A 55,780-nucleotide genomic window follows, 5' to 3' on the forward strand; every position below is an offset into this window, starting at 1 on the left:
GAGGGCTTCGTCGAGGGTGAACGAGACCACCTCGAACGGGTCCTGGCTGGCCAGGGGCTCGAAGCGGTAGCTCAGGTCGGATTGATTAGGCATGGAAAGTCCCTGTCCGCCTTCTGACGGTGGCTGAAGCCCGGGCAGGCGCGCCTGCCCGGAACCCTGCGGTCGGGTCAGACGACGGGCGCGCGCCAGTCGTCGGAGCCCCCGGTGCCTGAAACGGTGTGATCCCAGGTGATCTTGCGGTAGGCCAGGGACACCTCGATCAACTGCGTGAAGTCGGCGTTCTCCTTGTCCTGGGCATGGGGCATGACGGTGTTGATATCGACGATGGTGGCGTCGGTGAGCTCGGTGGTGAAGAAGTGCTCCTGCTTGCCCTCCACCGAGGTGCGGAACCACTTGACCGTGACCTTGGGCAGCATTTCACCGGACGCCAGGGCGTTGTACATCAGCGGGGTCGCCTTGTTCAGCGCACTGGTGAAGATGAACGGCTTGTGTACCCGCTGCCCGGTCGGCTGGCCGCTTTGCGGGTCGGTGGGCACGCTCACCTTGTGCTTGATTTCCTGCACCAGGATCTCGTCTTCATGGCCTTCGACAAACACGTTGCCGACGGAGTCGGAGGTGAAGGCGCCTGCGGTGAGCAGGCCTTGGGTCTTGCCTTCGATCTTGATGTAAGCGGGTGTTGGCATGGCGGATATCTCCTGCATCCATGTGGGTAAGCACGCACACGGGAAGTGGCGTGGCCATCGGACTCGATGGGCTTTTCAACGGGGCGCAGGCCCCGAAAATCCGTTGCTTCGGGCGCGCCGTTCACGGCTGCAGAAGGGTGTTCAGCGCCTCGATCGCCTCGCGGGTGAGCAGGTCCAGGCGGTAGCGGTAGTAGCCGTACAGCCCGGCCAGGGCGATCGCCGAAACCACCAGCGGGCTCCACCAGGGCCATTCGCGGCGCAGACGCAGGTCTCGCGGGGCGACGTTGGCCAGCGGGTCGCCGAAGAGGTCAGGGGGCGGGCCGCGCAGTTCGAGGATGATTTCGCGCAGTTTGAGAATGAGGGCCTGCAGCGCCTCGTCGCCCTTGGGGTCGATGCCGTACTTGCCGCGCAGGCCCAGGCACAGGCAGAGGTAGATGAACTCCAGGACGTCCTGGTAGCGCTTGGGCTCCTGCATCATGCGCGACAGCACGGTGAAGATCTTCTCGCCACCCCAGGTCTCGTGGTGGAAGACGCTGAGCAGGGGCTTCTGGCTCCACAGCGAGCTCTTGCCCCATGGCGTGGACATCACGGCCTCGTCGATATACAGGCACAGCGCGTAGGAGTGGGCTTGCAGCTGGGCCGGCTCGTAGTCGTACCGGCGCATCTCCTCGACGATGGCGTTGACCTGGTTGTAGACGGCGTTGTAGAGGAACGGGATATCCCGGTGGCTTTCCTGCTTGCGCAGACGCATCACCAGGCCGAACAGGGGCATCGCCGCATCGATCATCTGGTTGCTGAAGGCTCCACGGAGCTGGAAGTCCGGGTCGGGTACGTAGTCCGGGTGGTCCATCGCGCTGGCGGGGGCCGGCGCGGACTGCTGTGTCTGGCTCTCGCCGGCGAGCGCGCTAAGTAGGCTGACGCCCGGCTCAGTGAGGCGATTGTTGGCTGCTTCGGTCATTTCATTCGCTCCGTATCGCCCAGAACTGCAACTGGAGCCCCGGGAACTCCCCCGCGACATGCAGGCCAAAGCCGTTGCTGTCCTTCATCGCGGCCCAGTTCGGGCTGCGCCGGTCGAGTTCGAAGTAGCTGAAGCCGGCATGGAACGGCAGCTCCCGCGGCGCCACGGGCATCGGTCGCAGCGCAATGCCGGGCAGTTGCAGTGGCACCAGGTCAGCCAGTGCCTCGAGGGAGGTGATCTTGGTTTTCTGCAGGAACGACTGCTGGAACGTCTCGGCGGGCAGGTCGGCATGCACCGCGAGGATGAAGGTTGCCTCGTCGATCAGGCGGCGATCGTCCAGGGTCACGGTCAGCACGCCGAACGGCTGCGCCACCAATGGCAGGGAAACGGCCCGCGGTTGCCGGACGATGCTCAGGGTGCGGCGCAGTGCATCCTCCAGCGGCTTGAACGACTGGCGCAGGGCGTTGTGCCGGTAGGCTGGCGGCTCCGGCGGCAGGCGCTCGTCGTCGGTGAAGGTCAGCAGCTCGCCGCACGCCTGGCTCAGGCTCAGGTACAGCTGCTCAGGGTGGGTATGGGGCTGACGGGCCAGGTGCTGGAAGCACGGCCACCAACGGTTCATGGCTTGCAGCAGATTGAAGTCGCGGATATCGGCCACCCCCGACTGGCCGGGCGAGCCGATACGCGCCGCGAGGTTGCGCGCGCGCTCGCGCAAGGTATTGCTGACTTCGTCGAGAAAGCGCTTGAGTGCCGGGGCCGCCTGAATCGAGACACAGGTGGGGTAGAAATCGTCGTCCAGCAGCAGGCTGCCGTCGGGCCGGCGCTCGAGGATCCAGGCAAGGGGCAGCCGGGAGTAAGCGCTGTTGTCCTCGGTCTCGCGCATGAGTTGAAGGTTGGGGACTGCCAGGTCCACCTGCACCAGGTCGCCGTCGGCGCTGTGGGTGTCCTTGATCTCCAGGGACTGGGCGCCGTAGCGGTAGTTGCCGCCGCTCTCGGGCCAGCTGACTTCGCGTCCCCCTTCGGTGCGCAGTGGCAGGCACAGGAACACCTCGTTGCGTTGCGTGCCGTCATCGGTGATTTCCAGGGCGGGCGGCGGCGGCAGGTCGCCGGGAATGTCGAATACCGTGCCGTCCGGCATGATGCCGCGGGCCCGGGTGATGGCCACCTTGCCAAGGCTCAGGTACTCCTGGTTCAGCTGCAGTTCGCTGAAACCGTAGAACGCCGCATTCAGGCTGCTGATGCGCTGCTGGACCGCGGCGTCGCTGGCCCTGGCCTGTTGCTGGAAATGCTGTGGCTTGACGAACATGCCTTCGGGCCAGAGAACGGGATTGCGTGAGCTCATGGGCGCTCCAAATAATGGGGGAGGGTGGAGACCTGCAGGCGGGGCATCAGCTTTCCTCCTGCAGCAGGATCTGCATGCCATCGAGGGTCACGGCGAGCACGACCTGGCGGCCGCGTGGCGCGATGCGTATCACTTGCCGCCAGTCGGCGTTGGTGATGTCGTTGAACTTGGCGATCACGGCGATGAAGCGCGTGTCGGCGGCGATGGGCTCGAAGCGCACGAACTTGAACTGCCCCGGTGCCAGCAGGTAATCGTCGTCGCGGATGTAGGTGCTGCGCAGGGCCTTGGCGAGGTCCTGGTCGAGTTGCGTATACAGGCTGTTGCGCAGCAGCGAGTCGTCACGCAGTTGCAGGATCTTGATCGCGACGGGCGTGGCGATCGAAGGCGTCGCTTTCTGGCTGGGGGTGGCCACGTCGAACTGGACGTCCTCGGCGTCATAGCTGCCTGGGCCTTCATGCTCCGTGGGTGAATGGGCCGGTGCCTGTTGGTCGTTCGGCTCCACGGGGGACATGGCTGGAAACAGCGCTTGAAGATGCTCCAGCAGACCGGCGACCTGCTCAGTCAACGCAAGCGGATCGCCTGCACGGAGGCTGACCGCATAAGGCGTGGGCTCCAGCGTTTCACCGGGTACCGTCGCATCGAGGCTGTGGGGGTTGGTGTTGATGGTAGGGCTGGCGTGCAGGCTGAAGGCGACCTCGGTGGGCTGGTCCGACAGCGCGCCCACCGGGATGGAAGGGTCCATCACCACCTGGCCGATCTTGCCGAGGGCCGTGCAGCCTGTGGCCGAGCCGAGGGCAAGCAGGAGCGTGGCCACCCTCAGTGGATGGGACGTCATGGCTTCCCTCCGGCGATGAGTCGCTGCAGGGCGCTTGCCCCAGGCTGGGCCGGTTGCTGCGGTGCAGTCAGTGCGGCCAGGGGATCCGGGGCCTGCAGTCGATCGAACAGCGTGCAGATATCGACCGGGAGACTCGCTGTACGGGGCGCGGGATGCCAGGGGCTGGCCAACGAGCTGTCCAGCAGCGCTTCGAGCGCCTGCCGGCCAGGCTTGAGCAGGTCATCCAGGTCGCTGCGGATAAAGCTTTGATCGCTTGGCCCGGCTTGATAGCGGGCGTGCAGTTGATAGGGGCCGACCTGCAGGCAGTCGCCTTCGCTCACGCGCACTGGCACGCCGGGCCCGGGAGGCAGCGGGCTGTCGTTGAGCAGGGTCTGGCCACAGAGGTCGATCACGCAGAAGCCGCCTTCCAGCCAGCGGATCGCACAATGGGCGGGGTGAATCCGCCGCTGGCGGTCCACCAGCAACCAGTCGGCCTTGTGGCTGCCGATGATGCCGCCATCGCGATCGAACAGATGGCCCGCGACGACGCCGTGGTGCAGGCGATCGAGATTGTCGATGCTGAGGGCGAGTCTGGTCATGCGCGCCCCCGTATCCGCACGACCGGGCTGACTTCACCCTTGCGGTCTTCGATGAAGCTGGTCCAGCCCAGGTGCGCGCCCTGCTCGCGGTGCAGGCGGAACGGTGGCAGTTCACGTGGCTTCAGGCGCAGCTCGAGGTCATAGGCCAGGCCGTCGCGGAGCAGGAAGTCGATCAGTGCACGCAGTCGCTCGAAGTCGACGCCGCCGGGCAGCAGGCTGCGCAGGCGTGCCAGGTCGAGGTCGCCGATCAGCAAGGTGAACTTGCTGCTGCGGGTTCGCGTGCGGTCGCCGAGCATGAAGCTCTCGCCCAGTTGCCCGTTGCAGCGGCCCAGGCGCACCACCTGGCGGTGTGAGATGGTCACCGTGCGGGTCTCGAACTCGCGGATTTGCACCGACGGCAGATCGAAGCAGTGGGCAATGATCCCGGCGACCACACCGGGTGCCCGGCTGCGGCTGGCAATGACGCCGACGAAACTCAGCAGGCGGCTCCAGGGCAACGGCGTTTCGCCACGCAGGCGCTCGTCGCCGAGGCCGATCAGGGCGAAGGCGTAGCGCGAGAAGTCATCGCTCGCCCCGGTCTGGAAACGCACGTAGTAGCGGTATTTGCGCCAGATGCGGTGCAGCAGGCTGAGCAGGCAGTGGTTGAAGAAATCGAACAGCGCGGGGCGCGCGCCAATGCCCTGGGCGTATTCGTAGGCCAGTTCGTCGAGGTAGTAGCTGGGCAGGGGCGAGTCGGTGCCGTGCAGCCCCAGGAAGGTGGTGCGCACGCGATAGCGCGACGGCGCCTCGGCGATCCGCTCGGCGGCCAGCACATCGGCCACCGGAAAACTCAGCCGCGGGTCGCTGGCAAGGTGCACGCGCTGGCGTGTGGCGGTATCTGGCCAGCGCGGCTCGAGGTTGTCACCGTGCAAGCCATGCAGCCGCTCCAGCAGTTGGAAGAAGCTGTGCCGGTGGGCCTCGGCGAGCAACGTTTCGGCTAGATCAGCGGTTGTCTGCCGGTCAGCAGTGGCCATGTGTAGTGCTCGTTGTTGGTGGTATTGATCACTTCCAGCTGGTGGAAGGAGTTGGTGCTCGCGTAGAGGGCGAAGAAGTGGGACAGCACGCAGCCGAACAGGTACAGGTCGCCTTCGCAGAGGAAGGCCTGCTGGTCGAGCCGCAGGCGGGTACGCAGGCCGCGAATGGGCAGGCCCTTGATCAACCAGTCCAGTGGTTCGGTGTGCGCCTCGCCGATGCCGTCCAGGCGTTTGCGTGTGGCCCTGGCCTGCTGGATGTCGTGCAGGGCGGCGAAGTCGTAGGCGCCGATCACCGCCTTGAGCGGGGCGGCCGAGAGCAGCGACAGGTAGTTGAGCGAGAGGTTGGAGATGAGCGTCCACTGCAACTGGCCATCCAGCACCGGACGGTACGGGCGGGTCGGCAGGCAGATGTTGCGGTAGCGGATCAACGGCGCGGTGGCCTGGTTGATGACATCGATATCGCCCAGGCCCAGCGCCATCGGCAGGTCCCGATTGGTGCAGGTCAGCTCGATCGAGGCGGTTTCCATGTGACCGATGAACTGGCTTTCGTCGCCCCGCACGAAGGCGATCTGGTGATCCAGCCCGTCACCGAGCAGCGATTGCTCGACCCGGCAGCGGTAGTACAGCGCGGTGCGTCCCTGCACATGCTCGATCTCGTGGGCGAACGACTCGAAAGGCTGGAACACCCGCAGTTGCTCGCCAGGGCTGCCATCGGCGCTGGTGCGGGTGCTGATCACCCGGTCGACGCTGAAGATCTCGTGGCTGTCGCGGCGCAGGCCATGGGGTACCAGGCGATGCTGGTCAGCCGTTCCGGACAGGTCGATGGGCTCGGCGCCGTGCTCGAACAGATTGACGGCAGGGGCGCAGAACAGCCTGAAGTCATCGGTGCCGACCCGCGTCGAGCCGGGCAGTGGACGCGCGAGGTGGAACTCGATGCGGATCGTGGCGCTGGCGTGCGCCGGCCAGACCCTGCCCAGGCCGGTCAGGTTGAAGAAGTGGAAGCGTTGCGGGAAGACCAGGTACTCCTGGAGGATCCGGTAGCCATCGAACACATTGCGCGGGTAGGGAAGCAACGCCTCGTCGGGGCTGAAGCCGGAGAAGCTCAGGTGGTTGGCTGGCAGGCGACGCACCTGGCCGTCGATGGTCACGCTGATGTGCTCGAGGTATTGCGCCAGCCACAGGTAAAGGGTCTGGGCGTTGCTGCGCTCGCCACCGAGGTGGAACTCCAGGCTGTCGCAGCCCAGGGTGTTCAGCGGGCGTTGCACCTGGGTCTCGAGCTGGAGGTGAATGACCGAGCTGTCGGGCGTCAGGGTCGCGCCCACCTCACCGAGCGTGAAGGGATAGAGCTTCACCTCGGTGCAGGTGCGGAACTCGCAATCCACGCCTTCGACCGGCCGGGAAAACAGACGTGAGCCTCTGGGAACGATCTGGGCCTGGCTGAGCGAAGCGTCCAGGGGCGAGAACTGAATGATCGTCGCGCTGGGCAGGGGACGCAGGTAATTCGGCCAGAGCAGTTGCAGCATGCCATGGGTCAGTTCCGGCACTTCATCCTCGAGTTTCAGGCGCAGCTTGGCGGTCAGGAAAGCGAGGCCTTCCAGCAGGCGCTCGACGCCGGGATCGCCACTGTCCTTGCCCAGATAGCGGCTGAGCTGGGGGTTGTCCCGCGCAAAGTCCTCCCCCAGTTCGCGCAGGTAGCGCAGTTCTTCGCCGAAGCGGTCCTTCAACGACATGGCCTACCTCACCTGGGTGTTGCGGTTGTGGCCGTTGACCAGCAGTTCGATCTGCAGCTGTTCGGCGTGGTTTTCCACCCGCACCTGGCAATCCAGGCGAAAGTGCAGTTCCAGCGGGTTGTCCGCGTCCGGCTGCCCCTGCAGGTTCAGCACCTGGATCCTCGGCTCGTAGCGTCGGATCGTGCGCTGGATGTCCGAGCTCACCTGGCGCAGCAGGTCGCCGTTGCCCTGGTCATGGCCGTTGAAGTCGCGCAAGCCGAGGTCGGGGCAGCTCTGCGAGCAGCCCCGACGGGCGTTGAGCAGCGTCTCGAGGTGGCGTTTGATCCGCTCGACGGTGCGCCCGGTGCTTTCTCGGCGGCCAGCGGGAGCGTCGCTGGCCAGGCGGTCGAAGAGGCTGCTCATTGGGTGTCGAGCCGGCCGACCAGGGAGATCTCGAAGTTCGCCCCCATGTACTTGAAGTGCGGGCGCACCGCGAGCGAGACCTGGTACCAGCCCGGATCTCCCGCGACGTCGCTGACTTCGATCTGCGCGGCGCGCAGGGGGCGGCGACTGCGGATGTCGGCCGAGGGGTTTTCCTGGTCGGCGATGTACTGCTTGAGCCAGCGGTTGAGCTCGCCCTCGAGGTCGTTGCGCTCCTTCCAGCTGCCGATCTGCTCGCGTTGCAGCACCTTGATGTAGTGGGCGAGCCGGTTGACGATGAACAGATAGGGCAGTTGGGTGCCGAGCTTGTAGTTGGTCTGTGCCTGCAAGCCTTCGGTTGTCTTGGGGAACTGCTTGGGTTTCTGCACCGAGTTGGCCGAGAAGAACGCGGCGTTGTCGCTGTCCTTGCGCATGGTCAGGGCGATGAAGCCCTCTTCGGCCAGCTCGAACTCCTTGCGATCGGAGACCAGCACCTCGGTCGGGATCTTTGCCTGCAACTGTCCAAGAGCCTCGTACAGGTGCACCGGCAGGTCGTCCACGGCGCCACCGGATAGTGGGCCGATGATGTTCGGGCACCAGCGATAACGGGCAAAGCTGTCGTTGATGCAGCTGGCCATCAGGAAGGCGGCGTTGCCCCACAGGTAGTTCTGGTGTCGAGCGTCGATGTTTTCGTCGTAGCTGAAGCTGCTGATGGGGTGTTCCTGGCGGTCATAGACCGAGCGCAACATGAAGCGCGGCAGCACCAGGCCGATATGGCGGGCATCTTCACTGTCGCGCAACGACCGCCACTTGGCGAAGCGTGGTCCTTCGAAGATGTCCTTGACCTCCTTGAGGTCGGGCAGGTCCTCGAAGCTGCTCAGGTTGAAAAACTCGGGAGCGGGAGCGGTGATGAAGGGGGCATGCGACATGGCGCCCACGGAGGCGACATAGCTCAGCAGCTTGATGTCAGGCGAAGCGGGGCCGAAGTTGTAGTTGCCGATCATGGCCGCCACGGGCTCACCGCCAAACTGTCCGTAACCGGCGGTGTAGACATGTTTGTAAAGCCCGCTGCAAGTGATGTCCGCGGCATTGTCGAAGTCATCGAGCAAGTCGCTCTTGCTGACATGCAGGACTTCCAGCTTGATGTTCTCGCGAAAGTCGGTACGGTCGACCAGAAGTTTCAATCCGCGCCACGCGGACTCCAGCGCCTGGAATTCGGATTGATGAAGAATGGCATCCATTTGTTTGCCGAGAAGTCGGTCGACTTCGGCAATCATCTGGTCGACCCGGTGCTTGTTGACCAACTGGTCCGGGTCATCGGTTTTCAGCATTTCCGATATGAAGGCCGCCACGCCTTGCCTGGCGATCTGGTATCCCTCCTGGCTGGGTACCAGCATGGTTTCGACCATGATCTGGTCGAGCAGTGTCGAATTGCCGATGGTTTCAGCCGTGGTATCGGCAGTGACTGTGGTGTTGTTGGTGGTGGACATCCGAGACGCTCCGTTGTCTATGTCATATGCCATCTGTCAGAAGTGCGTTTTCATTCCGCTGGCGGGGCTTCGAGCACCAGGTCCAGCTCCTGCGCGAGTTGCTTGCGTGCCTGCTGGTCCGTCAGCAGGTGCTGCAGGTGTCGGCGAAATGCCGGGACATTGCCCAGCGGGCCTTTCAGGGCGACCAGGGCCTCGCGCAGCGCCAGCAGCTTGTTCAGCTCCGGCACCTGGCGGGCGATCTGGTCGGGGCCGAAGTCGTTGATCGTGTTGAACCGCAGCTCGACCGCCAGCTCGGCGTCGGCGACAGGGTTGAGTGCCGAAGGGACCGAGAGGCTCAGCTTGACGTCGGCATCCTTGAGCACGCTGTCGAAGCTGTGCTTGTCGATGCGCATGGGCGTGCGGTCCTCCAGGTTGCGGTTGTCGACCAGGCCGAAGTCACCCAGCACCAGCATCTTGTGGGGCAGTTCAACCTCGGCCTGTTGATCCCCCGTGGCGGGTACATACTTGATGTTGATGCGCTCTTTGGGCGCAACGGAACTTGAGTTTCTGGACATGATGTAAGTTTATTCCTGATGCTGAAGTTTGTGGGGTGTTGTGTTTGTGGGAAGTTTTTTGGAATTTTGTAGGAGGGGTCCTACATATTTATTTTTTATATACACGCTAATGTTTTGGTGCTGTAAATTGCCTTTAAACGATGCTGAAATGAAGTAATCAAAGTCGAGTCTAAAAATGTAAGAAAATATTTGATTGTTTGTGGTGGCGAGGTTGTTCTAGACTTGCGTCAAGTCTGTTTTTTTAGCGATGGCTAATTGGCTTTTTTCTATTGCTTAGCATGTTTCCAATAAGAAGTTACATCGAGCCGTGAGGTCTAATTCTGGTGTGCAATCCATATAGTTGCGTGCTTGGTCTGGCATTGTTCGCGCTGCTGGAACCGACCTTTGCAGCCCCGGTGCGGGACTGCACGGGGATTGTTTCCAATGTCGAGCGCCTGGCGTGTTTCGATGAGGCGGCGGGAACGCCGGCGCGCGTGCCGGCGATCGGCAGGGGATGGTCGGCCCCGGAGCTCGATGCCCCGAGCGTGGCCCGAGTGATGGCCAACGAGGCCCGACGAGCGCCCGACAATCTGGCATTCATCCTGGGGGCCGAGGACGACAAGCGGACAGGGCGGCGGCAGGTGGTGATCTCCGCACCGGCTATCGCGACCTCCGAGCCGCGCCCCTATCTTGCCGTCAGCTGTGTACAGAACATCTCCAGGCTGCAGTTGCTTACCGCCGAACCCGTCCAGGGCAACCGGGTGACCCTGCAACTGCGCACGGAGCACCGGTCGACCCGCTCGCTTGCCTGGCAGGTGCTGGAAAACGGCCAGGTGCTGGATGCCGGGCGCGGTTTGCCCGCCATCGAGCAGATCAAGGTACTGCAGGGGGCCCAGCGCATCCTTGTGGTCAGTGATCATCCGGCCCTCGATGGCTTGCGTTTCGATGCGCAGGGGTTGGACCCGTTGATCGACCAGGCGCGCACAGCATGTCGCTGGTAGCACCGGTGTCGACCGAGGAGGTCGCCAGGTTGCTGGCGCCCGTCGACCCGCTCGCGCCAGCGGGTTATTTTGATATCGAGGACGAAACCTACCAGGCCATCGATCAGGAGATGGTCAAGCTGGGAGGGCTGCATGAAGCCGCCATCGACTGGCCCTACATCGAGGAGGCCTCTCGCCAGTACCTGAGCGGCCAGTGCAAGCACTTGCGCATCGTCGGGCACCTCAGTGTCGCCTGGCTGCGCACGGGATGCTGGGAGCGCTGGTGTTGCACGCTGGCGTTGCTGGCAGGCATGGTCGAGCACTATTGGGAAAGCGCCCATCCCAAGCCAGGCCCCAAGGGCTTCCTGGGCAAGCGCAAGCTGGTCGGGCTGCTGCTCGGGCGCCTGTCGGCGGCGCTGCCCGGGCTGGATCGCTTCAGTTACACCCCGGCCTGCAAGCAGGCTGCCCAGCAGGCATTGGCCTGCCTGCAACAGCAGGCGCCCCTGGCGCAGCTCGATCCTGCCGCGCTGGGCGAACTGGAGCGTGCACTGCTCAAGCAGGCCGAGCAGGCGATGGGGACGGCGCAAACCAGTCGCAAGGAATCTTCACCACCGCAGACGCCCGTCGCACCGCTGACCGATGTGTTTCGACCTGCCAGTACCAGTATTTCCCTGGGTAATGAACGTGAGACTCGCCGTGCGGTACTGGGTATGGCCGAGTTCATCAACCAGCAGGATATCTACGATCCGACGGGCTACCAGCTGAGGCGCTTCGGCCTGTGGGCGCATATCCAGACGCTGCCCTCCACGCGTCAGGGGCTTCGCACCGAGTTGATGGCGGTGCCTGCCGACATTGTCGGCGGGTACGAGGACGCGCTGTCTGCTTCGGCGCTCGACCCGACCCTGTTGATGAAAGTCGAGCGAAGTGTTGCGGCCGCTCCTTACTGGATTCGCGGCAGCTATCTGGCGGCGGGCATCGCCACGCGCCTGGCAATGAACGAAGTCGCCGAGGCCATTCGTTGTGCCTCCGCCAGGTTCGTACGGCGCCTGCCGGCGCTTGAGCAATTGTGCTTCAGCGATGGCACCGCGTTTGTCGATGACCAGTGCCTGGCCTGGCTCAGGGGCAGCCAGGCAACGCTGGCAGGGGATGGCACCACTCAGGCGTTCATCGGCCTGCGCGAGGAGCTGGCCAGCCAGCTCGAGGTCGAGGGCGTGGAACCGGTGCTGTTGAAGCTGCAAGGGCTGCAAGCGGACTACCGATCACCACGCGAACGTTGCCACAGCACGGTGATCGCCGCCGACCTGCTGGCCTCACGGGGCGTGTCCTGGCTCGCCCAGGAGCTGTGCGCGAATGTCGCCCGCACCATGCGTGGCATGACTGCCGAGGCGTGGGAGCCCGAGGTCTACCAGCAATTGCAGCAGTTCGCCGCGACATCAGGATTGAACGATCAGAACAGGGAGTCTTGAACCGCCATGAGCAAACTCTGGGCGCTTTTCAAACGTTGGGGTCTGCCGCTGGCGTCCCGAATCAATCTGGCCATGCCACTGTTGCTGGGACTGGGTGCGGTGTTGCTGCTGGTACTGATCTGGTGGCTCGGGCCGCAATGGCAGTGGCACGGGCAGCAGCCATTGGCCAGCCTGGCGCATCGCAGCGTTGTCACGCTGCTGCTGGTGTTGTTGCCGTTGCTGATCTGGCTGTTCGTGCTGCGTGCGCGCTTTCGCCGGCTGCAGACCGAACGCCAGCGGGATATCGAGGCGAGCGCCGACCCGATATTGCCTGTGCTCCTGGCTCAGCAGCGCGCCCTCGATGCGGGGTTGGCAAGCTACCTGGAGCATGCTGGCGGGTATGGTGCGCTGTATCGGTTGCCCTGGTATCTGCTGCTGGGCGACGAGGGCGCGGGCAAGACCAGCCTGATGGAGCGCTCGGACCAGCGCTTTTCCCTGACGCGGATCGGCAAGGTCCAGGCGCACGGGCGCCAGGACGAGGCGTTGGCCTATCCCGTGGACTGGTGGATCAGCGACGATGCGGTGGTCATCGATCCGCCGGGTGCGCTCATGACCCGGCAGGCCCCGGATGGCAACCTGCCCGACACGCTCGACAAGGCCAGGCCGGTACTGCCGGCTGGAACCCAGGCCCGGTTATGGATACACCTGCTGGGTTGGCTGGCCCGCACGCGCAGCCGTAACGCCCTCAATGGCGTCGTGCTGGTCGTCGATCTTGCCGCCTTGCAGCTGGCCACGCCGCAGCAGCGCATGGCCTTGGCGCAGGTGTTGCGGGCTCGCCTGCATGAAGTGAGCAACCAGTTGGGCGCGCGTTTGCCTGTGTATGTCGTGCTGAGCAAGTTCGATTTGCTGGATGGGTTCGAGCAGTTGTTTGCGCGCCTGACGCAAGCTGAGCGAGAGCGGTTGCTCGGGTTCACCTTCAGGCTGGATGCCGTCAGCGCGTTCGATGCCTGGCTGGATGAACTGACCGAGCAATACGACTGGTTGGTGAGGCGGACCGAGGAGCAGGTGCTCAACGACCTGGGCGTGCTGGGCAAGACCGACCTGCGTGAACGGCTGGTGTCATTGCAGGGCCAACTGCTTGGCCTGCGTCCGATACTGCTGGCGTTCCTGCGCGAGATGCTGGTGAGTGATCGCTTCACCACGCCGGCACTGGTGCGGGGTCTGTATCTGTCCTCGATGCTTCAGCAGGGCCAGGTGCTCAACGCCTTCCAGCGCAATGTGGCTCATCCCTTCAAGGCCGATGCGCCGGTCAGCGAGGGCAAGCCCCAGGGTCGGCAACAGGCGTATTTTGCCCAACGCCTGTTCCAGCAGGTGGTGTATCCGGAGGCCGGGCTGGCCGGCGACAACATCAGGGTGGCGCTTGGCAAGCGACGCCTGCTGTGGGTCGGCTCGGGGGTCGGGGCATTGGCGCTGGTCGTCATGGGCAGTGCCTGGCAGCGTTACTTCGAGGCCAACAGCGACAAGGTGGCCAGCGTCCTGGACATGAGTCGGGCATTTGGCAGCCATGAGCTGGATCAGCGGCTGGACCCTACCGGGCGCAACCTGCTGGCGCCACTGGAGCAGATTCGCGAGGCAGTGGCCGTGTTCGGCGACTATCGATCGGCCTGGCCGGTGGTGGCGGACCTGGGGCTCTACCAGGGGCGCCTGCTGGGGCCGCGGGTCGATGAGGCCTACCTTAACCTGTTGTCCAGGCGCTTCCTGCCGGCCGTTGCCAGCGGGGTGATCGATGCCATGGATGCGGCGCCTGCGGGCAGCGAGCAGCAGATGGCCGCGCTCAGGGTGTACCGGATGATCGAGGACCGTCACAACCGGCGGCCGCAATGGGTCGAGCAGTGGATGGCCCGGCAATGGCAGGCGGCCTTCCCTGGCCAGGGGCAACTGCAGCAGGCCCTCATGCGTCATCTGCAATACGCCCTGGCCTATGCCGATACCGAGCTGCCACAGTTCCGCCAGCGGCTTGACCAGGCCCAGCAAGGCCTGCGTGAGGTGCCACTGGCGCAGCGGGTGTATGTCAGCCTGAAGCAGCAGGCCCAGGAGCAGTTGCACAATGGCCTGGACCTGCGCCACGAGGTCGGGCCTGCCTTCGATTCGGTGTTCCAGCTCCGGTCCGGCGACTCCCAGGTGCCCGTTGACCTGCTCCTGGCGCCCATGCTGACGGCCAAGGGCTTCAGCGAATACTTCATGCCCCGCAGCGCGCAGGTCACCGACCTGGCAATGGTCGATCAGTGGGCGCTGGGCGAGCGCCGCCAGTTGGACTATTCACCGGCTGATCGCGAAGTACTGATCGAGGGTATCCACAACCTCTACAGTGCGGATTATATCGACAGCTGGCGGCGAGCCCTTAACGCACTGGCGATTGCCCGTTTCCGCGACCTGGAGCACGGGGTCTCGGTACTGGGGCAATTGACCGGGCCGGCAGAGCCGTTGCGTCGACTGCTGGAGAGCGTGCGCGCCAATACGGCAATGCCCACACTGGCGGACAACGCAGAGGCCCCGAATCTGGCGGGGCAGGCGGCCGACCAGCATCTGGTTGGTGTTCGCCGGGCCTTCTTGGGCTTGAACGACATGCTGCAGGCCAAAGGCGACAGACCCAGCTATTACGATGAAACCTTGAGCGCGATTGCCGCCGTCCACGACCAGGCGAGAGGGGTACAGGACAGCCCCGACAGGGGCAAGGCCGCTCTGCAGGCGGTGCTGCAGCGTTTTTCGATGAGCGGCGCGGACCCGATTGCCACCTTGCAGCGGGTTGCGACAGGGCTGCCAGAGCCGGTCGGACAGCAGGTGAGGGCCGTCGCAGACCAGACGGCGCAAGTGCTGGTCGTCGAGGCACTGCGCGAGCTCGAGCGGCGCTGGGATGCCGACGTCTATAGCTTCTTCCAGCAGCGGCTGGCAGGACGATATCCCTTTGTGGCTGGGGGCGCTGATGCCGCCCTCGATGATTTCGAGGCGTTCTTCGGGCCCAAGGGGCGTCTGCAGCAGTTCCAGGAGCGGTACCTGAACGCATTCATCAAGGACAACCTCGACGCGCTGTACGCCGACAACCAGAATGGCTACCTGATCCGCAACGAAGTCATCGAGCAACTCGCCCTGGCAGACCGCATCCGCGAAACCTTCTTCGACCCGCGCGGCAACCTCGGCGTGCAGTTCAGCATCGAGCCCCTGGGTCTGAGCGCCAACCAGCGCACCAGCCTGCTGGACCTCGATGGTCAACTGGTCTCCTACACCCATGGGCCCAGCCAGATCACCGGGGTGATCTGGCCCAACACGCTCGGCCAACAGGTGCGCAGCAACCTCACCCTGCTCAGGCTCAATGGTAACAGCAGCAGCCTGGAATACCGGGGCCCCTGGTCGATGTTCCGCCTGCTCAGCCGTGGCGCCCTGAATGGCCGCAGCGCCACCGCGGTGGACCTGAGCTTCAAGACCGGTGACGGCGTGATGCGCTATCGGCTCAGTTCGGAGAAAGCCTTCAACCCGATCACCCAGCAGCCGTTCAAGGGCTTCAAGCTGCCGCGCACCTTGCTGCAGCAATCCGTCATCGATGCAGCGCAGGCCATATGAACAAAGGTTGATAGTTCACAAGAAACGGAGAGCTTCCCAGCACCATGCCACCCGATAGTACCCCGCGCACCCTGCACCCAACTTCAGGACGAGGTACTCATCATGCAACTGGCAGGCAAAGTGGCAATCATCACCGGCGCCAGCTCCGGTATCGGCCGAGCCGCGGCGACATTGTTCGCCCGGCACGGCGCCAACCTTGTGCTCACGGCCCGGCGCCAGGCCGAACTCGAGCAGCTGACGGCGGACATCGCGGCGGCCGGACAAGGCCGGGCTGTGGTCGTGGCTGGCGACATCACCGATGCGGCGTTGGTCAGGGAGCTGGTGGACGTGGCGGTGGCGCGCTTCGGTGGCCTGGACATCGCCTTCAACAATGCCGGTACCCTCGGTGAACTGGCCGCCGTCCCCGAGCTGTCCCTGGAGGGCTGGCAACACACCCTGCACACCAACCTCACCAGCGCCTTCCTCTGCGCCCAGGCGCAGATTCCAGCGTTGCTGGCCCGTGGCGGCGGCTCGCTGATTTTCACCTCGACCTTTGTCGGCCACAGCGTGGGCATGCCGGGCATGGCCGCCTATGCGGCGAGCAAGGCCGGGCTGGTCGGCCTGGTCCAGGTCATTGCGGCGGAGCAGGGCAGCCGTGGCATACGCGCCAACGCGCTGCTGCCCGGCGGTACCGATACGCCCATGGGCCGCAGTGCGATGAACAGCCCCGAGGCCCGGGCCCATGTCGAAGGGTTGCATGCCCTCAAGCGCCTGGCCCGGCCCCAGGAGATCGCCGAGGCGGCGTTGTTTTTGGCGTCGCAGGCATCGAGTTTCATGACCGGGGCGGCCATGGTGGTGGATGGTGGGGTGTCGGTGGTGCGGGGGTGAGGTGGGCTGCAGGCTCCGGGTGGGGCTGTAGAATCGATCGCGGGGCAAGCCCGCTCTCACGCAAGCCCAGTTACTACACGCAAGTTCGGTTACTAGCCGATTGAACGGGGCTGCCAGGCAGCCCCGAGCGCTTGCATCAATCCGCCGGCTTGGGCGCGAAGCGCAGGATCAGGCAGGCGATCACCGCCGACAGCAGCGAGCCCAGCAGGATGCCGATCTTGGCCGCATCGATCTTATCGGCCTGGCCGGGGAAGGCCAGCTCGCCGATGAACAGGCTCATGGTGAAGCCGATGCCGCACAGCATCGCCACGCCGTAGATCTGCAGCCAGCTGGCGCCATGGGGCTTGCTGGCCAGGCCGGTCTTGACCGCCAGCAGCACGCCGCCGAACACGCCGAGCTGCTTGCCCAGCAGCAGGCCCAGGGCAATGGCCAGCGGCAACGGGGCGAAGATGTCGCTCAGGCCCAGGTCGCCGAACGAGACGCCGGCGTTGGCGAAGCCGAAGGCCGGCACGATGAGGAAGCCGACCCAGGGCGCCAGGCCATGCTCCAGCTTGAGCAGCGGGCTGGCTTCGCGGGCCTCGCTGTCGCCGGTGCTGTAGGGGATCAGCAGGGCACCGACCACGCCGGCGATGGTGGCGTGCACGCCCGACAGCAGGGTCACGTACCACAGCGCGGCCACGCCGATCAGGTAGGGCCACAGGCTGACCACGCGCAGGCGGTTGCAGGCCAGCAGCACGGCGACGATGCCGGCGGCGCCGGCCAGGGCCAGCAGGTTCAGCGACGAGGTGTAGAACACGGCGATGATTGCCACCGCGCCCATGTCGTCGATGATCGCTACCGAGACCAGCATTACCTTGAGCGACAGCGGCGCGTGCCGGCCGAGCAGGGCCAGGGCGCCGACGGCGAAGGCGATGTCGGTGGCGGCCGGGATCGCCCAGCCGTCGGCCAGGCCCGGCTCGCCACGGGATACCGCCAGGTAGATGAGCGCCGGCACGGCCATGCCCATCAGTGCCGGCAGGGCCGGCAGGCGGCGCTGCTCCCAACTGGCCAGGCGGCCGTCGACCAGCTCGCGCTTGATCTCCAGGCCCACCAGCAGGAAGAAGATCGCCATCAGGCCATCGTTGATCCACATGTGCACGGTCATCGGGCCGAGCTTGTCGGTCAGCACCGGGCCGACGGGCAGGTGCAACAGGTGCTGGTAGGCACTGGCCCAGGGGCTGTTGGCGATGACGATGGCCAGCGCGGCGGTGAACATCAGCAGGACGCCGCCGGCCGCCTCGGTGGCCAGCAGGTGCCGCAGCATCGAGCGCGGCTTGACGGGTGGAAGGGGTGCGGTCATGTAACGCTCCTCGTTCATGGCATCACCCTCGCGGTGGCAGTGGCGCGGCGGGCAACGGGCACGGCGGGACGCTGGCTCCGGACAAGACGGGCCACTGCGGCGAAGGGCGAGAAGAAGGATAGGGAATGCGGCGCAACAACCCACGCCGTGAAGACACGGGGCAGGAAGGGCCATGGGGAATGGAGGCATGCGTGCAACATGGACAAATCTCACGGAAAACAAATGAATGTTCTCCGTATTCGGGAAGGCTCCCGGGCGCACGCAGCACACGCCAGGCGGCCATTCTAACGGTGCAGGCGAAGGTGTGTGTTGCATTTTTGCATCGAAATGTTGCCAAGCGAAGGTGTCGCCCCGTAGCATCGCCCCTCAGGAGATGGCATTCCTCCTTGAACCGCCTCAGCGCTGATGATGCCTACGCAACCCCTTTGGAGGGCGCGTAGGCCTGTGCCTGTCTCTCTCTATGGGGGTCTTTCGGACCTTTCCTGGAGTTTGTCGATGTACCTCTCGTTCATTTCCGTTGTCGTCGGTGGCAGTGCCGGTTGCGTATTGCGCTGGATCCTTGGCCTGCGCCTGAATTCGCTGTTTCCCGGCATGCCGTTGGGCACCTTGCTGGTCAACCTCGTCGGTGGTTTCGTCATCGGCGGCGCAATGGCCTTCTTCCTGCGCTTCCCCAACCTCGATCCGGCCTGGCGCTTGCTGATCACCACGGGTTTCTGCGGCGGGCTGACCACCTTCTCGACGTTCTCCGCCGAAGTGCTGTCGATGCTCATGCACGGCCGCGCCGGCTGGGCGATGGCCACGGTGCTGGCCCATGTACTTGGCTCGCTGTTGATGACCTTCGCCGGCTTTGCCCTGGTGCGCTGGCTGGGGTGAGTCAATGCCCGACCAGTTGCGCCAGCAGGCGCTGCTTGTGCTGGAACAACAGCGCCGTATCGCGTTGTCGCGGATGTGCCAGCTCCAGTTGCACCTGCTCGCCGATGCGCCCCGGATTGGCCTCCATCACGATCACCCGGTCCCCCAGGTACAAGGCCTCCTCGATATCGTGGGTAACCATGATCACCGTGCAGCGCTCCTGCACCCAGATGCGCTGCAGTTCCTGCTGCAGGCGCACGCGGGTCAGGGCATCGAGGGCGCCGAAGGGCTCGTCGAGCAGCAGCACCTTGGGCTTGTTCACCAGCGCCCGGGCGATCGCGCCGCGCTGGGCCATGCCGCCGGAGAGCTGGTGCGGATAGGCCTGCTCGTAGCCCCGCAGGCCGACCAGGGCGATGTGCTCGTCGACCAGGCGCTGCTTCTGCGCCGTGCCCAGGTCATGGTTCTTCAAGGCCAGGGCGATGTTCTGCTGCAACGTCATCCAGGGGAACAGGCGGTGGTCCTGGAACACGATGCCGCGCTCCAGGCCCGGGCCGTTCAGCGGCTGGCCGTCGAGCAGGATCTGCCCCTGGTAGTCCGGGTCCAGGCCGACGATCAGGCGCAGCAGGGTGGACTTGCCGCAGCCGCTGGCGCCGAGGATGCTGACGAACTCGCCGGGGCGGATGTCCAGGTCGATGCCTTGCAGCACCGGCACGGGCCGGCCCTTGAGCGGGTAGGTCTTGCTCAGGTTGCGGATGCTCAGCGCGCCGGTCTGCACGTGGGCGGGAAAGGATGGGGCGATGGCGTTCATGGTCGGGCCTTTCAACGGGTGGGGCGCCAGCGCAGCAGGCGGCGGGCGAGCAGGGTGGACAGCCAGGTCATCAGGTAGCCGCACAGGCCGATGCACAGCACGCAGATCACGATGATCTCCATGCGTGCGCCGGCCTCGGCGTTCATCATCAGGTTGCCCAGGCCGGCGCCGGAGGCGAGGAACAGCTCGCTGCCGACCGCCGTGACCCAGGCGAAGGCCAGGGCCTGCAGTACACCGGTGGCGATGCTCGGCAGGGCGGCGGGCAGCAGGACCAGGCGCAATTGCTGCCAGCGTCCGAGCGCCAGTACCTGGCCGACTTCGCGATGGCGCACATCGACCTGGCGCAGGCCCTCGAAGGTGTTGAGCACCATCGGGTACAGCGCCGCCAGGCTGACGATCAGCAGCTTCGACGCTTCGCCGTTGCCCAGCCACAGGGCGATCAGCGGGATCCAGCCGAGCATCGGCACCTGGCGCAGGGCGTGGAACAACGGTGCCACCAGGCGGTTGGCCAGGGGCGACAGGGCCATGAGCGCGCCCAGAGCCACGCCACCGACGATGCCCAGGGCGAGGCCGGCACTGGTGCGGGCCAGGCTGGCCAGCAGGTTGACCAGCAGCTCGCCGTTGCCCAGCAGTTCCACCAAAGCGTGGCCGATGGTCGCCAGTGGCACGAAAGCGTAGGCGCCGGCGGCGTCCTGGCGCGAGGCCAGTTCCCAGGCGCCGATCAGCAGCAGTGGCAGCAGCAGGCCACGCAGGTTGCGCAGTTTCATTATCACCTCCCGGCCACTTGCCAGCCGGACAGACGCCGCTCGACACGGCGCAGTGAAAAGTCCAGGGCAAAGCCGATCACCCCGGTGATCGCCACGCCCACCATCACCACATCGATGCGCAGCATCTGCCGGCCCATCTCGATCATCTGCCCCAGGCCGCTGTCGGCCGCCAGCAACTCGCAGGCCACCAGCACCACCCAGGCGCGGGTCAGGGCCACGCGCACGCCGGTGACGATGGCCGGCACCGCGGCGGGCAGGGCGATGCGTGCGACCAGGGTCGGCCAGCGCAGGCGGTACACCGCGGCCACCTCGAAGTGGCTGCGGGGGATGGCGCGGATGCCCTCGACCGTGGCCAGGGCCACCGGGAAGAACGCGGTCTTGGCGACGATCACCACCTTGAAGGTCTCGTCGATGCCCAGCAGCAGCACCAGCATCGGGATCAGGGCGATGCTGGGGATCTGCCGCAGGGTATGGAACAGCGGCGCGCAATAGGCCTCGACCGTGTCCGACAGGGCCATGGCCGTGCCGAACGCAAGGCCGGCCAGGGCGCCGGCGGCGAAGCCCAGCGACAGGCGCGACAGGCTGCCGGCCAGGTGTTCCTGCAATTCGCCCGTGGCCAGCAAGTCGGCGAAGCTGCGCCAGACCTCCAGGGGTGGCACCAGCAGGTTGGCCGGGAACAGTCCGGCGTCGGCGACCACGGCCCACAAGGCGAGCAGGGCCAGGGGCGAGACCAGCCAGGTGAGGGCTTTGAATGGGGGCATGGCGAACCTTGTGCACGGCGGGTGATACCGAGGTATCGCAATCGCCGTGCCAGGGATCAGGCTACGGTTTTACAGGGGCTGCGAGCGGGGGTGCTGGTGGCGCAGCAGTGGGGTGTTGCTGAGGCAACAGTCGCTCAGCAATGGCCCGGGATATTCGCGGGGGACTGGCTTGCGGCGTCCTGGCGGGAAAGCCAGGCCACGGCACACAGCGCCATCCCCGCCACATTCAGCGAAACCGGGTTGAAGGCATCCACCAGCATCGAGGGTTGCATCACCGCCACATCCACCAGCAGGCCCAGCAGTACCGCTGCGCCGACCAGTAACGGCCAGGCCAGCCGTTGCACCAGCAGCAGGGCGGCGAGCGCCAGTTCGGCCACGCCGGCGGCCTGGGACAACCAGGTGGCGTGCGCCAGTCCGTGAGCTTGCAGCAGCACCTGTTCACCGGGGCTGAGAATGATCAGCTTGGGCACCAGCCCATGGTAGGCGAACATGAAGGCCAGGCTGGCCCGGGCCAGCCAATGGACCTGGTTTAGACGGTTCATGGCTGCTCCTCGAGGAAACGACGCTGGTGGTCCGGGCTGGGCAGCAGGCATTGGTCGTATCGGCCGAACAGCCGATAGCGGTTGAGCGCCACGCGGTCGTACAGCCAGTCCCGCAATCTGCGGGGACAGAGGCGCAGCACGCGCAGCAGCGGCCAGGCGCCGGGCAGCTGGCGCACCACCTCGAAGAAGGCCTCGGAGCGTACCCAGTAGTGTCGATCACGGATCACCGCCATGGTGTCGAACGCTGTCACCGGCAGGCCTGCCCAGGCCAGCAGGGCCTGGCCTTGCGCTGACTGGACCGTGGCCAGGCGGATACGCAGGTGGCGATCATGGCGGATAACGAACCTCGCCCAGCCGTTGCACAGCCTGCACACGCCGTCGAACAGCAACACGGTTTCCCCAGGCGCAAGCAGTGGGGCAGGGGACGGGCGTATCAGTGAGGCGGGCATGGCTTGCTTCCGTTCAGGCTGGAAGTGGCATTTTAGAGGGCTTGAGCGGGAAATGGCGAGCCACCGGCGCAGGGGGCAAAGCGCCCACTCGGGGATTGGTCGGTTCAAGGGCGATAGCCGAACCGTTATCATGCGCGCCCGACAGTGGAGCGCCCCATGGCCAAAGACATCGACAACCCCTGCGTCTCGCTGTGCCAGCTCAACAGCGAGTTGTGCGTGAGCTGCGGCCGTACCCGGGACGAGATCCGCAAATGGCGGGGCATGAAACGCCCGGAGAAGATGGCGACCGTACAGCGGGCCGCGACGCGGATGAAGGCCATCGTCAAGAAAAACGCCAGGCGTTCGATCCAAGAGACGCCGAACACCTAGACTTGCGCTGACGACCGCTTCCGTGGGAGAGCCCCATGCGCAGACTCTGGCAAAAGTACCTCGCACTGCTCGACGCCGACCTCAGTGCCAAGGTCTTCGACAATTTCAAGAACCTGCTGGTGTGCGCGCTGCTGTTCGCCGCAGGCACCGAGGCGATCCACGGCAACCAGCAGGTCCTGCTGGGGCTGTGGGTGTTCAGTTTCACCGGCTGGGGGTTGATCCTGGTGTCGGCGCTGCTGTTTCTGCTGAATGTCAGCGACACCTTGCACCGCCTGGCGAAGTTGCCCTACCACACGGTACTGCAGGTGATCCTCTGCCTGGTCTATCTGATCCTGGCGTCGCGGGTGGTCGAGATCGTCTGGAGTTTTCGGGCGGTGTAGGGGGCATTCGGCCGGTGGCTGTAGCCTGGCGGCAACCTCACCGTCTCTGAATGTAATCGTTTCAGAAACATCAAAGACTTCTTGCTCCATCTTGAATGTCACATTTCCGTCATCACTCTGTGCGATTTTGCCCCGGCCTGAAACATGAAGTTACAGGTATACCGGGACGACAACGTCCTGATTCATAGAGAAAAGATAAGGAAATGTCATGTCGATGGCCTGTCAGATCATGGATACGTCTGAAAGTGGTGGCTGCGGCTGCAAGATACCTTCCAGTGTGCTTTCCAGGATTCTCTCGGAGACCGCAGCGGCCAGTACGGCGAGCAATGACAAGGTGGTCCTGGGCTTCGAGTCTTCCGATGATTGCGCGGTCTACGATGCCGGTGATCATTACCTGCTGTTCACCACGGATTTCTTCTCACCCATCGTCAACGACCCTTTCGTCTTCGGTCAGCTTGCGGCCAGCAATGCGGTGAGTGACATCTTCGCCTCCGGTGGCAAACCCTTGATTGCCAACTCGATCATGGCGTTCGACCCTGAGCAGGTTCCCGTCGACCAGGTCACGCAGATGATCCTGGGGGCGCAGTCGGTAATGAACCGGTTCAATGTGACCATCGTCGGCGGCCACACGATCAAGAACAGCCAGCCCTTGTATGGCTTCTCGATCATCGGCGAGGTGGAAAAACATCGCCTCAAGCAGAACAACACCGCCCGGGCGGGAGACCTGGTGGTCATGACCCGGCCGCTGGGAGTAGGGATCCTGGCCAATGCACTCAAGGTCGGCGTGCTCGATCAGGCGGACATCGCTGCGGCGACACTGGCCCAAATTACCGGCGACAATGCTTTCGGCCGGGTCCTGAGCGCGTGCGACGAGGTCAGCAGCCTGACCGACATCACCGGTTTTGGCCTGGTCGGCCATGCCTGCGAACTGGTCGGTCTCGGCCAGCTGGACATCGAGCTCGACACCCAGTCCCTGGCGTTCTATGAGGGCGCCGAGTCCCTGGCGGTCGCCGTCACGGGCGCTGACAGTGGGGTGTTCGCCAATATCCGCAAGTACGCCCAGTACGTCGGCTACCAGGCCGAGCTGGCGCTGGCCAGGAAGTTCCTGCTGCACGATCCGCAAACCAATGGTGGCCTGCTGTTCACGGTGAGTGAGGCGGCGTTCGCGGCCAACCGTGAGGCATGGTCAGGCCACAGTCCGGATATGCAAGTGATAGGCCGGGTGCTCGACGGGACGGGCAGGCTCCACATTCGCTGAGGTGCGGCCATGACGATCTATCCGGTAATGGCCGGTGTGGGGGTAATGGCCGGCTTCCTGTCGGGTCTGTTTGGTATCGGTGGCGGCATCATCGTGACGCCGTTGTTGGTGCTGCTCTACCCGATGCTGTCCGGCCAGAAACTGCCTATCGAAGTGATCACGGGACTGTCTTCGGTACAAGGCTTCTTTTCATCACTGGTCTCTTTTGCGTTGCATCGGGTGCGGTTCCAGCCGGACTGGCGAGTAATCAGGCAGTTCGCTTTGCCAATGGCCCTGGCGAACTTCCTGGCCTCGTTGCAGGCGGGCAGGTTCAGTGAGCAGTTCATCCTGTTGGTGTTTGCCGTGCTGGGCTTGCTTTCGCTGATCGTGACCTATGCATTCCGCAGGCCGGTGTCCGTGCTGGTCGAGCGTCCCTCCTTGTCGCTGCCGCTGACCGGGTTGTTGTTGGGGGCGTTGTGCGGGCTGGTCGGGCAGGGAGGCGGATTCATCTACCTGCCGGTGCTGATCAGTCTGTTCGGCCTGCAGATCAAGCAGGCGATATCGACTTCGGCGCTGATCGGCATCATCGGCGCGAGTGGCGCGCTGCTTGGCAGGCTCGGCTCGATGGACGCGTTCCTCGGTTACAGCGTCGAGCTGGTGCTGGGCATTGTCCTGGGCGGCTACCTTGGCGCGGCGCTCTCTCACCGGTTGCAGTCTGCGCATCTCAAGCAGGCATTGAATGTCTTCATCCTGCTGTGCTCGATGGAACTCATGGCGCGCGTGCTCTTCTAGCAGGCGCATGACGATTCGCCTGGACGTGGCGAATGAAGGAATGAACGAATATGGAAGTTGCGATGAACGCGGTTTATGCGGATATCTGTGGTTCGGCGCCTGTCACCCAGGGTGTCAGTGACATGCTCCAGGCGTTGTTTTCGGCACGACAGTGCGCCAACCCCAATGCCAACCACGCGCTGGGCATCCAGTTGCTCGAGCGGCTGGAACGTGCCCGTGGGTCTATCGCGGCATTGTTGAACGTGGACGCGCAGTGCCTGGTCTTCAACAGTGGCTCCAGCGAGGGATGTGCCCAGGTCTTCCATGACTTCTTCGAGCGGTACAGGCATGAGCGCCCGGTGGTACTGCACTCGGCCATCGAGCACGCCTGCACGTTGCAGAACATCAGGCGCTATGGCCTTGAGGGGGTGCAGGCCTGCCCGGTCGCCCATGACTCGGATGGCTTGCTCGACCTTGATCAGCTCGAACAGCTGCTGGCGGCCCACGCTGGCCGTCCCCTGCTGGTATGCGTGATGGCGGTGCACAACGAGACCGGCGTGATACAGCCCATCGAGGTCATTGCCCGTCTGGTCCACACCCATGGCGGATTGCTCTACTCCGACATGACCCAGGCCATAGGCAAGATTCCGGTCGACCTGCACGGATCGGCTGTCGACTACGCGATTGCCTCCGGCCACAAGTTCGGCGCATTGCCGGGCGCGGGGTTCCTGTATGTGCGCAACCGCCATGGCCTGACGCCGATGATCGCCGGAGGGGGGCAGGAGGGCGGCCTGCGCGGCGGCACGCAGAACTATCCCGGCATCCTGTCGCTCGAGACCGCCCTGGCCGAGAAGCATGCCGGGTTCGCTACAGGCAACCTGGACGCCGAGCGTTGTCGGGCGTCCTTCGAGTCGGCGTTGCAGGCAATGCTGGGGAAGGTCATCGTGGTCGGGGCCGGGGCGCCACGCGTTCCGTGCGTGAGTTTCCTTGCCTTGCCGGGCATCAACACGAAAAAGCTCCAGGTGGCGTTGAACGCACAGGCGATCTATGTAACGGGCGGGTCCGCCTGCTCGGATCGCAAGGCCAACCTTTCCAATACGGTCAGCCAACTGGGCTTTGCTGACGACGTGGCCGGCAGTACGTTGCGCATCTCCATCGAGGAGAAGCGCTGTGCATTCGCCTACCAGCGGATCCTGGCCGGTATTGCCCATGGGTTGCGGCTGCCGCTGGCGGGGCAGGTGGAAAGGGTTGCGTTGGCCTGATGAACGTGTTCGACGTTAGAGCTGTAACGCTAACGTCGAACACCTCGAAAGGCCTGGGCACCGCATGCAGGTGAGCGGTCGACCTCCAACTCGTCGCCGGCCAACACTTCCCGGCAAAAATCCCGGATAATGCCCGCCATTTATCCGTTCCCGCCCGCTTTTGGTACCCCTGCGCATGGAAATCAAGGTCAATTTTCTCGACAACCTTCGTCTCGAAGCCAAGTTCGACGACTTCACGGTGATCGCCGACCAGCCGATCCGCTACAAGGGCGACGGCTCGGCCCCGGGGCCGTTCGACTACTTCCTGGCCTCGTCGGCCCTGTGCGCGGCGTACTTCGTCAAGCTGTACTGCCAGACCCGCGATATTCCGACCGAGAACATCCGCCTGTCGCAGAACAACATCGTCGATCCCGAGAACCGCTACAACCAGATCTTCAAGATCCAGGTCGAGCTGCCCGAGGACATTTCCGAGAAGGACCGCCAGGGCATCCTGCGCTCCATCGACCGCTGCACCGTGAAGAAGGTGGTGCAGACCGGCCCCGAGTTCATCATCGAGCAGGTCGACAACCTCGACGCCGACGCCCAGGCGCTGCTGATGCCGGTGTCGGACACCAGTACCTACATCCCGGGCAAGGACCTGCCGCTGGAGCAGACCATCGCCAACATGTCGGCAATCCTCGCGGGCCTGGGGATGAAGATCGAGATCGCCTCGTGGCGCAACATCGTGCCCAACGTCTGGTCGCTGCACGTGCGCGACGCGCAGTCGCCGATGTGCTTCACCAACGGCAAGGGCGCGACCAAGGAAGCGGCGCTGGCCTCGGCGCTGGGCGAGTTCATCGAGCGACTGAACTGCAACTTCTTCTACAACGACCAGTTCTGGGGCGAGGACATCGCCAACGCGGCGTTCGTGCACTACCCCAACGAGCAGTGGTTCAAGCCAGGACCCAAGGACGCGCTGCCGGCCGAGATTCTCGACGAGCACTGCCTGGCGATCTTCAACCCCGATGGCGAGCTGCGCGGTTCGCACCTGTACGACACCAACTCGGGCAACAAGGAGCGTGGCATCTGCTCGCTGCCGTTCGTGCGCCAGTCGGACGGCGAGACGGTGTACTTCCCGTCCAACCTGATCGAGAACCTGTACCTGAGCAATGGCATGAGCGCCGGCAACACCCTGGCCGAGGCGCAGGTGCAGTGCCTGTCGGAGATCTTCGAGCGGGCGGTCAAACGCGAGATCCTCGAAGGCGAGCTGTGCCTGCCGGACGTGCCGCCGGAGGTGCTGGCCAAGTACCCGGGCATCGTCGCCGGCATCCAGGGGCTGGAAGAGCAGGGCTTCCCGGTGCTGGTCAAGGACGCGTCGCTGGGCGGTGAGTTCCCGGTGATGTGCGTGACCTTGATGAACCCGCGCACCGGCGGCGTGTTCGCCTCGTTCGGCGCCCACCCGAGCTTCGAGGTGGCGCTGGAGCGCAGCCTCACCGAGCTGCTCCAGGGCCGCAGCTTCGAGGGCCTGAACGACCTGCCGCAACCGACCTTCGACAGCCTGGCGCTGACCGAGCCGAACAACTTCGTCGAGCACTTCATCGATTCCAGCGGCGTGGTGTCGTGGCGCTTCTTCGGCGCCAAGGCCGACTTCGAGTTCGTCGAGTGGGACTTCTCGGGCCACGGCGAGGACTCCAACCAGCAGGAGGCGCAGACCCTGTTCGGCATCCTCGAGGACCTGGACAAGGAGGTGTACATGGCCGTGTACGACGACCTCGGCGCCACCGCCTGCCGCATCCTGGTGCCGGGCTACTCCGAGATCTATCCGGTCGAGGACCTGATCTGGGACAACACCAACCGCGCCCTGGGTTTCCGTGCCGACATCCTCAACCTGCACAAGCTGGACAACCGCTCGCTCAAGCTGCTGCTCAAGCGCCTGGACAACGCCGAGGTGGATGACTACACCACCATCACCACGCTGATTGGCGTCGAGTTCGACGACAACACGGTATGGGGTCAGCTGACCATCCTCGAACTGAAGCTGCTGATCCACCTGGTGCTGCAGCGCTTCGAGGAGGCCAAGGAGCTGGTCGAGATGTTCCTGCAGTTCAACGACAACACCGTCGAGCGCGGGCTGTTCTACCAGGCGCTGAACGTGGTGCTCGAGGTGGTGCTGGACGATGAGCTGGAGATGGCCGACTACGAGCACAACTTCCGTCGCATGTTCGGCAACGAGCGGATGGACGCGGTGCTGGGCTCGGTGGATGGCAGCGTGCGGTTCCATGGGCTGACGCCAACCAACCTGCAGCTCGAAGGGCTGGACCGCCACCTGCGCCTGGTGGAAAGCTACAAGAAGCTGCACGCGGCGCGGGCGCGGGCGGCAGGGCTCTGAGCCGCGCCGCTTCGCGTTGGGAAAAGGGTCGCCTGGCGACCCTTTTTCTTTAGCGCAACCGCAATACCCGGTCCAGGGACAGTGCCCCGCCGCCCCGGGCGATCAACAGCAGGAGCAGGCCGGCCCAGGAAAGGTGGGTGGGCCAGGCATCCGGGTAGACGAAGATCTCGATCACCAGGGTCATGCCCAGCAGGGCCAGGGCCGACAGCCGGGTGAACAGGCCGAGCACCAGCAACAGCGGGAACAGGTGCTCGGCGTAGGTCGCCAGGTGCGCCGCCAGCCACGGTGACACCAGCGGCAAGGCGTACTCGCTCTGGAACAGCTCGTAGGTGCCGGGAGTGATGCTCAGCAGGCCTTCGACCTTGGTCCGCCCGGACAGAAAGAAGATCGAGGCGATGCCCAGGCGGGCGACCAGGCACAAAACGCTGTCGCCGAGCAGGCGTTGCAGTTGTTCGGCGACGCGGTTCCAGTAAAGGCGCAGGCCGTGGGGCGATGGGCTGGCGTGGCTGATGTCCATGGCGTTTTCCTCAGGTGAAGGCGAGCGGGCGCAGGGCCCGGGCATTCAGCAGCCTGCCAAGCAGGTCACTGAAGTCCAGGTCAGTTTGGGCGTGCAGGGCGAGCTGTGAGGCTTTGTCCAATGTGCAGCCGGCGGCACAGGCATCGAGGAAGGTGCATCCCCCCAAGCTCAACGGCTGGTGGACGACGCCTTCGTGGTCGCCGCTGAGCAGGGCGCCCTCGGCCAGCCAAGGCTGATCCTCGGGCCAGGCCCTGCCGTCGCGGCTGTGGTGCCAGAGGCTGTAGGCAGGATGCTGGTCGAACCAGTGCCAGCGTACGCCGGAGCGCGGGCTCAAGTAGCTGCGTTCGAGGTCCGATGCGGTCATGCCGGCCAGGTCGGCCAATGTCAGCCAGGGCTCGTCGTCGGCGCTGAACGCTTCGCACCAGGCGAAGTCCAGCCGAGCGACATCCGCCAGGTAGCAAAGCCCATGGACGGGCTGCAACGCCTCGAGAAACGCCGGAAACGCCGCGCCATAGCGGATCAGTCGCACATCACAGGGCGGCGATTGCCGGGCATATTCCGCGCTGGTGTCGTGCATCCACTGGCGCCCGACCAGGGTTTCGACGCTGGGAAAGTTGGCGCGCAGGGCCTCGACGCAACCGGCCAGCACCGTGTTGCGGTACACCGCGAACGCGGGCTGCGCCGTCAGTGCCGCCAGCTCAGGCGCGGGGCGCAGATAGAGGGCGTCGATGAAGGCATTTTGGAACTGTCCAAGGCGCAGGTTCATGGCAAGGCTCCTGCCAGGTCGAGGGTGGCCTGGGCGAGGGCGCGTTCGGCGAGCAGTTCGTCGAACGCGGGGATGTTGCCGTCGCGTTCAATCAGGGTCGGACGCGGACCGATACGGGCGATCAACTGCTGGTAAAGCGACCACACCGGCGCGGCGATGGCGGCATCGTGGGAATCGACCAGCAGTGCGCCCTGGGCGTCGTGACTGTGTCCGGCCAGGTGGATCTCGGTGATGGCCTGGGCAGGGAAACGGGCGAGGTAGTCGGCGGCATCGAAGCCGAGATTGTGGGCACTGACGTACACATTGTTGACGTCCAGCAACAGGCCGCAGCCGGTGCGTTGCACCAGCTCGGCGAGGAAGTCGATCTCATCCAGGTCATGGCCCTGCAGGTGCAGGTAGTGGCTGGGGTTCTCGATGGAGATGCGGCACCCCAAAGCGTCCTGGGTGCGCTGGATGTTGTCGGCAATGCGGGCCAGGGCCTCGTCGCTGCGTGGAAAGGGCAGCAGGTCCGGATGATACTGGCCGCGCCAGGTCGACCAGGCCAGGTGTTCCGACACCAGGGCCGGGTGTACCTGGTCGATCAGGGTACGCAGGCGCCGCAGGTGCGTGGCGTCAGGTTCGGCATCCGCCGCCAGTGACAGTGCCACGCCGTGCAGCGACAGCGGATGGCGCTCGGCCATCCGCGCCAGCCAGGCCAGGCGAGGGCCGCCGACCATGTAGTTTTCCGGATGGACTTCGAACCACAACCCCTCGGCGTGGCAGGCCCAGGCCTGGTCATAGTGCTCGGCCTTCAGGCTGAGCCCTGCGCCCATCGGCGTATTTCCGTTCATGGTCGATGGCCTGTGCTCAGGATTTGATCGGGGTCAGCGAACCCATGCCGTTGGGGGTCTTGATCGAGGTGCAGGTACCCGCAGGCACGTTTTTCCACTGCATGCCGTCGTAGTCCTTTTTCGCGCTGCCGGCGCAGGTGGTACCGGCGCCGGCCTTGCAGTCGTTCTTGCCGGCCATGGCCACGCCGTAGCATTTCTCCATGGTGGCCGCCTTGGTGGTGTCGTCGGCCAGGGCTGCGCCTGCCAGCGAGGCGAGGGCGAGGGCGGCGGTGGCGGTGGCGAGGGCGAGGGTTTTCATGGTGTCGTCTCCAGAAGGTGGGGCCGTGGCGAGGTACCGGCGGCTCATGGAGTAGTTCGCGGCGATGGGCGAGGCGGTTACAGCGGCTGCAAAATATTTTTCGCCACCTGCGTCGGCCTCCTAAGGTAAGGAGGTGGCGCCGGTGCTTGCGCAGGGCGTTGCGGCGATGGTTGGATAAAAAAGAAACCCACAGACGGTGTAACCCTGGCGGCCGATGCAACGAACTAACCCACAGGATGTGCTCAGCGCACGCGAGTCACAGCTGCAGGCCTTGCTATTGCTTGGGCTGGCCGGTGACGCCGGGGCCTATCGCGAATTCCTCGCGGCGCTGGCGGTGCACCTGCGCGGTTTTTTGCGTCGGCGCCTGGCGCGGCGGCCGGCTGAGGTCGAGGATTTGCTGCAGGAGGTGCTGCTGGCGGTGCACAATGCCCGTCACACCTACCAGGCGCAGCAACCGTTGACCGCCTGGGTGCAGGCGATTGCCCGCTACAAGCTGGCCGACCACTGGCGCGGCCAGGCCCGGCGCGAGGCGCGCCACGAACCGCTGGAGGGTGACAGCGAGCTGTTCGCCTGTGGCGAGGAAGAGCCGGCCCAGGCCAGCCGGGACCTGAACAAGCTGCTCGGGCAGTTGCCCGACCGCCAGCGCCTGCCCATCGTCCACGTCAAGCTGGAAGGGCTGTCGGTGGAGGAAACCGCGCGTATCACCGGACTGTCCAGTTCGGCGGTGAAGGTGGGCATACACCGGGGGCTCAAGGCCCTGGGAAGGTTGATTCGAGGTAAAGACGACCATGAAGACCGATGAGCTGATCAGCCTTCTGGCGACCGCCGCAGAGCCGGTGGATCGTCACGTGCTGGTGCGTCGCCTGCTGCTGGCGCTGCTGGCCGGCATGTTGGGCGCGTTGCTGATGACCCTGGCCATCTACGGCGTGCGCAGCGATCTGGCCGAGGTGGCGCGCACGCCGCTGTTCTGGGCCAAGCTGGCCTTGCCCACCAGCCTGGGCCTGCTGGCCCTGTGGCTGACCCAGCGCCTGGCCAGGCCGGGTGTGCGCGGTGGCGCGCTGTGGGGGTTGCTCGGCCTGCCGCTGCTGCTGGTGTGGCTGGGGGCAGCCGTCAGCCTGGCCGGCGCGCCGGTGGAGGCCCGCGCCGACCTGATCTTCGGCCGTACCTGGCGCACCTGCGCGTTGAACATCGCCCTGCTGTCGACGCCGGTGTTCGCCGCGGTGTTCTGGGCCCTGCGCGGCCTGGCGCCGACCAGGCTGCGCCAGGCCGGTGGCGCCGGCGGGTTGCTCGCCGGATCCACCGCGACCCTTGTGTACTGCCTGCACTGTCCGGAAATGGGAGTACCGTTCTGGGGGGTGTGGTACCTGTTGGGGATGTTGCTGCCGACCGTCGTCGGGGCGTTGGCAGGGCCTCGGCTGCTGCGTTGGTGATCGGGTGCGGTTTTGCCGCACTAGACATTGGTCTATTGGCGCATTTGCGGGGATGGTCTTTTCTGTTGCGTGCCCGACGTTAGAGCGTATGGGCGCAATCCATGTTTCGACCAGGGAGGTCATCATGAATGGAAAATGGCTGGCAGCCGCGATGCTGCTGTGGATGTTCTCGCTGACGGCACAGGCCGACTGCGCGGTACTGGGGCCAGGGGAGGATCCGTGCGCAGGTCCGGTGCTGGGCCCCACGACCTGCGTGTGTCCCTGAAGGCCGCGCTTGTGTTCCCCTGTAGGAGCGGCCTTGCGCCGCGAAAGGGGCGCGTAGCGGCCCCTGTATCTCTACATCATGCAAAATCGCCGGGGCTGCTGCGCAGCCCTTTCGCGACACAAGGCCGCTCCTACAGGGCAGCGTGTGAAGCCTTCAGGCTGTTGTGACCAGGGGCAATGTCACCTGTAGCGCCAGCCCACCCTCGGCCCGGTGCTGCGCCGTGATGCGGCCGCCATGGGCCTCGCAGATGGCCTGGGCGATCGACAGGCCCAGGCCGCCACCACCGCTGACCCGCGCCCGCGACTGCTCGGCGCGCCAGAAGCGCACGAACATGTTGCCCAGGTCCTTCTGCTCGACCGCTTGCCCACGATCAAGGAATTCCAGCAGCACGCAGCCTTTGGCCTGGCGCACGGCAACGCTGAGCTCGCGGCCGTCGGAGGCGTACTTGAGGGCATTCTCGATCAGGATGTTGATCAACTGGCCAACCCGCGCCGGGTCGGCCTCGATCACCACGTCATCGGCCAGCGCCGTGTACAACTGCATCCCGGCGGTCTCGAACTGCGGCGCGAACCAGGCCAGGCGCTCCTCGACCAGTCTGGCCGGGGAGAACAGGCTGATGTGCAGGGGCAGTTGCCCGGCATGGGCCAGGGACAGCAGGTGCAGGTCGCCCACCAGGGTGTTGAGGTTGTACAGCTGGTTCTGCACCAGGCGCAATTGCTCGGGGCTCAGCGGGAACACCTCGTCGAGCATGCCCTGCACCCGGCCCAGGGCGGCATTGAGCGGGGTGCGCAGTTCATGGGCCAGGTTGGAGCTCGACTCGGCCACTTCGCTTTCGTACAGCGCCAGGCGTTCGACCAGCTTGTTGAAGTCGGTGCACAGGCGCTGCATTTCCTTGGGCTGGCGCGGGTGCTGGCTGACCCGCACGCTGAGGTCGCCCTCGGCCACCCGCCGTGCCCCTACGGCGATCTGGCGGAACTGCCGGGACAGCGGCCTGGACAGGTACAGGCCGACCATCAGGGTGAACGGGATGACCACGATGACGAAACCGTACAGCACCAGCCAGTCGATGCTGTTGCCGGGGCCGGGGAGAAAGTCGTGGATGTCGTAGTAAGTCTGCAGCAACTGCCACAGCCGGGACTCGTTGCGCGGCACATCGGCCAGGCCGGCCAGCAGCGCGGCGCGGTCCTCGGGCCGCATCGACTGCAGCACCAGGAAGTCGCTGATCCAGAAGTACAGGTACATGCACACGGTGATGGTGATCACCGCGCCGACGGCGAGCAGGGTCATTCTCAGGCCGACCCACAGCCACAGCGGACGTTTGCGCATGGCGGTCAGCGGAACCGGTAGCCCACGGAGCGCACGGTCACCAGCACGCCGCTGATGCCCAGGGCCGCGAGCTTGCGTCGCAGGTTGAGCACGTGGGTGTCGATGATGCGCAGCAGGGCATCGCTCTCGGGCATGCACAGTTCAAGCAGTTCCTCGCGGCTGAAGGCCTTGCTCGGAGTGCGCAGCAGCGCGGCAAGCAGGAGCAGTTCCGAGCGGGTCAGGTCGAGCACCTGCTCTTCGCCATCGCCGGCCCTCACCCCGGCCACGAAGCGTTCGGCATCGACCCAGACGCCCTGGCACTCCAGGCGCTGGCGACTGTCGGCCGGCGCGCCGTAGCGGCGCAGCACCGCGTGTACCCGGGCCACCACTTCCTTGGGGTTGCAGGGTTTGACCACGTAGTCGTCGGCGCCGTAGCGCAGGGCGCCGATCTTGTCCGGCTCGTCGCCGATGGCGGTGACCATGATCACCGGGGTGTCGGCGCCGCGGCGGATCTCGGTCAGCAGCTCCGGGCCGGACATTTTCGGCAGCATCATGTCCAGCAGCACGATCGCTGGCGCGCGCTGGCGGAACAGGGCCAGCCCACGGGCACCGTCCTCGGCGATGTCCACCTCGAAGCCGTCGCGCTTCAGGTAGGCCTCGAGGATGCTTGCACCATCGGCGTCGTCCTCGACGATCAATACGCGCTTGGCGATCATGGGTTGCCTCGTGGGTCGCGCAGCCCGGCCAGCACCTCGGCGGCGGTGGTGACGTGGCCGAAATGGTGTTTCCACAGGTCGATGCCCAACTGTCCGGAGCGGTCCAGCGAGGAGCCCATGGTCAGGTCGGTAACCAGCGTCGGCGTCAGGCCCGCATCGAACAGGGCGAAGCCGGCGGCCAGTACGCAGGTCTCGGTCTGCAGCCCGCACACAAGCACGCGCTCGACGCCCAGGCGCTTGATGTAGTCCAGTGTCTCGGCGGTCTGGCCATAGCCATGCTTGACGAACACCTTGTCCGCCTCGACCAGGGCCACATCCTCAGCAGCCGGGTGCCAGCCGAGCTGGCGCTGGAACGGGGTGACCTGCTCGTCGTGCAGCTCGATCGAGGCGATGGTGGGGATGTGCGCCGACAACACGCGGATGCCATCCACCAGTTTCTCGGAGGGGCTGAAGGTGGATTGCACATCGACGATGAGCAGGACTTGCTGCATGGCGGATTCCCGGGCGCGGTTCGAAGGTGGGCGAGTATACCGCCGCGCGCGGGAATTTTGCGCCAAGGGGCTGGCACCGGCATCGCCGGTGCCATGCATCGCGTCGCCTGCATCGCGGGGCAAGCCCGCTCCCACGCAGTCCTTTTCTCGCTTGCTAGGCCGCCAACCGCCCGCTGGCAATCGCCTCCGAGGCCGCCAGCATCGCCCGCAGCAGCACTGCGCAGCCGGCTGCGAGGTCCTCGGGGGCGGCGTTCTCGATTTCGTTGTGGCTGATGCCGCCCTCGCAGGGCACGAAGATCATCCCGGCTGGGCCCAACTCAGCGAGGAAGATCGCGTCGTGTCCGGCGCCGCTGACGATATCCATGTGCGCCAGGCCCAGGTTGCGCGCCGAGTCGCGCACCGCCTCGACGCAGCCCTTGTCGAAGTACAGGGCCGGGAAGTCGGCAGTGGGCACCAGTTCGTAGCTCAATCCGTGCTTGGCGGTGGTGGCCTCGATCACCTGACGCACCTCGGCGATCATCGCGTCCAGTTGCTGGCCTTCGAGGTGACGGAAATCCAGGGTCATGCGCACTTCGCCGGGGATCACGTTGCGTGAGCCGGGATAGGCCTGCAGGCAGCCGACCGTGCCGCAGGCATGGGGTTGGTGGGCGAGGGCGGTGCGGTTGACCGCCTCGACCACGGCGGCGGCGCCGACCAGGGCGTCCTTGCGCAGGTGCATGGGGGTGGGGCCGGCGTGGGCCTCGACGCCGCGCAGGGTCAGGTCGAACCATTTCTGGCCGAGGGCGCCGAGCACCACGCCGATGGTCTTGCGCTGGTCCTCGAGGATCGGGCCCTGTTCGATGTGGGCCTCGAAGTAGGCGCCCACCGGGTGGCCGGTCACGACGCGGCTGCCGGCATAACCGATGGCGTTCAGCGCCTCGCCGACGCTCACGCCCTGGGCGTCGCGCTTGGCCAGGGTCTCTTCTAGGGTGAACTTGCTGGCGAACACCCCCGAGCCCATCATGCAGGGGGCGAAGCGCGAGCCTTCCTCGTTGGTCCATACCACCACCTCCAGCGGCGCCTCGGTCTCCACGCCCAGGTCGTTGAGGGTGCGGATCACCTCCAGCCCGGCCATTACGCCGAAGCAGCCGTCGAACTTGCCGCCGGTGGGCTGGGTGTCGATATGGCTGCCGGTCATCACCGGCGGCAGCTTGGCGTTGCGCCCAGGGCGGCGGGCGAAGATGTTGCCGACCGCGTCGATGCTCACCGTGCAGCCGGCCGCCTCGCACCACTGCACGAACAGGTCGCGGGCCTGGCGGTCGAGGTCGGTCAGCGCCAGGCGGCAGACGCCGCCCTTGGCCGTGGCGCCGAGGCGGGCGAGGTCCATCAGGGACTGCCACAGGCGGGCGCTGTCGATGTGGTGCTTGCTCGATTGCAGGACTTCCTTGGCGAGGGTGGTCATGGGTGTCTCCTCAGACTGTTGTTATGAGCATCACGTGGGAGCGGGCTTGCCCCGCGATGCGCTACATCACGGCAAAGGTTTCGCCAGCCGCGCCGGCCCACGCACCGCGAGGCCGCCGAGGGCGTAGTAGAGCCCGCCGCCAAGCAGCGAACCGGTGAACCAGCCATAGTCGTAGAACCAGCTGAAATTGCTGTTGCCGATGGCCATCACGGTCAGCGCCACCGGCACGCCGAAGGCGACGAACCCGGCCCAGTTCCAGGCCGGGTACACGTCGTCGCGGTACAGCCCGGCCAGGTCCAGGTGCTGGCGGCGCACCAGGAAGTAGTCCACCACCATGATCCCGGCGATCGGCCCGAGCAGGCTGGAGTAGCCCAGCAGCCAGTTGGAGTAGACGCTCTCCAGGCTCAGGTCGGAGACGATCCAGCCAAGCTTCTTGAGCAGCTCGTGACCCATCAGCGCCAGGCCGATGAAGCCGGTCAGCCAGACCGCGCGGCTGCGCCCGATCAGGCGTGGGGCGATGTTCTGGAAGTCGTTGGTGGGCGAGACGATGTTGGCCGCGGTGTTGGTCGACAGCGTGGCGATGATGATCAGCGCCATGGCCAGGGCCACCCAGCCGGGGCTCTGGATATGGCCGATCAGGCTCACCGGGTCGGACACCGTCTGGCCCACCAGCGAGGCAGAGGCGGCGGTCATGATCACGCCCAGCGAAGCGAACAGGAACATGGTCAGCGGCAGGCCGAAGATCTGCCCGAGGATCTGGTCCTTCTGGCTCTTCGCGTAACGGCTGAAATCGGGGATGTTCAGCGATAGCGTGGCCCAGAAGCCGACCATGGCGGTAAGGCCGGCGCAGAAGTAGCCGACCACGCTGGCGCCCTCGGGGCGTTTGGGCGGCTGTGCCAGCAGCTCGCTCATCGACATGTGCGGCAGCGCCCAGAACAGCAGGCCGACTCCGACCGCCACCAGCAGTGGCGCCGACAGCGTCTCCAGCCACTTGATCGATTCGGCGCCGCGCAGCACCACCCACAGGTTCAGCGACCAGAACAGCATGAAGCCGATCACCTCGCCGGTGCCGCCCAGCGCCTTCCACTCGGGGAACAGCGAACCGAGGAACAGGTGGATGGCCAGCCCGCCGAACATGGTCTGGATACCGAACCAGCCACAGGCCACCACGGCGCGGATCAGGCACGGCACGTTGGAGCCGAACACGCCGAACGAGGCGCGCAGCAGCACCGGGAACGGAATGCCGTACTTGGTACCGGGGAAGGCGTTGAGGGTCAGCGGAATCAGCACGATGAGGTTGGCCAGCAGGATCGCCAGCAGCGCCTCGCCCACGCTCAGGCCGAAGTAGGCGGTGAGCACGCCGCCGAGGGTGTAGGTGGGCACGCAGATGGACATGCCCACCCACAGCGCGGTGATGTGCCACTTGTTCCAAGTGCGCTGGTGCACCTTGGTCGGGGCGATGTCGTGGTTGTAGCGGGGGCTGTCGAGGACGTCGCTGCCGGCGTCGAGCTCGAACAGGCCATGCTGCTCGACCACTTGCGATCTGCTCTGTTGCATGGGGTTCTCCAGGTCTTTTTTTCTTGTAGTTGTCGCTCATCGGGCTGACGCGATGGCCGGAGTACACACACCAGCAGTACTGCACCTCCGGCCCGGCCAGGCGGTTGTGGCCTGCGTTTTCAACAAACGTGCCGGGAAAGCCCGCGCCTTCCCGGCGGCCGCCGCCGACCGGAGGTAACTCACTGTCTTGCAAAGGCATTCTTCAGCGTGACGACGAGGGTGGGGTGGTCACCCTGGTGCGCCGTCTGTCTGGCCGGTCCATCACCCGCGTGTTTCAAACGGGTGCAACCTGGAAAACCACCGGCGCGGCCTGCGCCATCCAGCCAGGAAACAAACAGCTGATTTTGCATAGGAAATCTTGACCAATTTGGCTTCCTGTCAAGTGCGTCAAAATGGTGAATGGGTGTCACATTTTGGTGATTTCGATAAATTATTGTTAATAATCAATAAGATGCAAAATAAGATATTTGCATATATTTTTTCTTGATCAATATCCGATCAGATACTAGCCTCGATTCTTGTCAGGCCTGACAGGATTGAGCGAATCGCCTCCAGCGCCCGGCCCGAAACAATTCCAAGAACCGGCCAGAAGACCGGTCAGCCTGCGAGGAAAACGGCATGTCCCTGTTGATCCGTGGCGCCACCGTGGTTACCCATGAAGAGAGCTACCGTGCAGATGTCCTGTGTGTCGATGGCCTGATCCGCGCCATCGGCAGCCACCTCGAAACCCCCACCGATTGCGAAGTCCTCGACGGTTCTGGCCAGTACCTGATGCCCGGTGGCATCGATCCGCACACCCACATGCAGCTGCCGTTCATGGGCACGGTGGCCAGCGAGGACTTCTTCAGCGGTACCGCCGCGGGCCTGGCCGGGGGGACCACCTCGATCATCGACTTCGTCATCCCCAATCCGCAGCAATCGCTGCTCGAGGCGTTCCACACCTGGCGCGGCTGGGCGCAGAAGAGCGCCAGCGACTATGGCTTCCACGTCGCCATCACCTGGTGGAGCGAGCAGGTCGCCGAGGAGATGGGCGAGCTGGTGGCCAAGCATGGGGTGAACAGCTTCAAGCACTTCATGGCCTACAAGAACGCGATCATGGCCGCCGACGACACCCTGGTGGCCAGCTTCGAACGCTGCCTGCAACTGGGCGCGGTGCCGACGGTGCACGCCGAGAACGGCGAGCTCGTCTATCACCTGCAGAAGAAGCTGCTGGCCCAGGGCCTGACCGGGCCCGAGGCGCATCCGCTGTCGCGCCCGTCGCAGGTCGAGGGCGAGGCCGCCAGCCGCGCCATCCGCATCGCCGAGACCCTCGGCACGCCGCTGTACCTGGTGCATGTCTCCAGCCGCGAGGCGCTGGACGAGATCACCTATGCCCGGGCCAAGGGCCAGCCGGTGTACGGCGAAGTGCTGCCGGGCCACCTGCTGCTCGACGACAGCGTCTACCGCGACCCGGACTGGGCCACCGCCGCCGGCTACGTGATGAGCCCTCCGTTCCGCCCGCGCGAGCACCAGGACGCACTGTGGGGGGGGCTGCAGTCGGGCAACCTGCACACCACCGCCACCGACCACTGCTGCTTCTGCGCCGAGCAGAAGGCCATGGGCCGCGACGATTTCAGCCGCATTCCCAACGGCACCGCTGGTATCGAGGACCGCATGGCGGTGCTGTGGGATGCCGGGGTGAACAGCGGGCGCCTGTCGATCCACGAGTTCGTCGCGCTGACCTCCACCAACACCGCGAAGATCTTCAACCTGTTCCCGCGCAAGGGCGCGATCCGCGTCGGCGCCGACGCCGACCTGGTGCTGTGGGATCCGCAGGGCACGCGCACGATCAGCGCCCAGACCCATCACCAGCGGGTTGATTTCAACATCTTCGAAGGCCGCACCGTGCGCGGCATCCCCAGCCACACCATCAGCCAGGGCAAGGTGCTCTGGGCCGATGGCGACCTGCGCGCCGAACCGGGCGCGGGGCGCTATGTGGAAAGACCGGCGTATCCGTCGGTGTACGAGGTGCTGGAGCGGCGGGCCGAGCACCAGCGGCCGACACCGGTTCAGCGCTGAGGCCTTTCGCGGCACAAGGCCGCTCCTACAGCAGAACGCGATCCCCTGTAGGAGCGGCCTTGTGCCGCGAAAGGGGCGCAAAGCGCCCCCTGATAACAACACAGACACATGCTCCTGTTGACTGCCATCCCTCAGAACGGACAGGCGAGTGACCGCCGCCTGAGCCCATAAAAAAGCGAGAGGCTACAACCGTGATCGACGCCCTGAACCACTTGCCGCGCCCCCGGGCCGGCGCCGACCAGCTGGCCGAGGCCTTCAGCGACCTCGCGCCCCCGCTCACCGCCCGCCAGGCCGCCGTCGAGAGCGCGCGCTGCCTGTACTGCTACGACGCGCCCTGCGTCAATGCCTGCCCCAGCGAAATCGACATCCCCTCGTTCATCCACCGCATCAGCGACGAGAACCTGCAGGGCGCCGCCGAACGCATCCTCTCGGCCAACATCCTCGGCGGCAGCTGCGCCCGGGTGTGCCCGACCGAGATCCTCTGCCAGCAGGCCTGCGTGCGCAACAACGCCCAGGAATGCGCGCCGGTGCTGATCGGCCAGCTGCAGCGCTACGCCCTGGACCACGCCGGCTTCACCGAGCATCCGTTCCAGCGCTCGCCGGCCAGCGGCAAGCGCATCGCCGTGGTCGGCGCCGGCCCCGCCGGGCTGTCTTGCGCGCACCGCCTGGCCATGCACGGCCATGACGTGGTGATCTTCGAGGCGCGGGAGAAAGCCGGTGGCCTCAATGAGTACGGCATCGCCCGCTACAAGCTGGTGGACGACTACGCCCAGCGCGAAGTGGAGTTCCTGCTGGGCATCGGCGGTATCGAGATCCGCCATGGCCAGCGCCTGGGCGCCAACCTGTCGCTGGGCGAGCTGCATGCCCAGTACGACGCGGTGTTCCTCGGCCTGGGCCTGGCTGCCGTGCGTCAGCTGGGCCTGCCGGACGAAGACGCGCCAGGCCTGCTCGCCGCCACCGAGTACATCCGCGAGCTGCGCCAGGCCGACGACCTCACCCAGCTGCCGCTGGCCGACCGCTGCCTGGTGCTCGGCGCCGGCAACACTGCCATCGACATGGCCGTGCAGATGAGTTGCCTGGGCGCCCGCGACGTCAACCTGGTCTACCGCCGTGGCGTGTCCGACATGGGCGCCACCGACCATGAGCAGGAGATTGCCAAGCACAACCAGGTGCGCCTGCACACCTGGGCCCGGCCCGATGCCGTGCTGCTGGATGATGCCGGGCGTGTGCGCGGCATGCGTTTCGTACGCACCCAGCTGGTCGACGGACGCCTGGGCGATACCGGCGAGACCTTCGAACTTGCCGCCGACGCGATCTTCAAGGCCATCGGCCAACGCTTCGACGACGCAAGCCTGGCTGACCCGCTGGCGGCGCAACTGGCCCGCGACGGCGAGCGCATCCAGGTGGACGCGCATATGCAGACCTCGGTCCCCGGCATCTACGCTGGCGGCGACTGCACCGCGCTGGGCCAGGACCTCACCGTCCAGGCCGTGCAACATGGCAAGCTGGCCGCCGAAGCCATCCATGCCCAACTCATGCTCAACGTGGAGGCTGCGTAAATGGCCGACCTGTCCATCGAATTCGCCGGCATCAAGGCGCCCAATCCGTTCTGGCTGGCCTCCGCGCCACCCACCGACAAAGCCTACAACGTGGTCCGCGCCTTCGAGGCCGGGTGGGGCGGGGTGGTGTGGAAGACCCTGGGCGAGGACCCGGCGGCGGTCAACGTGTCGTCGCGCTACTCGGCGCACTTCGGCGCCAACCGCCAGGTGCAGGGCATCAACAACATCGAGCTGATCACCGACCGCTCGCTGGAGATCAACCTGCGCGAGATCACCCAGGTCAAGAAGGACTGGCCCGACCGCGCGCTGATCGTGTCGCTGATGGTGCCGTGTATCGAGGAGTCCTGGAAGTTCATCCTGCCGTTGGTGGAGGCCACCGGCGCCGACGGCATCGAACTCAACTTCGGTTGCCCCCACGGCATGCCCGAGCGCGGCATGGGCGCCGCCGTCGGCCAGGTGCCGGAGTACGTGGAGATGGTCACCCGCTGGTGCAAGACCCACTGCGCGCTGCCGGTGATCGTCAAGCTCACCCCCAACATCACCGACATCCGCCAGTCGGCGCGCGCCGCGCACCGGGGCGGGGCGGATGCGGTGTCGCTGATCAACACCATCAACTCGATCACCAGCGTCGACCTGGATCGCATGGTCGCCCACCCCATCGTCGGCGACCAGAGCACCCATGGCGGCTATTGCGGGTCGGCGGTCAAGCCGATCGCCCTGAACATGGTCGCGGAAATCGCCCGTGATCCCGAGACCCAAGGCCTGCCGATCTGCGGCATCGGCGGTATCGGCACCTGGCGCGACGCCGCCGAGTTCATCGCCCTGGGCAGCGGCGCGGTGCAGGTGTGCACGGCGGCGATGCTGCACGGGTTTCGCATCGTCGATGACATGAAGGACGGCCTGGCGCGCTGGATGGACCAGCACGGCCACCGCAACCTCGAGGCGTTTCGCGGCCAGGCCGTGGGACACACCACCGACTGGAAGTACCTGGACATCAACTACCAGTCGGTGGCGCACATCGACCAGGACGCCTGCATCGGCTGCGGGCGCTGCCACATCGCCTGCGAGGACACCTCGCACCAGGCCATCGCCAGTACCCTCAAGGCCGACGGCACCCACGCCTACAGCGTGATCGAGGCGGAGTGCGTCGGCTGCAACCTGTGCCAGATCACCTGCCCGGTGGAGGGCTGCATCGACATGCAGGCGCAGGACACCGGCAAGCCGTACATGAACTGGACGCAGGATCCGCGCAATCCCTATCGCGAGGCGGGTTGAGGTCGGCGCAAGGCAGACCTCATGCAGTTCTCTCGTGGGAGCGGGCAAGCCCGCTCCCACGAAGTTTTCGTCTACCCGGCCAGACCGCCGCGCAAGGTCTGCTTGATCACCTCGACGAACGCCCGCACCAGCGGGCTGCGCTCGTGCCTGCGGGTCAGCACCAGCAGCGGCGCGCAGGCGCCGGGCTCGGCCAGCGGCAGGTAGGACACCCCACGCCTGACCAAGGTCCGGGTGCACTGCGGTACCACCGCGACACCACGACCCGCGGCAACCAGGGCGATGATCGAGGTGATCTGCCGACCGCTTGGCGCCGGGCGCGGCGTCAGCCCGTGGCGGCGGTACAGGCCGAGGATGATTTCGTTCAAGCCCGAGCCGTAGTCCGGGGGAAAGGTGATCAGCGGCAGTTCGCCGAGCTCGGCCAGGCTGACCTGCAACTGCTGGGCGAGGGGGCTGTCGCTGGGAACGGCCGCGACCAGCGGCTCGTTGTCCACACAGATGGCCTGGACCTGAGGATCGTCACCTGATGGGCGCATGCGGCTCATGCCGATATCCAGGCGGCCTTCGATCAGTTGCGTGCACTGAGTGCTGGAAGCACCTTCCTCCACATTCAGCTGCACATCCGGGTACTTCGAGCAGAACGCCTGGATGGTATGGCTGAAGGTGTCCGACAGGGCGATCGAACTGGCATAGCCGACCGTCAGTTGGCCGGCCGAACCCGCCGCCAGCTTGCTGGTGATCGCCGTGGTCAGGTCGACCTGTTCGAGCACGCCGCGGGCGTAGGGCAGCAGGTGACGGCCCGCGGTGGTAAGGCTGACGTTGCGCGTGCTGCGGTCGAACAGGCGAAACCCGAGCTCCGTCTCCAGTGCCGATATCTGTCGGGTCAGCGGCGGCTGGGCCATGTGCAGGCGCGCTGCCGCTCGGCCGAAGTGCAATTCCTCGCTGACCACCAGGAAACAGCGCAGACGGCGCAAATCCATCATGTTCTTCCTTGAGTATCAATCGGTCGGGAATAGGTATTGGATCCAAAGTTCGTCCTACCTTATAAACCTGTAACAATTTTTTACGAGTGTTTGTATGCGTTTTCCCGCCGATTTCCCCCGAATTGCCCTATTTCTTGGCGGATGTGCCGCATTTCTCAACCTCTATTCCACCCAGGGCCTGCTCACGGAACTGACCCGGGCTTTTCCGGTAACGCTGCGCCAGGCCAGTTGGAGCATTACCGTGACCATTCTCGCGGTGGCCTTGACCGCGCCTTTTGTCGGCTGGCTGACGGCACGCGGCGAACAGCACCGGGTCATCGCCGGGGCGGCGCTGTTGCTGGCGCTGCCTGCATTGTTGGCGGCGTGGGCGGGCAGCTATGGCGAATTCCTGCTGTGGCGCTCGGTGCAGGGGTTGTTCATCCCGATGGTGTTCGCCACCAGCGTGGCCTACATCGGCGTGCGCTGGCAGGGCGGCGCGGTGACCGAAATGACCAGTGTCTATGTTGCCGGCACGATCTTCGGCGGTTTCTGTGGGCGTTTCCTCACCGGCCTGGTCACCGAGCTTGCCGACTGGCGCGTGGCATTGACGGTCCAGGCGGGGCTCAGCCTGGCGGTCGCGCTGGGTATCGCGCTGCTGTTGCCGCGCAACCCGCCCGCAGCCAGGCGCGAGCCGCTGGCGCTTGGCGAACTCGCCAGCAGGCCGTTGCTGGGGGCCTATGCCGTGGGGTTCTGCGTCTTGTTTGCCCAGGTTGCGACCTTCACCTATGTCGGCCTGCACCTGGGCGAAGCCCCGTTTGCCCTGGGCACCGCCGCGCTGGGTGCCATCTACGCCGTGTTCCTGCTGGCGCTGGTGGTGGTGCCGCTGGCCGGACGCCTGAGCAAGGCGCGGCCCCATGCCGACCTGGTGCGGGTGGCCGGTTGCCTGGGCATTGCCGGCTCGGCGCTGACCCTGTCCCCGTCGTTGTGGTTGATCGTGCTGGGCCTGGCGCTCAGCTCCACCGGCGTGTTTCTCGCCCAGGCCGCTGCCAATGCCTTCATCACCGCCCAGGCACCCCGGCAGAAATCCGCCGCGGTCGGCCTGTACCTGAGCTGCTACTACCTGGGTGGCAGCTTCGGCGCCTTCGTGCCCGGCGGGCTGTGGGAACGCTGGGGGTGGGGTGGCTGCGTCGCCCTGATCGTGGTGTTCCAGCTGCTACCGCTGCTGATCGCGCGGGGTAGCTGGCGGGTGGCGCCGGGCCGTGGGTCGGCGGTCCAGCCATTGCAATGAATCGTTTCCTCAACGCGCTACATCATCATCCAACAAGGAAAAGAGTGAGATGACCGTGAGTAACTTGCCGACCGTGCACAGCCAGTTGCTGAATGTGATTGAACCGGTGTTGCAGGAGATGCCTGCCGGCGTGCTGAAACAGGCGCTATGGGATGAGTTCCGCAATCAGGAGGCCGCGCTGGTCGACATCGAGCAGGCGTTCCAGGTGCTGACCTCGCGCCGCCATGACGCCGCGGCGTTGCGCAAGTTCTTCGCCAGCTGGTCGAAGACCAACAATTCGGCCGCCAGCGTCTCCGGCCTGGCCAATCGCCTGACCCTGCTGGCGCGCTCCGAGCAGGGCAGCGCCGCGGCGCAGCAGATCTACCAGGTGTGTGGCAGCCTGCAGCGGATCACCGACGAGGACCTGGGGGCGCTGGGCAACACCTTGCATGCCGACCTGTTCTACAACATGGCCACGCCACTCTGCGGTGACGACCAGTGGCTGCTCAAGGAAAACTGCCTGCCGTCGGCGCAGGCGTTCAAGGACTGGACCGATGCCCGCCGCCTGCGTGATCGCGATCTGCTCCAGGGCCTGCTGACCACGCTTGTGCATGAGGTCTACACCCACGGTGAAGTGGAGTACATCCATCCGCTGTACACCCGCTGGTTCGAGCGCGACATGGGTGTCCCGCCCGAGCAGGTGCGCAAGACCGTGGCCTGGGTCACCGTGCACACTGGGGGGACCGAGAGCAATCATTTCGCCCACGCGGTCGAGGCGGTCGAGGCCTTCGTCAAGGCCATGGGCATCGCGGTGGACAGGACCACGGCCCGCGAAGTCTTTGCCCAGTATCTGCAGCGCAAGGCCGAGGTGATGCGCGACTGCGCCGCCTGCCTGATCTGATCGGCTGAATCCCGCGTGAAAATCGCCTGCCATGTTCCCCGACATGGCAGCGCTTTCGCGCGCCTTGCAAACCGCCTGCGCGGGCAAGGCGGGGAGTATCAATAACGACTGAATCGGTATTGGCATCGGCCACCGACTCCTCAGCAGAATCATAGTGGAACCTAGCCCTGGCGCCTGGTCACTTTCTGACTCATGCAAGTACGCAAGGAACGCCCCATGCAGCTGATCGTCTTCTGTCCCCCCAAGATCATTCTCCAGCACAGCGCGCAAAGCTGGGCCGACGCGCTAGGGCCGGGAGGCATGCTGCTGAGCTGCAACTCCCGCGCCCAGGAAATTACCGCGCACCTTGGCGAACAAGTGGCGTACCGGTTGTTCGACTATTTCAACGACAACGCGCTGGTCGAGGTGGATGTCCATGACATGGCCCGCGAGATGCGCGATCCGCTGTGCGTGGCATTGGCCGAGATCGACGTGCTGCGGGTGGCGCGCATCAATGACCGGCTGGGTGTCAGCCAGGGCGCCGAGGGGCGCGCGATGTTCTATCGCGACAAGTTCTTCATGAAGCAGCGGGCCCGCGACCGTGGTTTCGCCGTCGCCGACATGGCGCCGCTGACCCACGCCACCGGGGCGATCCAGTTCAGTGAGCAGCACGGCTTCCCGGTGGTGGTCAAACCGCGCGATGGGCGTGGCTCGAACGGCGTGGAAGTGCTCAGGGACCTGCCGCAGCTGCGCCAGTGGCTGGCCGCGCGCGGCGCCACCACCTTCCACAACCTGATGATCGAGCGCTACGTGCGGGGCAGCCACTACATCGTCAACGGCCTGTACATCGACGGCAAGCCGATCCTGGTGTCGCCGGTACGGGTGATGACCTCGGCGCTGGATTTTCTCGGCGGCAAGGCCCACGACCTGCACATGCTCGATGCCAGCAATCCGATGCGCGACAAGCTGGTGCGCTATGCCCGCGCGCTGGTCGAGGACGTGCTGCCTTCCGAGCCGACCCTGCTGTTCCACCTCGAACTGTTCGTCACCGACGCGGGCGAGATCGTCCTGTGCGAAATCGCTTCGCGGCTGGGTGGGGTGTTCTTCAACCAGGAGATCAGCCATGCCTGGGGCCTGGACCCGCGCATGAGCTTCCTGCGCGCGCTGCGCGATCCCGAGTACCGTCCGGCGGCCATGATCGAGCCGCGGCAGATGGTCGGGCACATCAGCATTCCACCGCGGGTCGGCCTGTTGCGCGAGGTGCCGAGCGACTGCCCGCTCGACGGCGTGCTGGAGTACCGCATCTCGGCGAGCAGGATGACCGCCTACCGGTCGATGGAGTTCACCAATTCGGAAATCCTCAACGCCATCGTCGCCGGGCGCAACGAGCGTGAACTGCAATTGCGCCTTGGCGAAGTCGAGCGTTGGTTCCACGAAAGCTGCGACTGGGCGGGCAACGAAGCGGCCGCCGTCTAGCCGCTGATCCGTCCCGTTCCTCCATCACTTTTGCTGACCGTGCCGCCAGTCGGGACGGTCATGCCTGCAGACAGGTGACGATGCCATGAAACCTTTGATCGAGAGTCTCATCCCCATTCCGGTCGCGGCTCTGGGCGCCTGGTTGGGATATCTCACCGGGCTGCCGCTCGGTGAACTGATCGGCGCCATCTGCGCAGTCACGGCACTGAGCAAGTGGGGCGTGCGCATGCGCATGCCGTTTCCGTTCGTGGCCACCGTGCAGTTGCTGCTCGGTATCAGCGTCGGTTCCACGGTCACCGCCTCGATGATGCACGAGCTCACCGACGTCAGCATCCTGCTCGGGCTGCTGGTGTGCATGACCACGCAGATCCTGGTGGGCTACAACTGGCTGCGGCGCATGGAAAAGTGGGGCCATATCGAAAGCCTGCTCAGTGCCATCCCGGGTGCCATGGCGGCGGTGATGACGGTGTCGGGGGAAGAGGGGCCGGCCTCCGGGCGCATCGCTTTCGTGCATATCGTGCGCCTGCTCGCGCTGCTGCTGGTGGTCACCCTGATCGCCGGCGGCCATGGCGACAGCGCGGCGCATGCGGCGGGAACCCTGGGCGACTACCTGCGCATCGTGCCGGTCGCGGTCGTCGCGGTGGTTGCCGGCTACTTGCTGGAGCGTCTGGACGTGCCTGCGCCCTACATGCTGACCGGGCTGGTGTGCGCCGCCGCGGTGAACATCGGCATGCCCCAGTTCAACCTGCATGTGCCCGACCCGGTGGCGATGGTGGCGTTGATCCTGCTGGGTGGCTTGATCGGCATCCGCCTGCGCGACATCACCCTGGGGGACGTGCTGCGATACGTGCGTGCGGGTCTGGTGGTGACCACGCTGACGTTCTGCACCACCTTGCTGGTGGCCGCGCTTGCCGCCCAGCTCACTGGCAAACCCTTCCTCGCGCTGTTCATGTCCTGGGTACCGGGCGGGGTCGAGGTCATGACCGCGGCAGCGCTGTTGCTCAAGCTCGACCCAGCTTTCGTCATGCTCAACCACGTGGTGCGCATGTCGATCATTCATATCTCCCCGGCGTTCCTGCCCAAGCGGCTGCTCCAGCCCGAGCCGGCTGCCGACTCACCGCGCAACTGAACCTTCGATCACAAGGACTCGATCTCGATGACCGCTGCAATCGCCATTCATGATCCGACCCTGCGCGACGGCAACCATGCCGTCTCCCATTCGTTGAGCCTGGAAGATATCGCCGCCTATTGCCGTGCAGTCGACGGCTGCGGCCTGAGCGTGGTCGAGGTGGGCCATGGCAACGGCCTGGGGGCATCGTCCCTGCAACTGGGCCTGGCCCGCCACGCCGACACCGAGATGCTCGAGACCGCGCGCGCCAACCTCAGTCGCACGCGCCTGGGCATCCATATGATTCCAGGCTTCGCCAGGCTCGATGATATCGATACCGCGTTGCGGATCGGTGTCGAGGTGTTGCGCATCGCCTCCCATTGCACCGAGGCGAGCGTGACCGAAAGCTATATCGAGCATGCCCGCGCCAACGGTGCCTATGTGCATGGCGTGCTGATGATGTGCCACATGGCCAGCCCCGAGCGCTTGCTCGAGGAGGCGACTAAACAGCAGGGCTATGGTGCCAACGCCATCGTGCTGATGGACTCGGCGGGCCACCTCGATCCGGACAGCACCCGTGAGCGCATTGCCTTGCTAAGCAGCGAACTGTCGATTCCGGTGGGCTTCCATGGCCACAACAACCTGGGCCTGGCCATCGCCAACTCACTGGCTGCGGTCCAGGCCGGGGCGACCATCGTCGACGGCTGCATGCGCGGCTTCGGCGCCGGCGCCGGCAACACCCAGCTGGAGACCCTGTGCGCCGTGCTGGAGCGCTACCGCTTCGCCACCGGCGTGGACATCTTCGCCCTGTGCCGCGCCATCGAACAGCTGGAGAGCATCGCCCCGGTCAGCACGCCCACGGTCGTCAAGACCGCCAACCTGATCAGTGGCTTGTACGGCGTGTGCAGCGGTTTCGAGAAACATGTCGCGCGCGCCGCCAGCGAGTTCGGCGTCGAACCACGGCGAATCTACGAAGCCCTGGCCCAGTGCAACGCGGTAGCCGGCCAGGAAGACCTGATCATCTCGGTGGCCAGCCGCCTTTCCCAACCTTCCGTTGCCTGACCCTGGAGTGCGTTCATGTCCCTGAAAACCGCCATTATCGGCAGCGGCAACATCGGTTGCGACATCCTGTGCAAGGTCCTGGCCCACCCTGACCTGGACTGCACGCTGGTCGCCGGACGTTCCCCGCACTCCGCGGGCCTGGCCTTCGCCCGGGAGCGCGGGGTCGCCACCACCGCCGATGGCATCGAAGGCCTGTTCGCCCGGATCGGCGAGTTCGACCTGGTGTTCGACGCCACCTCGGCCGCCGACCATGAGCGCCACGCGCCACGCCTGATCGAGGCCGGCAAGGTGATCATCAACCTCACCCCGGCGGCCCTGGGCCAACTGTGCGTGCCTTCGCTCAACGGCCTGGAGCTGACCGGGGCGAGCAACGTCAACATGATCACCTGTGGGGGGCAGGCCTCGATTCCGCTGGCCGCCGCCATCGCCCGGGCCAACCCGGCGGTGCGCTACATCGAGGTGGTGTCGTCGATCAGTGCCGAAAGCGCAGGTCCCGCCACCCGTCGCAACCTGAGCAACTACATCACCACCACCGAACAGGCGCTGCGGCGCTTCACTGGCTGTGGTCAGGTCAAGGCAATCCTCAACATCAACCCGGCCAAGCCCAATGTCTACATGCAGACGGCGGTCTCGGCACTGATCGCCCAGGCCGACCTGGCCGCTACCCGTCACGAGGTGGAGCGGGCCGTGGCGCTGGTGCGCGAGGCCGTGCCGGGCTACGAGGTGATCGTCGACCTGCACTACAGCGAAGGTCGCCTGTTCACCATGGTGCGGGTCGAGGGAGCGGGGGACTACCTCGATCCAAGTGCCGGCAATCTCGACATCATCACCGCGACGGCCACCCACATGGCCGCGCTCATGGCGCGTGGCCACACGGCCGTGCGCGCCGCCTGAAACGGACTTCTGGAGAATCCTGCATGCCTACGCTTTCAGCAGACCTGGAATTCGCGCGATTCTGTCCGATCCTCGGGGTGGCGCAGAAGGTCAGGGAGGCGCCGCAGCCGGTCATCGACCTGGGTGTCGGCGTGCCCGGCTTCCTGCCGGCGCCCCATATCGTCGAGGCGGCAGTGCGGGCGGCCCATGAGGACACCGGCGGCTATGGCGCCAGCCGTGGCGACCCGGCATTGCTCAAGGCCTACCTGGGCTACCTGCGGCGCCTTGGCCACGCGCATTTCGACGAACGCAACCTGGTCGCCGGCCTTGGCGCCAAGCACCTGCTGTTCAGCGTGCTGCGGGCGATCATCCGCCCGGGCGACAAGCTGCTGGTGTCGACCCCGTGCTGGCCGACCTACTTCGATATCGCCGATCTGGTCGGGGCGGGCGTCGTCGATGTGCGCTGCACCGCGCACAGCGGCTACAAGATGTCCCCCCAGGCCCTGGAACAGGCGCTCGACGAACAGGTGCGGGTGGTGCTGCTCAACTCCCCCGGCAATCCTACGGGTGCCGTGTACTCGGTCGAGGAACTCCAGGGGCTGGCGCAAGTGCTGCGCAAACATGACGTCTGGATCATTTGCGATGACGTCTACCAGCGCTTCGTCTACGGCATGGACCACTGTCCCGACCTGCTGACGGTGGCGCCGGATCTGGCCGGGCGCATCATCAAGATCGACAGCGTCTCCAAGCTCTATGGCATGCCGGGGTGGCGGGTCGGCTTGCTGGCGGCGGACCGGCGGATCGCCGACGCGGTCACCACGCTCAACTCCAACTCGATCTCCAACCTGCCGGCCCCCGCGGCGGCGGCGGCGACGGCGGCGCTGGAGGGTGACCAGGCGTTCTCCATCGCTGCCCGGCAGCGTCTTGCCGGGCAGCGCCAGGCCTTGCTCGAGGTGCTGCGCGGTGCGCCGTTGCTGCGCTTCTGCGAGCCTGCCGGAGCGTTCTACCTGTTCCTCGATATCGGCCAGGCGCTGGGTCGGTCGTTCCACGGGCAGGTGATCGGTGATGACGAGTCGTTCTGCGACGTACTGCTCAGGGACTTCGGCGTTGCCCTGATCCCCGGCAGTTTCTTCGGCGCGGCGGGGCATGCCCGGCTGTCGTATTCCGGCGAAGCCGGCAAGGTCCTGGCCGGTGCCGAGCGCATCAAGGCCTTCCTGGGCGAGCTCGCCTGAGGCTGGAACGCAATCCGTGGACAGGGAAGCATTACTGGAGAGGGACGCACGTTGATGAAAAACACCTTTGCAATCGTCGGCTGCGGCGCGACGGCCATCGCCTTCCTGCAACGCCATCTGGACCGCGTGGCCGCCGGCAGCGCGCCGGCAGGCGTCATCCACCTGTTCGAGAAGCGGGATGATTTCGGACGCGGCGCGGCCTACGAGGCCGACCTGGAGAGCAACCTGCTCAACACCAGGACCGGCCTTATCACGCCATACCCGCATCTGCCCGGGCATTTCCTGCAGTGGTTGCAGCAGAGCCCGCAGGCCTGGCGCCGCGCGTACCCCGATTTTCGTCCCGAGGCGGACGGATTCGCGCCTCGGGCCCTGTTCGGTATCTACCTGCAGCACCAGCTCAAGCAGATCGTGCTGCGCGGCGCGACCCTGGGTTGCCAGCTGGTGCAATTGCAGGCGGAGGTCTGCGCGATCGACCTGATCGATGGCGTGGAAACCCTGCGCACCCGCTGCGGCCTCAGCCTGCCGACCGGCAAGGTCGTGCTGTGCTGTGGGCCGCTGGGCAAGAAGCCGGAGCCGTCCGGCGACCCGCGGGTGCTGGATACGCCGTATCCGGTTTCCCGCCTGCTGCGCGTGGTGGCGCCCCACGAGCGGGTGGCGGTGGTCGGCGCACGGCTGAGCGCCATCGACACCGTCATAGCCCTGATCGAACGGGGGCATCGAGGCCCCATCCGCATGCATTCGCGCAGTGGTTACTTTCCCGTGGTGCGGGGGACCCAGGAGCCGGTCACGCTGCGCTACCTGACCCGTGAAGGGCTCCATGCGCTGGTGGCGCAGAACGGCCGCCTGCAGATCAGCGACCTGGTCGGCCTGTTCCGCAAGGAGCTGGCTTTCCAGGAGCCGGGCAAGGCCAGCGCGGTGATCCCCATGCCCGCGCCGCCGGCCGACATCGCCGGTTTCATCGAGGCTGAACTCGAGCATGCCCGCTCAGCGCGGACCTGGCAGGCGATCCTCTATGCCACCAACGGTTTCGTCGAGGATATCTGGCAGGCACTGGACGATGCCGCGCAGGCGCGTTTCCTGCGCGAGTACTTCAGCTTTTTCATGGCTTATCGGGTGTCCATCCCGGCGCAGAATGCGCGCAAGATCCTCAGCTACCTGCGCAGTGGCCAGCTGGAGTTCGTCGCCGGTCCGTTCGCCGCGCCGCAGCGGGGCGGCGATGGGCTGGTCCTGCAGGGCAGCGGCTGGCGCCATGTCTACGACCGGCTGATCCATGCCATCGGCTCTCCGCGCGACGCCGACCTGCTCGACTCACCGTTGCTCGCCACGCTGCTGGAAAACGGCACGGTCACCCGTCACCCGCAGGGGGGGATCTGCATCGAGCCGACGAGCTATCGCGTGCAGGGCCGGACCGGCAGCACCCGGCAGATCCATGCGGTGGGCGAGCTGACGGTCGGCCAGTTCTTCTTCACCTCCGCGTTGGACATCAATGGTCGCCACGCCGCCAGCTGCGCCGATGGGCTCGACTGGAAGCAGGGCGTGCGCGCGGTCGGGCGTGTGGAGGAGCATGTCTGAGCTATCGTTGCCGGGGCACCTTTGACCGGCAACTTCACAGGATGAACCATGACCTACCGATTCGAACGCATTCTGCTGACCAACGACGATGGCATCGACGCGCCCGGCCTGGCCGTGCTGGAACAGGTGGCGGCCAGGCTGGCCAGGGAGGTGTGGGTAGTGGCGCCGCACCGCGACCAGAGCGGCACCTCCCATTCGCTGAGCCTGCACGCGCCGCTACGGCTCAGCAACCATGGCGAGCGGCGCTTCGCCGTCACCGGCACGCCGGGTGACTGCGTGGCGCTGGCGCTGGGGCATCTGCTCAAGGACGCCAGGCCTGACCTTGTGTTGTCCGGTATCAACCGTGGGGCGAACCTGGGCACTGAAACCGTATTCTCCGGAACGGTCGGCGCGGCGATGACCGGGCTGCTGCTGGGGGTACGCTCGATCGCACTCAGCCAGGCCTACAGCGATCGCGACGCGGTACCCTGGGACATCGGCCTGAACCTGGCGCCCGAGGTGATTCTCGGCGTGCTGGATATGCCGTGGCCGGTCGATGCCTGCCTCAACGTCAACTTCCCTGATTGTGCCCTGGAGGCCGTCCGGCCGTTGAAGGTGACGCGCCAGGGTGTCGGGCCGTTGAACAGCGTCTCGGTGCGTACCGAGGTCGACCCGCGACACTTCGAGTACCACTGGTTGCAGATGAACAATCACCGCACCGAGGATGAGCCCGGCAGCGAAATGGCGGAACTGGCGCGTGGCCATGTCACGGTGACGCCGTTGCAGTTCGAGCGCACCCATGGCGCTGTGGAACAAGCCATGTCTGATTGATTGGCGGGGCTGCAGACGCGCTATCGCCTAGGCAATCGCGGTTTCATGCAGGCAGCGCCACACCACCCCGCGGTCGCTGCATTCGAGCAAAGCCAGCGACCAGCGCGCCTGCGCCATGCCCTGCGAACGGTGGGTTTCCTTGTAGCGCATCGCCACATTCAACCCGGCCTGCCACACCACTTGCACATCGCTGATCGTGATCTGCAATCCTGGCCTGGTCCCGGCGGCCCCCTTGAACAATTGCTCGACCTGCGGGCGGCTCACGAGCGTGCCTGTCGTACCGACCATGCTGAAATCATCGGCGAACACCGCCATCAGCCCGCCGAGCACCGACTGGGTTTCGGCCACCGGGCGGGTGAAGACCATCTGGATCAGTTCGTGGACGTGGTGGATGCTGCGTTCGGCGCGGGCAATCGCGTGTTCAGGCATGGGCATGGTTCTCCTTGGGCAGTGTGTTCAGTGACAGCAGCGGCGTCAGCCCCAGCAGCGCGGCCAGGGTGAAGGTCAGGTGATAGGCTGCGGGCGGACTCAGGCCTACCAGCAACAGGTTGAAAATCATCAGCAGCGAGGCGGCGCCGACGCTGAAGGCCATCTGCCGATTGAGGTTCCACAGCACGCTGGCCTGCTGCATCCGCTCGCCGCTGAAGTCGAGCAGCGCGGTGGTCTGGGCGGTGTTGGCGCCGATGCCGCCGCCAATGCCCATCAGGCCGTAGGCCGCAATCAGCACGGCGCTATCGGTCTGCGTGTCGACCATGACCAGCAGGCCGATACCCAGGCTGTGCAGGAGCAGGCCGAGCAGCAACAGTCGGGCGGCACCGACGCGGTTGTAAAGCCGGCCGGCCAGCAGCATGGCGGCGAAGGCCCCGGCGGCATAGACCAGCATGAACAGGCCGGTGGCCTGGGCGCTCAGGCCCAGCACCTCCTGCAGGTAGAAGATGTTCAGCAGGTTGACCCCGGTGAACACCCCGGGGATCGCATGGTAGACCTGCATCGAGACCCGCAGGCGAGGGCTGCCGAGCAGTTTCAGCTCGATGATGCCCCCGGCCGAGCGTTGGTAGTGGGCGCGGTAGAGCAGGGCGCAGGACAAGCCGGCCAGCAGGCAGGCGATGGCCAGCGTGATGCCATGGCCGGCACCGTACAGCGACAGGCCCAGCAGCAGGCAGGCGAGGGCGGCGCTGACCAGCAGCAATCCCTTGAAGTCCGGGCGCGGCGCTGCCGGGGCCGGTGTCTGGTCAATCCAGGCCCAGGCCAACGCCGCCGTCAGCAGGGCCAGCGGAATGTTGCAGTGGAAGACCCACGGCCAGCGGCCATGGTCGACGATCATTCCGCCGAGGGTGGGTGACAGCGCCGGCGCCAGCAGCGCCACCGCCATCACCAGGGTGGACACGCGGGCGCGCTCCGGGCCCTGGAACCGCTCGAAGGTCAGCGCTTGCCCCACCGGGATCAGCAAGCCACCGGCCATGCCCTGGAGCAGGCGCCAGGTGATCAGCCCGGCGAAGCTTGCGGCTTCGCCGCAGCCCCACACGGCCACGCTGAACCCCAGCATGGCGGCGCACAGCAGGCGCCGCGCGCCCCAGCGGCTCGCCAGCCAGGTGCTCACCGGCACAGCCAGGGTCAGCCCGAGCATGTAGGCGTTGCCGACCCAGGCGCTGCTGGTGTT

55 protein-coding genes and 1 riboswitch (1 of these 56 cut by a window edge) are annotated in these 55,780 nt (G+C 65.6%); of the genes, 26 read left to right on the plus strand and 29 right to left on the minus strand.

Annotated elements, in window-relative coordinates; genetic code table 11:
* Positions 1-167: 167 nt before the first annotated feature.
* The 10 genes from HU735_RS20890 to tssB form a co-directional block, all read right to left on the minus strand.
* Positions 168-683 (minus strand): Hcp family type VI secretion system effector, encoded by a 516-nt coding sequence (locus HU735_RS20890; protein ID WP_186715055.1) that lies wholly within the window; start codon positions 681-683, stop codon positions 168-170.
* 121 nt (positions 684-804) lie between these two features.
* Positions 805-1,641: a type IVB secretion system protein IcmH/DotU gene (gene icmH / locus HU735_RS20895; protein ID WP_186715056.1), complete on the minus strand. Its 837-nt coding sequence runs from the start codon at positions 1,639-1,641 to the stop codon at positions 805-807.
* 1 nt (position 1,642) lies between these two features.
* Positions 1,643-2,980 (minus strand): type VI secretion system baseplate subunit TssK, encoded by a 1,338-nt coding sequence (gene tssK, locus HU735_RS20900; protein WP_186715057.1) that lies wholly within the window; start codon positions 2,978-2,980, stop codon positions 1,643-1,645.
* Positions 2,981-3,026: 46 nt separating this feature from the next.
* A complete protein-coding gene (gene tssJ, locus HU735_RS20905; RefSeq protein ID WP_186715058.1) occupies positions 3,027-3,815 on the minus strand; it encodes a type VI secretion system lipoprotein TssJ in 789 nt (262 codons plus the stop codon).
* Positions 3,812-4,393, minus strand: coding sequence for an FHA domain-containing protein (locus HU735_RS20910; protein ID WP_186715059.1), 582 nt, complete (start codon positions 4,391-4,393; stop codon positions 3,812-3,814). The genes tssJ and HU735_RS20910 overlap by 4 nt, the downstream gene beginning before the upstream one ends.
* Positions 4,390-5,406: a type VI secretion system baseplate subunit TssG gene (tssG, locus tag HU735_RS20915; RefSeq protein WP_186715060.1), complete on the minus strand. Its 1,017-nt coding sequence runs from the start codon at positions 5,404-5,406 to the stop codon at positions 4,390-4,392. The genes HU735_RS20910 and tssG overlap by 4 nt, the downstream gene beginning before the upstream one ends.
* Complete coding sequence (gene tssF / locus HU735_RS20920; protein ID WP_186715061.1) at positions 5,370-7,136, minus strand: type VI secretion system baseplate subunit TssF; 1,767 nt, start codon at positions 7,134-7,136, stop codon at positions 5,370-5,372. Before tssF ends, tssG begins: the two co-directional genes overlap by 37 nt.
* A gap of 3 nt (positions 7,137-7,139) precedes the next feature.
* Positions 7,140-7,538, minus strand: a complete 399-nt coding sequence (gene tssE / locus HU735_RS20925; protein WP_186715062.1) for a type VI secretion system baseplate subunit TssE — start codon at positions 7,536-7,538, stop codon at positions 7,140-7,142.
* Positions 7,535-9,025: a type VI secretion system contractile sheath large subunit gene (gene tssC / locus HU735_RS20930; protein WP_186715063.1), complete on the minus strand. Its 1,491-nt coding sequence runs from the start codon at positions 9,023-9,025 to the stop codon at positions 7,535-7,537. Before tssC ends, tssE begins: the two co-directional genes overlap by 4 nt.
* Positions 9,026-9,075: 50 nt before the next feature.
* Positions 9,076-9,579, minus strand: coding sequence for a type VI secretion system contractile sheath small subunit (tssB, locus tag HU735_RS20935; RefSeq protein ID WP_186715064.1), 504 nt, complete (start codon positions 9,577-9,579; stop codon positions 9,076-9,078).
* Between the two features lie 359 nt (positions 9,580-9,938).
* Between tssB and vasI the strand changes: the two genes are divergently transcribed.
* The 4 genes from vasI to HU735_RS20955 all read left to right on the plus strand — a co-directional run bounded on the left by vasI (position 9,939) and on the right by HU735_RS20955 (position 16,468).
* Positions 9,939-10,559: a type VI secretion system-associated protein VasI gene (gene vasI / locus HU735_RS20940; RefSeq protein ID WP_238349870.1), complete on the plus strand. Its 621-nt coding sequence runs from the start codon at positions 9,939-9,941 to the stop codon at positions 10,557-10,559.
* Entirely contained in the window at positions 10,547-12,004 is a 1,458-nt protein-coding gene (gene tssA / locus HU735_RS20945; RefSeq protein WP_186715066.1) for a type VI secretion system protein TssA, read from the plus strand. Before vasI ends, tssA begins: the two co-directional genes overlap by 13 nt.
* A gap of 6 nt (positions 12,005-12,010) precedes the next feature.
* The gene (gene tssM, locus HU735_RS20950) at positions 12,011-15,601 is read left to right on the plus strand and encodes a type VI secretion system membrane subunit TssM (protein WP_186715067.1); all 3,591 of its coding nucleotides are present in this window, start codon (positions 12,011-12,013) and stop codon (positions 15,599-15,601) included.
* A gap of 102 nt (positions 15,602-15,703) precedes the next feature.
* Positions 15,704-16,468: an SDR family oxidoreductase gene (locus HU735_RS20955; protein ID WP_189657113.1), complete on the plus strand. Its 765-nt coding sequence runs from the start codon at positions 15,704-15,706 to the stop codon at positions 16,466-16,468.
* A 136-nt stretch (positions 16,469-16,604) separates the two neighbouring features.
* Here HU735_RS20955 and nhaA read toward each other — a convergent pair whose 3' ends face one another.
* Positions 16,605-17,807, minus strand: coding sequence for a Na+/H+ antiporter NhaA (nhaA, locus tag HU735_RS20960; RefSeq protein ID WP_050706371.1), 1,203 nt, complete (start codon positions 17,805-17,807; stop codon positions 16,605-16,607).
* Between the two features lie 360 nt (positions 17,808-18,167).
* Positions 18,168-18,229, plus strand: a riboswitch (Fluoride riboswitch).
* Positions 18,230-18,302: 73 nt separating this feature from the next.
* Here nhaA and crcB point away from each other — a divergent pair.
* Positions 18,303-18,680, plus strand: coding sequence for a fluoride efflux transporter CrcB (gene crcB, locus HU735_RS20965; RefSeq protein WP_050706372.1), 378 nt, complete (start codon positions 18,303-18,305; stop codon positions 18,678-18,680).
* A gap of 1 nt (position 18,681) precedes the next feature.
* On the opposite strand, the gene HU735_RS20970 is transcribed toward crcB, so the two are convergent.
* The 5 genes from HU735_RS20970 to HU735_RS20990 form a co-directional block, all read right to left on the minus strand.
* Entirely contained in the window at positions 18,682-19,467 is a 786-nt protein-coding gene (locus HU735_RS20970) for an ABC transporter ATP-binding protein (RefSeq protein WP_186715068.1), read from the minus strand.
* 11 nt (positions 19,468-19,478) lie between these two features.
* Positions 19,479-20,234 (minus strand): ABC transporter permease, encoded by a 756-nt coding sequence (locus HU735_RS20975; protein ID WP_186715069.1) that lies wholly within the window; start codon positions 20,232-20,234, stop codon positions 19,479-19,481.
* A gap of 2 nt (positions 20,235-20,236) precedes the next feature.
* Complete coding sequence (locus tag HU735_RS20980; RefSeq protein ID WP_186715070.1) at positions 20,237-20,995, minus strand: ABC transporter permease; 759 nt, start codon at positions 20,993-20,995, stop codon at positions 20,237-20,239.
* A gap of 134 nt (positions 20,996-21,129) precedes the next feature.
* Positions 21,130-21,537, minus strand: coding sequence for a DoxX-like family protein (locus tag HU735_RS20985; protein WP_050706376.1), 408 nt, complete (start codon positions 21,535-21,537; stop codon positions 21,130-21,132).
* The gene (locus HU735_RS20990; RefSeq protein ID WP_050706377.1) at positions 21,534-21,986 is read right to left on the minus strand and encodes a thiol-disulfide oxidoreductase DCC family protein; all 453 of its coding nucleotides are present in this window, start codon (positions 21,984-21,986) and stop codon (positions 21,534-21,536) included. Before HU735_RS20990 ends, HU735_RS20985 begins: the two co-directional genes overlap by 4 nt.
* 156 nt (positions 21,987-22,142) lie before the next feature.
* Here HU735_RS20990 and HU735_RS20995 point away from each other — a divergent pair, with 156 nt between their 5' ends.
* The 6 genes from HU735_RS20995 to HU735_RS21020 all read left to right on the plus strand — a co-directional run bounded on the left by HU735_RS20995 (position 22,143) and on the right by HU735_RS21020 (position 28,373).
* On the plus strand, positions 22,143-22,355 hold the full coding sequence (locus HU735_RS20995; protein ID WP_050706378.1) for a DUF1289 domain-containing protein: 213 nt from the start codon (positions 22,143-22,145) through the stop codon (positions 22,353-22,355).
* A gap of 35 nt (positions 22,356-22,390) precedes the next feature.
* Positions 22,391-22,735, plus strand: coding sequence for a hypothetical protein (locus HU735_RS21000; RefSeq protein ID WP_186715072.1), 345 nt, complete (start codon positions 22,391-22,393; stop codon positions 22,733-22,735).
* Between the two features lie 208 nt (positions 22,736-22,943).
* The gene (selD, locus tag HU735_RS21005) at positions 22,944-23,993 is read left to right on the plus strand and encodes a selenide, water dikinase SelD (RefSeq protein ID WP_186715073.1); all 1,050 of its coding nucleotides are present in this window, start codon (positions 22,944-22,946) and stop codon (positions 23,991-23,993) included.
* Positions 23,994-24,002: 9 nt separating this feature from the next.
* Complete coding sequence (locus tag HU735_RS21010) at positions 24,003-24,764, plus strand: sulfite exporter TauE/SafE family protein (protein ID WP_186715075.1); 762 nt, start codon at positions 24,003-24,005, stop codon at positions 24,762-24,764.
* A gap of 62 nt (positions 24,765-24,826) precedes the next feature.
* Positions 24,827-26,005, plus strand: coding sequence for an aminotransferase class V-fold PLP-dependent enzyme (locus HU735_RS21015; protein WP_238349871.1), 1,179 nt, complete (start codon positions 24,827-24,829; stop codon positions 26,003-26,005).
* A gap of 175 nt (positions 26,006-26,180) precedes the next feature.
* Positions 26,181-28,373, plus strand: a complete 2,193-nt coding sequence (locus tag HU735_RS21020; protein ID WP_186715078.1) for an OsmC domain/YcaO domain-containing protein — start codon at positions 26,181-26,183, stop codon at positions 28,371-28,373.
* Positions 28,374-28,422: 49 nt separating this feature from the next.
* On the opposite strand, the gene HU735_RS21025 is transcribed toward HU735_RS21020, so the two are convergent.
* From HU735_RS21025 to HU735_RS21040, 4 genes are read right to left on the minus strand one after another with little or no spacing between them, the layout of a single operon-like run.
* Positions 28,423-28,890, minus strand: a complete 468-nt coding sequence (locus HU735_RS21025) for a DoxX family protein (RefSeq protein ID WP_186715079.1) — start codon at positions 28,888-28,890, stop codon at positions 28,423-28,425.
* Between the two features lie 10 nt (positions 28,891-28,900).
* Positions 28,901-29,656 (minus strand): DNA-binding domain-containing protein, encoded by a 756-nt coding sequence (locus HU735_RS21030; RefSeq protein WP_186715080.1) that lies wholly within the window; start codon positions 29,654-29,656, stop codon positions 28,901-28,903.
* Positions 29,653-30,486, minus strand: coding sequence for a DUF692 domain-containing protein (locus HU735_RS21035; RefSeq protein ID WP_186715081.1), 834 nt, complete (start codon positions 30,484-30,486; stop codon positions 29,653-29,655). The genes HU735_RS21030 and HU735_RS21035 overlap by 4 nt, the downstream gene beginning before the upstream one ends.
* A 16-nt stretch (positions 30,487-30,502) precedes the next feature.
* Positions 30,503-30,784, minus strand: coding sequence for a DUF2282 domain-containing protein (locus tag HU735_RS21040; RefSeq protein WP_186715082.1), 282 nt, complete (start codon positions 30,782-30,784; stop codon positions 30,503-30,505).
* Between the two features lie 214 nt (positions 30,785-30,998).
* Here HU735_RS21040 and HU735_RS21045 point away from each other — a divergent pair, with 214 nt between their 5' ends.
* From HU735_RS21045 to HU735_RS21055, 3 genes are all read left to right on the plus strand, one after another.
* The gene (locus HU735_RS21045) at positions 30,999-31,586 is read left to right on the plus strand and encodes a sigma-70 family RNA polymerase sigma factor (protein WP_050706385.1); all 588 of its coding nucleotides are present in this window, start codon (positions 30,999-31,001) and stop codon (positions 31,584-31,586) included.
* Entirely contained in the window at positions 31,573-32,214 is a 642-nt protein-coding gene (locus HU735_RS21050) for a DUF1109 domain-containing protein (protein ID WP_186715083.1), read from the plus strand. The genes HU735_RS21045 and HU735_RS21050 overlap by 14 nt, the downstream gene beginning before the upstream one ends.
* Positions 32,215-32,338: 124 nt before the next feature.
* On the plus strand, positions 32,339-32,479 hold the full coding sequence (locus HU735_RS21055; protein WP_186715084.1) for a hypothetical protein: 141 nt from the start codon (positions 32,339-32,341) through the stop codon (positions 32,477-32,479).
* A gap of 153 nt (positions 32,480-32,632) precedes the next feature.
* Here HU735_RS21055 and HU735_RS21060 read toward each other — a convergent pair whose 3' ends face one another.
* The 6 genes from HU735_RS21060 to HU735_RS21085 all read right to left on the minus strand — a co-directional run bounded on the left by HU735_RS21060 (position 32,633) and on the right by HU735_RS21085 (position 38,339).
* A complete protein-coding gene (locus HU735_RS21060; protein WP_238349872.1) occupies positions 32,633-33,805 on the minus strand; it encodes an ATP-binding protein in 1,173 nt (390 codons plus the stop codon).
* Positions 33,806-33,810: 5 nt separating this feature from the next.
* Positions 33,811-34,500, minus strand: coding sequence for a response regulator transcription factor (locus HU735_RS21065; protein WP_186715085.1), 690 nt, complete (start codon positions 34,498-34,500; stop codon positions 33,811-33,813).
* Positions 34,497-34,991 (minus strand): isochorismatase family protein, encoded by a 495-nt coding sequence (locus HU735_RS21070; protein ID WP_050706389.1) that lies wholly within the window; start codon positions 34,989-34,991, stop codon positions 34,497-34,499. The genes HU735_RS21065 and HU735_RS21070 overlap by 4 nt, the downstream gene beginning before the upstream one ends.
* Positions 34,992-35,145: 154 nt before the next feature.
* Positions 35,146-36,432, minus strand: a complete 1,287-nt coding sequence (locus tag HU735_RS21075) for a Zn-dependent hydrolase (RefSeq protein WP_186715086.1) — start codon at positions 36,430-36,432, stop codon at positions 35,146-35,148.
* Positions 36,433-36,498: 66 nt separating this feature from the next.
* On the minus strand, positions 36,499-37,989 hold the full coding sequence (locus HU735_RS21080; RefSeq protein WP_186715087.1) for an NCS1 family nucleobase:cation symporter-1: 1,491 nt from the start codon (positions 37,987-37,989) through the stop codon (positions 36,499-36,501).
* Positions 37,990-38,168: 179 nt separating this feature from the next.
* Positions 38,169-38,339: a hypothetical protein gene (locus HU735_RS21085; protein ID WP_186715088.1), complete on the minus strand. Its 171-nt coding sequence runs from the start codon at positions 38,337-38,339 to the stop codon at positions 38,169-38,171.
* A gap of 268 nt (positions 38,340-38,607) precedes the next feature.
* On the opposite strand from HU735_RS21085, the gene hydA reads away from it, so the two are divergent.
* The 3 genes from hydA (at position 38,608) to preA (ending at position 42,881) form a co-directional block, all read left to right on the plus strand.
* Positions 38,608-40,047, plus strand: a complete 1,440-nt coding sequence (gene hydA, locus HU735_RS21090) for a dihydropyrimidinase (protein WP_186715090.1) — start codon at positions 38,608-38,610, stop codon at positions 40,045-40,047.
* 191 nt (positions 40,048-40,238) lie between these two features.
* The gene (locus tag HU735_RS21095) at positions 40,239-41,606 is read left to right on the plus strand and encodes an FAD-dependent oxidoreductase (RefSeq protein ID WP_186715092.1); all 1,368 of its coding nucleotides are present in this window, start codon (positions 40,239-40,241) and stop codon (positions 41,604-41,606) included.
* Positions 41,607-42,881: an NAD-dependent dihydropyrimidine dehydrogenase subunit PreA gene (gene preA, locus HU735_RS21100; protein ID WP_050706393.1), complete on the plus strand. Its 1,275-nt coding sequence runs from the start codon at positions 41,607-41,609 to the stop codon at positions 42,879-42,881.
* Between the two features lie 71 nt (positions 42,882-42,952).
* Here the strand turns inward: preA and HU735_RS21105 are convergent, their stop codons facing one another.
* Positions 42,953-43,861 (minus strand): LysR family transcriptional regulator, encoded by a 909-nt coding sequence (locus HU735_RS21105; RefSeq protein WP_186715094.1) that lies wholly within the window; start codon positions 43,859-43,861, stop codon positions 42,953-42,955.
* A 94-nt stretch (positions 43,862-43,955) separates the two neighbouring features.
* On the opposite strand from HU735_RS21105, the gene HU735_RS21110 reads away from it, so the two are divergent.
* The 9 genes from HU735_RS21110 (at position 43,956) to surE (ending at position 54,120) form a co-directional block, all read left to right on the plus strand.
* Positions 43,956-45,128: an MFS transporter gene (locus HU735_RS21110; RefSeq protein WP_186715095.1), complete on the plus strand. Its 1,173-nt coding sequence runs from the start codon at positions 43,956-43,958 to the stop codon at positions 45,126-45,128.
* A gap of 55 nt (positions 45,129-45,183) precedes the next feature.
* Entirely contained in the window at positions 45,184-46,008 is an 825-nt protein-coding gene (locus HU735_RS21115; protein WP_346655376.1) for a hypothetical protein, read from the plus strand.
* A gap of 216 nt (positions 46,009-46,224) precedes the next feature.
* Positions 46,225-47,463, plus strand: coding sequence for a biotin carboxylase (locus tag HU735_RS21120; RefSeq protein WP_186715097.1), 1,239 nt, complete (start codon positions 46,225-46,227; stop codon positions 47,461-47,463).
* An 85-nt stretch (positions 47,464-47,548) separates the two neighbouring features.
* The gene (locus HU735_RS21125) at positions 47,549-48,592 is read left to right on the plus strand and encodes an AbrB family transcriptional regulator (protein ID WP_186715102.1); all 1,044 of its coding nucleotides are present in this window, start codon (positions 47,549-47,551) and stop codon (positions 48,590-48,592) included.
* A gap of 27 nt (positions 48,593-48,619) precedes the next feature.
* On the plus strand, positions 48,620-49,633 hold the full coding sequence (gene dmpG, locus HU735_RS21130) for a 4-hydroxy-2-oxovalerate aldolase (RefSeq protein ID WP_023630164.1): 1,014 nt from the start codon (positions 48,620-48,622) through the stop codon (positions 49,631-49,633).
* A 15-nt stretch (positions 49,634-49,648) separates the two neighbouring features.
* Positions 49,649-50,527, plus strand: a complete 879-nt coding sequence (locus HU735_RS21135; protein ID WP_186715103.1) for an acetaldehyde dehydrogenase (acetylating) — start codon at positions 49,649-49,651, stop codon at positions 50,525-50,527.
* 23 nt (positions 50,528-50,550) lie between these two features.
* The gene (locus HU735_RS21140) at positions 50,551-51,738 is read left to right on the plus strand and encodes an aminotransferase class I/II-fold pyridoxal phosphate-dependent enzyme (protein WP_186715105.1); all 1,188 of its coding nucleotides are present in this window, start codon (positions 50,551-50,553) and stop codon (positions 51,736-51,738) included.
* 54 nt (positions 51,739-51,792) lie between these two features.
* On the plus strand, positions 51,793-53,310 hold the full coding sequence (locus HU735_RS21145) for an FAD/NAD(P)-binding protein (protein WP_186715107.1): 1,518 nt from the start codon (positions 51,793-51,795) through the stop codon (positions 53,308-53,310).
* Positions 53,311-53,358: 48 nt separating this feature from the next.
* Positions 53,359-54,120, plus strand: coding sequence for a 5'/3'-nucleotidase SurE (gene surE / locus HU735_RS21150; protein ID WP_186715108.1), 762 nt, complete (start codon positions 53,359-53,361; stop codon positions 54,118-54,120).
* A gap of 27 nt (positions 54,121-54,147) precedes the next feature.
* Here surE and HU735_RS21155 read toward each other — a convergent pair whose 3' ends face one another.
* Both HU735_RS21155 and HU735_RS21160 read right to left on the minus strand, forming a co-directional pair.
* Positions 54,148-54,549 (minus strand): DUF4440 domain-containing protein, encoded by a 402-nt coding sequence (locus HU735_RS21155; RefSeq protein ID WP_186715110.1) that lies wholly within the window; start codon positions 54,547-54,549, stop codon positions 54,148-54,150.
* A protein-coding gene (locus tag HU735_RS21160; protein ID WP_186715111.1) for an MFS transporter crosses the window boundary here: on the minus strand, positions 54,542-55,780 show its 3' portion. It continues 117 nt past the right edge of the window; only the last 1,239 of its 1,356 coding nucleotides appear in the window; its start codon lies beyond the right edge, outside the window; the stop codon is at positions 54,542-54,544. Before HU735_RS21160 ends, HU735_RS21155 begins: the two co-directional genes overlap by 8 nt.

This window comes from Pseudomonas sp. BW16M2 (assembly GCF_014268865.1).
Lineage (GTDB): Bacteria > Pseudomonadota > Gammaproteobacteria > Pseudomonadales > Pseudomonadaceae > Aquipseudomonas > Aquipseudomonas peradeniyensis.

Coding starts and splice junctions, on each gene's coding strand:
- HU735_RS20970 (WP_186715068.1), bottom strand. CDS start 19,467: ATGAACGCCATCGCCCCATCCTTTCCCGCCCACGTGCAGACCGGCGCG.
- HU735_RS21000 (WP_186715072.1), top strand. CDS start 22,391: ATGCGCAGACTCTGGCAAAAGTACCTCGCACTGCTCGACGCCGACCTC.
- HU735_RS20990 (WP_050706377.1), bottom strand. CDS start 21,986: ATGCCCGCCTCACTGATACGCCCGTCCCCTGCCCCACTGCTTGCGCCT.
- crcB (WP_050706372.1), top strand. CDS start 18,303: ATGTACCTCTCGTTCATTTCCGTTGTCGTCGGTGGCAGTGCCGGTTGC.
- HU735_RS21015 (WP_238349871.1), top strand. CDS start 24,827: ATGAACGCGGTTTATGCGGATATCTGTGGTTCGGCGCCTGTCACCCAG.
- HU735_RS21155 (WP_186715110.1), bottom strand. CDS start 54,549: ATGCCTGAACACGCGATTGCCCGCGCCGAACGCAGCATCCACCACGTC.
- tssJ (WP_186715058.1), bottom strand. CDS start 3,815: ATGACGTCCCATCCACTGAGGGTGGCCACGCTCCTGCTTGCCCTCGGC.
- HU735_RS21070 (WP_050706389.1), bottom strand. CDS start 34,991: ATGCAGCAAGTCCTGCTCATCGTCGATGTGCAATCCACCTTCAGCCCC.
- HU735_RS21085 (WP_186715088.1), bottom strand. CDS start 38,339: ATGCAAAATCAGCTGTTTGTTTCCTGGCTGGATGGCGCAGGCCGCGCC.
- HU735_RS21035 (WP_186715081.1), bottom strand. CDS start 30,486: ATGAACGGAAATACGCCGATGGGCGCAGGGCTCAGCCTGAAGGCCGAG.
- HU735_RS20955 (WP_189657113.1), top strand. CDS start 15,704: ATGCAACTGGCAGGCAAAGTGGCAATCATCACCGGCGCCAGCTCCGGT.
- HU735_RS21110 (WP_186715095.1), top strand. CDS start 43,956: ATGCGTTTTCCCGCCGATTTCCCCCGAATTGCCCTATTTCTTGGCGGA.
- HU735_RS21020 (WP_186715078.1), top strand. CDS start 26,181: ATGGAAATCAAGGTCAATTTTCTCGACAACCTTCGTCTCGAAGCCAAG.
- tssB (WP_186715064.1), bottom strand. CDS start 9,579: ATGTCCAGAAACTCAAGTTCCGTTGCGCCCAAAGAGCGCATCAACATC.
- dmpG (WP_023630164.1), top strand. CDS start 48,620: ATGACCGCTGCAATCGCCATTCATGATCCGACCCTGCGCGACGGCAAC.
- HU735_RS20980 (WP_186715070.1), bottom strand. CDS start 20,995: ATGCCCCCATTCAAAGCCCTCACCTGGCTGGTCTCGCCCCTGGCCCTG.
- HU735_RS21050 (WP_186715083.1), top strand. CDS start 31,573: ATGAAGACCGATGAGCTGATCAGCCTTCTGGCGACCGCCGCAGAGCCG.
- HU735_RS21105 (WP_186715094.1), bottom strand. CDS start 43,861: ATGATGGATTTGCGCCGTCTGCGCTGTTTCCTGGTGGTCAGCGAGGAA.
- HU735_RS20995 (WP_050706378.1), top strand. CDS start 22,143: ATGGCCAAAGACATCGACAACCCCTGCGTCTCGCTGTGCCAGCTCAAC.
- tssF (WP_186715061.1), bottom strand. CDS start 7,136: ATGTCGTTGAAGGACCGCTTCGGCGAAGAACTGCGCTACCTGCGCGAA.
- HU735_RS21045 (WP_050706385.1), top strand. CDS start 30,999: ATGCAACGAACTAACCCACAGGATGTGCTCAGCGCACGCGAGTCACAG.
- HU735_RS21075 (WP_186715086.1), bottom strand. CDS start 36,432: ATGACCACCCTCGCCAAGGAAGTCCTGCAATCGAGCAAGCACCACATC.
- HU735_RS21060 (WP_238349872.1), bottom strand. CDS start 33,805: ATGCGCAAACGTCCGCTGTGGCTGTGGGTCGGCCTGAGAATGACCCTG.
- tssG (WP_186715060.1), bottom strand. CDS start 5,406: ATGGCCACTGCTGACCGGCAGACAACCGCTGATCTAGCCGAAACGTTG.
- HU735_RS21055 (WP_186715084.1), top strand. CDS start 32,339: ATGAATGGAAAATGGCTGGCAGCCGCGATGCTGCTGTGGATGTTCTCG.
- HU735_RS21040 (WP_186715082.1), bottom strand. CDS start 30,784: ATGAAAACCCTCGCCCTCGCCACCGCCACCGCCGCCCTCGCCCTCGCC.
- tssK (WP_186715057.1), bottom strand. CDS start 2,980: ATGAGCTCACGCAATCCCGTTCTCTGGCCCGAAGGCATGTTCGTCAAG.
- HU735_RS21140 (WP_186715105.1), top strand. CDS start 50,551: ATGCCTACGCTTTCAGCAGACCTGGAATTCGCGCGATTCTGTCCGATC.
- surE (WP_186715108.1), top strand. CDS start 53,359: ATGACCTACCGATTCGAACGCATTCTGCTGACCAACGACGATGGCATC.
- tssM (WP_186715067.1), top strand. CDS start 12,011: ATGAGCAAACTCTGGGCGCTTTTCAAACGTTGGGGTCTGCCGCTGGCG.
- HU735_RS21120 (WP_186715097.1), top strand. CDS start 46,225: ATGCAGCTGATCGTCTTCTGTCCCCCCAAGATCATTCTCCAGCACAGC.
- HU735_RS21010 (WP_186715075.1), top strand. CDS start 24,003: ATGACGATCTATCCGGTAATGGCCGGTGTGGGGGTAATGGCCGGCTTC.
- tssC (WP_186715063.1), bottom strand. CDS start 9,025: ATGTCCACCACCAACAACACCACAGTCACTGCCGATACCACGGCTGAA.
- HU735_RS20985 (WP_050706376.1), bottom strand. CDS start 21,537: ATGAACCGTCTAAACCAGGTCCATTGGCTGGCCCGGGCCAGCCTGGCC.
- nhaA (WP_050706371.1), bottom strand. CDS start 17,807: ATGACCGCACCCCTTCCACCCGTCAAGCCGCGCTCGATGCTGCGGCAC.
- HU735_RS20975 (WP_186715069.1), bottom strand. CDS start 20,234: ATGAAACTGCGCAACCTGCGTGGCCTGCTGCTGCCACTGCTGCTGATC.
- HU735_RS21135 (WP_186715103.1), top strand. CDS start 49,649: ATGTCCCTGAAAACCGCCATTATCGGCAGCGGCAACATCGGTTGCGAC.
- icmH (WP_186715056.1), bottom strand. CDS start 1,641: ATGACCGAAGCAGCCAACAATCGCCTCACTGAGCCGGGCGTCAGCCTA.
- tssE (WP_186715062.1), bottom strand. CDS start 7,538: ATGAGCAGCCTCTTCGACCGCCTGGCCAGCGACGCTCCCGCTGGCCGC.
- selD (WP_186715073.1), top strand. CDS start 22,944: ATGTCGATGGCCTGTCAGATCATGGATACGTCTGAAAGTGGTGGCTGC.
- HU735_RS20890 (WP_186715055.1), bottom strand. CDS start 683: ATGCCAACACCCGCTTACATCAAGATCGAAGGCAAGACCCAAGGCCTG.
- HU735_RS21080 (WP_186715087.1), bottom strand. CDS start 37,989: ATGCAACAGAGCAGATCGCAAGTGGTCGAGCAGCATGGCCTGTTCGAG.
- hydA (WP_186715090.1), top strand. CDS start 38,608: ATGTCCCTGTTGATCCGTGGCGCCACCGTGGTTACCCATGAAGAGAGC.
- HU735_RS21145 (WP_186715107.1), top strand. CDS start 51,793: ATGAAAAACACCTTTGCAATCGTCGGCTGCGGCGCGACGGCCATCGCC.
- HU735_RS21030 (WP_186715080.1), bottom strand. CDS start 29,656: ATGAACCTGCGCCTTGGACAGTTCCAAAATGCCTTCATCGACGCCCTC.
- HU735_RS21025 (WP_186715079.1), bottom strand. CDS start 28,890: ATGGACATCAGCCACGCCAGCCCATCGCCCCACGGCCTGCGCCTTTAC.
- tssA (WP_186715066.1), top strand. CDS start 10,547: ATGTCGCTGGTAGCACCGGTGTCGACCGAGGAGGTCGCCAGGTTGCTG.
- preA (WP_050706393.1), top strand. CDS start 41,607: ATGGCCGACCTGTCCATCGAATTCGCCGGCATCAAGGCGCCCAATCCG.
- HU735_RS21125 (WP_186715102.1), top strand. CDS start 47,549: ATGAAACCTTTGATCGAGAGTCTCATCCCCATTCCGGTCGCGGCTCTG.
- HU735_RS21065 (WP_186715085.1), bottom strand. CDS start 34,500: ATGATCGCCAAGCGCGTATTGATCGTCGAGGACGACGCCGATGGTGCA.
- HU735_RS20910 (WP_186715059.1), bottom strand. CDS start 4,393: ATGACCAGACTCGCCCTCAGCATCGACAATCTCGATCGCCTGCACCAC.